Annotated in this window: 50 protein-coding genes, 1 tRNA gene and 2 pseudogenes (1 of these 53 running past the window's edge); 27 read left to right on the top strand and 26 right to left on the bottom strand. The window is 57.5% G+C overall.

Annotated elements, in window-relative coordinates:
• The 8 genes from BM174_RS17610 to BM174_RS17575 form a co-directional block, all read left to right on the top strand.
• On the top strand, window positions 1-423 hold the 3' portion of the coding sequence (locus BM174_RS17610; RefSeq protein WP_093925166.1) for a hypothetical protein. Its footprint begins 171 nt before the window's first position; 423 of the gene's 594 nt are visible here — the last part of the coding sequence; the start codon falls outside the window, past its left edge; its stop codon occupies window positions 421-423.
• A gap of 192 nt (window positions 424-615) precedes the next feature.
• Complete coding sequence (locus BM174_RS17605; RefSeq protein WP_093925165.1) at window positions 616-2379, top strand: site-specific integrase; 1764 nt, start codon at window positions 616-618, stop codon at window positions 2377-2379.
• Between the two features lie 32 nt (window positions 2380-2411).
• Window positions 2412-3770, top strand: coding sequence for a hypothetical protein (locus tag BM174_RS17600; RefSeq protein WP_143092483.1), 1359 nt, complete (start codon window positions 2412-2414; stop codon window positions 3768-3770).
• 36 nt (window positions 3771-3806) lie between these two features.
• Window positions 3807-4628 carry a hypothetical protein gene (locus BM174_RS17595; protein ID WP_093925163.1) on the top strand — a complete coding sequence of 274 codons (822 nt, stop codon included), beginning with the start codon at window positions 3807-3809 and terminating at the stop codon, window positions 4626-4628.
• 242 nt (window positions 4629-4870) lie between these two features.
• Entirely contained in the window at window positions 4871-5203 is a 333-nt protein-coding gene (locus BM174_RS20890) for a hypothetical protein (protein ID WP_143092482.1), read from the top strand.
• A 238-nt stretch (window positions 5204-5441) separates the two neighbouring features.
• Complete coding sequence (locus BM174_RS17585) at window positions 5442-5822, top strand: hypothetical protein (protein ID WP_093925161.1); 381 nt, start codon at window positions 5442-5444, stop codon at window positions 5820-5822.
• A complete protein-coding gene (locus BM174_RS17580; RefSeq protein WP_093925160.1) occupies window positions 5819-6241 on the top strand; it encodes a hypothetical protein in 423 nt (140 codons plus the stop codon). Before BM174_RS17585 ends, BM174_RS17580 begins: the two co-directional genes overlap by 4 nt.
• A gap of 288 nt (window positions 6242-6529) precedes the next feature.
• Entirely contained in the window at window positions 6530-8179 is a 1650-nt protein-coding gene (locus tag BM174_RS17575; RefSeq protein WP_177209516.1) for a DUF3987 domain-containing protein, read from the top strand.
• 828 nt (window positions 8180-9007) lie between these two features.
• Here BM174_RS17575 and BM174_RS21455 read toward each other — a convergent pair.
• A pseudogene (locus BM174_RS21455) lies at window positions 9008-9235 on the bottom strand (IS6 family transposase); the annotation flags it as partial.
• Window positions 9236-9487: 252 nt separating this feature from the next.
• On the opposite strand from BM174_RS21455, the gene BM174_RS17565 reads away from it, so the two are divergent.
• The 3 genes from BM174_RS17565 (at window position 9488) to BM174_RS17555 (ending at window position 12166) form a co-directional block, all read left to right on the top strand.
• Entirely contained in the window at window positions 9488-10306 is an 819-nt protein-coding gene (locus BM174_RS17565) for a cyclase family protein (protein WP_093925158.1), read from the top strand.
• A gap of 3 nt (window positions 10307-10309) precedes the next feature.
• Window positions 10310-10705 carry a carboxymuconolactone decarboxylase family protein gene (locus BM174_RS17560; RefSeq protein WP_093925157.1) on the top strand — a complete coding sequence of 132 codons (396 nt, stop codon included), beginning with the start codon at window positions 10310-10312 and terminating at the stop codon, window positions 10703-10705.
• A gap of 261 nt (window positions 10706-10966) precedes the next feature.
• Window positions 10967-12166, top strand: a complete 1200-nt coding sequence (locus BM174_RS17555) for an aminotransferase-like domain-containing protein (RefSeq protein WP_093925156.1) — start codon at window positions 10967-10969, stop codon at window positions 12164-12166.
• Between the two features lie 513 nt (window positions 12167-12679).
• Here BM174_RS17555 and BM174_RS17545 read toward each other — a convergent pair.
• Window positions 12680-13531 carry a DJ-1/PfpI family protein gene (locus tag BM174_RS17545; RefSeq protein WP_093925154.1) on the bottom strand — a complete coding sequence of 284 codons (852 nt, stop codon included), beginning with the start codon at window positions 13529-13531 and terminating at the stop codon, window positions 12680-12682.
• A gap of 1 nt (window position 13532) precedes the next feature.
• Window positions 13533-14174: an NAD(P)H-dependent oxidoreductase gene (locus BM174_RS17540; RefSeq protein ID WP_093925153.1), complete on the bottom strand. Its 642-nt coding sequence runs from the start codon at window positions 14172-14174 to the stop codon at window positions 13533-13535.
• Between the two features lie 125 nt (window positions 14175-14299).
• On the opposite strand from BM174_RS17540, the gene BM174_RS17535 reads away from it, so the two are divergent.
• On the top strand, window positions 14300-14665 hold the full coding sequence (locus BM174_RS17535; protein ID WP_093925152.1) for a winged helix-turn-helix transcriptional regulator: 366 nt from the start codon (window positions 14300-14302) through the stop codon (window positions 14663-14665).
• A gap of 555 nt (window positions 14666-15220) precedes the next feature.
• On the opposite strand, the gene BM174_RS17530 is transcribed toward BM174_RS17535, so the two are convergent.
• Both BM174_RS17530 and BM174_RS17525 read right to left on the bottom strand, forming a co-directional pair.
• Complete coding sequence (locus BM174_RS17530; protein ID WP_093925151.1) at window positions 15221-15562, bottom strand: hypothetical protein; 342 nt, start codon at window positions 15560-15562, stop codon at window positions 15221-15223.
• Window positions 15555-16529: an alpha/beta fold hydrolase gene (locus BM174_RS17525; protein ID WP_093925150.1), complete on the bottom strand. Its 975-nt coding sequence runs from the start codon at window positions 16527-16529 to the stop codon at window positions 15555-15557. The genes BM174_RS17530 and BM174_RS17525 overlap by 8 nt, the downstream gene beginning before the upstream one ends.
• A gap of 101 nt (window positions 16530-16630) precedes the next feature.
• Between BM174_RS17525 and BM174_RS17520 the strand changes: the two genes are divergently transcribed.
• Together BM174_RS17520 and BM174_RS17515 are read left to right on the top strand one after the other, a co-directional pair.
• Entirely contained in the window at window positions 16631-17230 is a 600-nt protein-coding gene (locus tag BM174_RS17520) for a TetR/AcrR family transcriptional regulator (protein WP_093925149.1), read from the top strand.
• Window positions 17231-17607: 377 nt separating this feature from the next.
• Window positions 17608-17925, top strand: coding sequence for an antibiotic biosynthesis monooxygenase family protein (locus BM174_RS17515; RefSeq protein ID WP_093925148.1), 318 nt, complete (start codon window positions 17608-17610; stop codon window positions 17923-17925).
• Window positions 17926-18118: 193 nt separating this feature from the next.
• Here BM174_RS17515 and BM174_RS17510 read toward each other — a convergent pair whose 3' ends face one another.
• Both BM174_RS17510 and BM174_RS17505 read right to left on the bottom strand, forming a co-directional pair.
• Complete coding sequence (locus BM174_RS17510) at window positions 18119-18580, bottom strand: thiol-disulfide oxidoreductase DCC family protein (RefSeq protein WP_093925147.1); 462 nt, start codon at window positions 18578-18580, stop codon at window positions 18119-18121.
• Between the two features lie 521 nt (window positions 18581-19101).
• Window positions 19102-19452, bottom strand: coding sequence for an H-NS histone family protein (locus tag BM174_RS17505; protein ID WP_093925146.1), 351 nt, complete (start codon window positions 19450-19452; stop codon window positions 19102-19104).
• 475 nt (window positions 19453-19927) lie between these two features.
• Here BM174_RS17505 and BM174_RS21620 point away from each other — a divergent pair, with 475 nt between their 5' ends.
• Together BM174_RS21620 and BM174_RS21615 are read left to right on the top strand one after the other, a co-directional pair.
• Complete coding sequence (locus BM174_RS21620; protein WP_342742076.1) at window positions 19928-20365, top strand: SOS response-associated peptidase family protein; 438 nt, start codon at window positions 19928-19930, stop codon at window positions 20363-20365.
• A gap of 28 nt (window positions 20366-20393) precedes the next feature.
• Entirely contained in the window at window positions 20394-20651 is a 258-nt protein-coding gene (locus BM174_RS21615) for an SOS response-associated peptidase family protein (protein ID WP_281244868.1), read from the top strand.
• Window positions 20652-21035: 384 nt separating this feature from the next.
• Here the strand turns inward: BM174_RS21615 and BM174_RS17495 are convergent, their stop codons facing one another.
• From BM174_RS17495 to BM174_RS17475, 5 genes are all read right to left on the bottom strand, one after another.
• Window positions 21036-23111, bottom strand: a complete 2076-nt coding sequence (locus BM174_RS17495; protein WP_245766430.1) for a site-specific integrase — start codon at window positions 23109-23111, stop codon at window positions 21036-21038.
• Window positions 23112-23272: 161 nt separating this feature from the next.
• Window positions 23273-23347: transfer RNA gene (locus BM174_RS17490), tRNA-Gln, on the bottom strand.
• A 60-nt stretch (window positions 23348-23407) separates the two neighbouring features.
• Complete coding sequence (locus BM174_RS17485; protein WP_093925144.1) at window positions 23408-24724, bottom strand: mechanosensitive ion channel family protein; 1317 nt, start codon at window positions 24722-24724, stop codon at window positions 23408-23410.
• A 103-nt stretch (window positions 24725-24827) separates the two neighbouring features.
• Complete coding sequence (locus BM174_RS17480; RefSeq protein ID WP_093925143.1) at window positions 24828-25820, bottom strand: NADPH:quinone reductase; 993 nt, start codon at window positions 25818-25820, stop codon at window positions 24828-24830.
• A 145-nt stretch (window positions 25821-25965) separates the two neighbouring features.
• Window positions 25966-26475, bottom strand: a complete 510-nt coding sequence (locus BM174_RS17475) for an SH3 domain-containing protein (protein WP_093925142.1) — start codon at window positions 26473-26475, stop codon at window positions 25966-25968.
• A 137-nt stretch (window positions 26476-26612) separates the two neighbouring features.
• On the opposite strand from BM174_RS17475, the gene BM174_RS17470 reads away from it, so the two are divergent.
• From BM174_RS17470 to BM174_RS17450, 5 genes are all read left to right on the top strand, one after another.
• Window positions 26613-27599: a 2-hydroxyacid dehydrogenase gene (locus BM174_RS17470; protein ID WP_093925141.1), complete on the top strand. Its 987-nt coding sequence runs from the start codon at window positions 26613-26615 to the stop codon at window positions 27597-27599.
• 98 nt (window positions 27600-27697) lie between these two features.
• A complete protein-coding gene (ggt, locus tag BM174_RS17465) occupies window positions 27698-29473 on the top strand; it encodes a gamma-glutamyltransferase (RefSeq protein WP_093925140.1) in 1776 nt (591 codons plus the stop codon).
• Window positions 29474-29476: 3 nt separating this feature from the next.
• The gene (locus BM174_RS17460; RefSeq protein ID WP_093925139.1) at window positions 29477-30883 is read left to right on the top strand and encodes an FAD-binding oxidoreductase; all 1407 of its coding nucleotides are present in this window, start codon (window positions 29477-29479) and stop codon (window positions 30881-30883) included.
• 121 nt (window positions 30884-31004) lie between these two features.
• The gene (locus tag BM174_RS17455) at window positions 31005-33506 is read left to right on the top strand and encodes a GcvT family protein (RefSeq protein WP_093925138.1); all 2502 of its coding nucleotides are present in this window, start codon (window positions 31005-31007) and stop codon (window positions 33504-33506) included.
• Window positions 33503-34252: a hypothetical protein gene (locus BM174_RS17450; RefSeq protein ID WP_143092481.1), complete on the top strand. Its 750-nt coding sequence runs from the start codon at window positions 33503-33505 to the stop codon at window positions 34250-34252. Before BM174_RS17455 ends, BM174_RS17450 begins: the two co-directional genes overlap by 4 nt.
• A 10-nt stretch (window positions 34253-34262) precedes the next feature.
• Here the strand turns inward: BM174_RS17450 and BM174_RS17445 are convergent, their stop codons facing one another.
• From BM174_RS17445 to BM174_RS17390, 12 genes are all read right to left on the bottom strand, one after another.
• Complete coding sequence (locus BM174_RS17445; protein ID WP_093925136.1) at window positions 34263-35060, bottom strand: glycoside hydrolase family 25 protein; 798 nt, start codon at window positions 35058-35060, stop codon at window positions 34263-34265.
• Window positions 35057-35719 (bottom strand): DUF938 domain-containing protein, encoded by a 663-nt coding sequence (locus BM174_RS17440; RefSeq protein ID WP_093925135.1) that lies wholly within the window; start codon window positions 35717-35719, stop codon window positions 35057-35059. Before BM174_RS17440 ends, BM174_RS17445 begins: the two co-directional genes overlap by 4 nt.
• Window positions 35716-36804, bottom strand: a complete 1089-nt coding sequence (locus BM174_RS17435) for an NAD(P)/FAD-dependent oxidoreductase (RefSeq protein ID WP_093925134.1) — start codon at window positions 36802-36804, stop codon at window positions 35716-35718. The genes BM174_RS17440 and BM174_RS17435 overlap by 4 nt, the downstream gene beginning before the upstream one ends.
• A gap of 82 nt (window positions 36805-36886) precedes the next feature.
• Window positions 36887-37513, bottom strand: a complete 627-nt coding sequence (locus tag BM174_RS17430) for a glutathione S-transferase family protein (RefSeq protein ID WP_093925133.1) — start codon at window positions 37511-37513, stop codon at window positions 36887-36889.
• 171 nt (window positions 37514-37684) lie between these two features.
• Complete coding sequence (locus BM174_RS17425) at window positions 37685-38764, bottom strand: BMP family ABC transporter substrate-binding protein (RefSeq protein WP_093925132.1); 1080 nt, start codon at window positions 38762-38764, stop codon at window positions 37685-37687.
• Window positions 38765-38812: 48 nt separating this feature from the next.
• Window positions 38813-39733 (bottom strand): ABC transporter permease, encoded by a 921-nt coding sequence (locus tag BM174_RS17420; protein WP_093925131.1) that lies wholly within the window; start codon window positions 39731-39733, stop codon window positions 38813-38815.
• 43 nt (window positions 39734-39776) lie between these two features.
• Entirely contained in the window at window positions 39777-40859 is a 1083-nt protein-coding gene (locus tag BM174_RS17415) for an ABC transporter permease (protein WP_093925130.1), read from the bottom strand.
• Between the two features lie 78 nt (window positions 40860-40937).
• Window positions 40938-42452: an ABC transporter ATP-binding protein gene (locus BM174_RS17410; RefSeq protein ID WP_093925129.1), complete on the bottom strand. Its 1515-nt coding sequence runs from the start codon at window positions 42450-42452 to the stop codon at window positions 40938-40940.
• Window positions 42449-43204: a xanthine dehydrogenase accessory protein XdhC gene (xdhC, locus tag BM174_RS17405; protein WP_093925128.1), complete on the bottom strand. Its 756-nt coding sequence runs from the start codon at window positions 43202-43204 to the stop codon at window positions 42449-42451. Before xdhC ends, BM174_RS17410 begins: the two co-directional genes overlap by 4 nt.
• Window positions 43201-45627, bottom strand: a complete 2427-nt coding sequence (gene xdhB / locus BM174_RS17400; RefSeq protein WP_093925127.1) for a xanthine dehydrogenase molybdopterin binding subunit — start codon at window positions 45625-45627, stop codon at window positions 43201-43203. The genes xdhC and xdhB overlap by 4 nt, the downstream gene beginning before the upstream one ends.
• Window positions 45624-47015: a xanthine dehydrogenase small subunit gene (gene xdhA / locus BM174_RS17395; protein WP_093925126.1), complete on the bottom strand. Its 1392-nt coding sequence runs from the start codon at window positions 47013-47015 to the stop codon at window positions 45624-45626. Before xdhA ends, xdhB begins: the two co-directional genes overlap by 4 nt.
• 184 nt (window positions 47016-47199) lie before the next feature.
• Window positions 47200-47508, bottom strand: coding sequence for an ArsR/SmtB family transcription factor (locus BM174_RS17390; protein ID WP_093925125.1), 309 nt, complete (start codon window positions 47506-47508; stop codon window positions 47200-47202).
• A gap of 123 nt (window positions 47509-47631) precedes the next feature.
• Between BM174_RS17390 and dnaE the strand changes: the two genes are divergently transcribed.
• Entirely contained in the window at window positions 47632-51132 is a 3501-nt protein-coding gene (gene dnaE, locus BM174_RS17385; RefSeq protein ID WP_093925124.1) for a DNA polymerase III subunit alpha, read from the top strand.
• Between the two features lie 13 nt (window positions 51133-51145).
• Here dnaE and BM174_RS17380 read toward each other — a convergent pair whose 3' ends face one another.
• On the bottom strand, window positions 51146-51340 hold the full coding sequence (locus BM174_RS17380; RefSeq protein WP_093925123.1) for a SlyX family protein: 195 nt from the start codon (window positions 51338-51340) through the stop codon (window positions 51146-51148).
• 207 nt (window positions 51341-51547) lie between these two features.
• Here BM174_RS17380 and BM174_RS17375 point away from each other — a divergent pair, with 207 nt between their 5' ends.
• Window positions 51548-52627, top strand: coding sequence for an ATP phosphoribosyltransferase regulatory subunit (locus BM174_RS17375; RefSeq protein ID WP_093925122.1), 1080 nt, complete (start codon window positions 51548-51550; stop codon window positions 52625-52627).
• A complete protein-coding gene (gene hisG, locus BM174_RS17370; RefSeq protein WP_093925121.1) occupies window positions 52624-53313 on the top strand; it encodes an ATP phosphoribosyltransferase in 690 nt (229 codons plus the stop codon). The genes BM174_RS17375 and hisG overlap by 4 nt, the downstream gene beginning before the upstream one ends.
• A 77-nt stretch (window positions 53314-53390) precedes the next feature.
• On the opposite strand, the gene BM174_RS17365 is transcribed toward hisG, so the two are convergent.
• On the bottom strand, window positions 53391-53822 hold the full coding sequence (locus BM174_RS17365; protein ID WP_093925175.1) for a DUF1489 family protein: 432 nt from the start codon (window positions 53820-53822) through the stop codon (window positions 53391-53393).
• A 118-nt stretch (window positions 53823-53940) separates the two neighbouring features.
• On the opposite strand from BM174_RS17365, the gene BM174_RS17360 reads away from it, so the two are divergent.
• The 3 genes and pseudogenes from BM174_RS17360 to BM174_RS17350 all read left to right on the top strand — a co-directional run.
• The gene (locus BM174_RS17360) at window positions 53941-56217 is read left to right on the top strand and encodes an adenosylcobalamin-dependent ribonucleoside-diphosphate reductase (protein ID WP_093925120.1); all 2277 of its coding nucleotides are present in this window, start codon (window positions 53941-53943) and stop codon (window positions 56215-56217) included.
• A 449-nt stretch (window positions 56218-56666) separates the two neighbouring features.
• Window positions 56667-57179 carry a 3'-5' exonuclease gene (locus tag BM174_RS17355; protein ID WP_093925119.1) on the top strand — a complete coding sequence of 171 codons (513 nt, stop codon included), beginning with the start codon at window positions 56667-56669 and terminating at the stop codon, window positions 57177-57179.
• A gap of 205 nt (window positions 57180-57384) precedes the next feature.
• Window positions 57385-57671: pseudogene (locus BM174_RS17350) on the top strand (transposase); the annotation flags it as partial.

Here is a 57671-nt window from a genome sequence, read left to right as displayed (position 1 = left end):
GAGGGTGTGTTCTTAAAAGAGCACCACGCCGCGTTAGCAGCGTGCGGCTCCCCCATTCTTGATGAAATCGAAAGTCTCGAAGAGAAGCTTAAAGAACCGCTTTGGAAATTTCCTCAAATGGCACGCGCGCTCGGGCATAAGCCCGACACATTTGCGAAGGCGCTCCGAGAAGGCCGCAAAACGCTCCCCATTACACAACTAAATTTCGGACCCCGGATGCGTTTTTACCGTCCGCTCGAAGTTTTGTTGTGGCGCGACGAAGGCATTCTTCTCGACCTTCCTGAGAGCGTGCAGTTCGTCGCCGCTGAAACCCAGACGGCGATCGATACAGGCACGGTATCCCGATCCGCGGCACCCCAAAACAATGCCGAAAAATCGCTTTTCGGGAGCTTCGCCTCTGAGAAAATGAGCTCTGCGGGATAAGCAGAAAAAAGCGAAACACCCACCTACTTTCGGCTCAGAAAAATCACTAAGTGTTTCGCTTTTTTAACAGCATAGACGGAAATATCCGGTTTTAGCCGATGCCGGATTTTGGATTTTACCCTTTAAGCCAATATGGATATCATGACACAAATATACCCACCCCACTCTGTTTCGACCCGCAAGATCAACACTATGAAGGACGTCCGTTCCTGGCTTGAAGCCAGCGGTCCTGAATACCTACTGGCCTCGCTCCGCAGACTCGAGACAAATACCGCAGGCACACCTTTCTGCGATATTCCAGCCTCTTTATCCTGGATTGACGCACATTTTCCAAAACCAAAGGGGGGCAAGCATCCCCGCCCCGAACTTTGTCAGGGGCTGACAGCCTACATGAAATGGCGCGCTGATCTGATCCGCGCAGTTGAAATTGTATCAGGTGCTGCGACAGCTAAGACAGCGCGCCGCGCTCAGGTCGATGGCTGGACCGAACTCATCGCGGCCGGCAAGCTCCATACAAAAAACCCGGGTCTCATCCACACCGCATCCCTCTCATCCCTGAGTATCCTCGCGGACACCGCCCGACGGGCCGACGTCGAGCCTTGGAACTTGGCGGAAGAGGGTGTTCTTGATCGGCTTGAAGATGCATTTATGAAACAAGATGACCGCGGGAAAGTGCGCAAGGCCCAGCGTCTGCTGAACGATTTCGCATTCATTCCCGAACTTGCATCACTCTTGCCAGAAGAGCCGGTCAGAGTGTTTCTGACGTCGCGCCAGTATGACGCGTTACCGCCCCATCTGGATGCGGTTCTCGTCAAAATGGCCAACGAAGCCGGTTCGGAGCGAGACCACGTAACCGGTAAAGATGGAGCGATCGTTAAAGATGCGACCATCCAACATTATCTGGCCGCACTGCGGCACCATATCCGAACGCTGACAAAATGTGCTGCTGATGCCGCTCTGGGCTATGATCAACCGATCAAAGATCTCACTTCCGTAGGTGACGTGCGGGATCTTTTAACGTCCGATCATTTGCAGGCAACAATTCGCCAAACTGAGGAAGAAGAGCATCTGCCTGGCACTCTCAGCCAATCCAGTGCCTATGGATACTACAATAGAATACTCATCGTGTTGTCGCGCAACGAAATCGACACCAGTAAGATCTATCGGTCGATCCAAACCAGTGTCTTTCTTAGACAGGGCAAAGAGCTTGCGAAAGGGATGAACCCGAACACGCAAGCGTGGTGCGAAGCATTGTTGAATGAGCCCAACCGTGAACGCATATTTTCGCGCATGCATTTAATTTTAATGGCAAAAGCCGATAAGATCCTCAGCGCAGCCGAAGCTGAAGGCCGCAGGCTGACGGACAAGGAAATCACAAAAGCCCGTCAGCTTGGAACATGCGCAGCGGCCTGCGCAATCGAGTTGGCAGGTCGGCCAATCCGGCTGTCCAATGTTACCGGATTGCGGATTTCCGGCTCGCGTCGCAACTTTTTTAGACCGTCGAAAGGTCGTCCGGACTATACTTTCCGTTTGTTCGCAGACGAAACAAAATCAGGGAATCCTGAGGAACCTGTTCCACTACGAAAAGAGCTTCATGGACCCCAGGTGTTAGATTGGTATTTGCTTAAAATCAGACCACTATTCGAGCATGCTAAAGAGAGCATTTATCTCTTTCCTGCAGTAGAAAAACCCAAAGCTAAGTTGGGAAAGGCCACTTTCGACAAGTGGTTCCAAAGTGCCGTAGCGGGCGCAAATCTCCCGATGACGTTCCACCTCTGGCGTCACGGCTATGCGACACTTTTGCTCGACACGAACTGGAGCAATTTGCGGCTTGCCGCTGATATGCTGGGAAACACGCCTGCGGTCTGTGCCAGAAGCTACGTCTGGTTGAACAAGCCCAAGATTTTTCGTGCGGGCCAGGACGAAACAATTAAACGCATGAGGGCGCATCAATGATACCTCGTGCAATTTTGTTACGCGCAGAGCATATGGCGCATCTCCTCGATCATCCTGCCTTGGATGAAATGGACGATGCCGAATTGCGGGCATTGGAACAGTTCATGCGCTTTTGCGCTGAGCAAGCATTGAATGCGCCAGATGCTGTAGACATCGAAGCCTTTACCGAGCTTACGGCTGCTTCTTCGGCTGAAGTCACGTTGCTTGCTAAGGCCCTCGCACGCTTCGGAGCAGGTCCCGCGCTGTTGGCGGCACTTCGTGAAACCGGATTAAAGGTTGAACATCGGACAAGCTTCAAGGGCGTAAACAAAGGTCCAAACAGTGAATACCGGCGCAGCGTATCGGTGCCTATCGAAGGTTTGCCTAATGCTTGGCAGTCAACGCTGCAGCGCCTTAAGGCCGAGCGAGCTTTTTCGGACAGTATCCTTAATAGAATGGAGCGAAGACTTGGGATGTTTGTTTGGTCATCTTGCCAAGACGGGCTTCCACCAGATTTGAGATCCTTAGCTGCACAGAGGGCGCTTTATCGCGATATGCGGGCCCGCTCAGCCGATAAAAACGAAGCGGTGCCCAGATGGTCCTATCTACGCTCAACTTGGGAGGAGCTTAGGCGTTTCGCCAGGGCCCACAACCTTCCGAACGACGCAATTGAGGAATTAAGCAACACATATCAAGTGCTTGTGCGTCTCGAAGCGAAACAGGAACCGCTAAAGTTCAGCAAAATTATGACGGCAGGCACTACGTCATCGCTGCTGGCAGAAGCTGAAGAATTTCTTGCGCATGCGGAGGCTGCAAAAACTCCTGATAAACGATGGGCGTTGCGCAACCGTGCGGCAGCAATCGCCATTGGATGTGCCATCCCGGCGCGTCCGGGCGATGTCAGCAAACATCACATCTTTGGCGCCGGTATTACTTATGATCCTGCCCGCAGCGTCTATCGCTTCTGCTATGTTCCAGGAAAGACAAGGTGCCTGAGACCTGATCTGCTCGACATCTCGCTCCAGCCTTACTGGAACAAGTTCATCGACGCGTTGATCCTGCAAGATCAGGATTCTCGATATCTCAATGCCCTGCGCGCTAAAGCTATCACCGACAAACGTCCTTTGTATGTGAATTACGATAGAACACCATGCGCGTCCCCTTGGTATAGCCGTGCTTGGGTAGCAGCTGCGGATACAGGCGGGCATATTGCGCGCACCCTGATCAACGATGAATTTAGCGACATGGGCGAGTTTGGCATTCAATATGCTGCTGCAGCAAACCACCATTTCTCAGAAAAAATAAAAGCCAAATATAGATCAGGCAACGCGGTCAGAAAGAGCTACGCCCGCGCCCACGATACTATGTCTGAGCGTTTCAAAATTGATGACGACATTAGCGACCTCATCTGAACTCAAACTGAACAATTTAAAATTAGGGTTACCATTATGCACTTCGCTGACATCGACAAGACAAACGCTCTCACCCCTCAAATGCGCGCCTGTATTCACCTTTTCGGACATGCCGCGAACGGGCTTGATATGATTCCTCTGGCATCCTTTGAAGGCATGTTCCCGGAAAGCTTCGCCGACGTGAAGTCTCCGCTTCAAAAGCGCATTCCAAACGCCCGCACCTACAAGCTCGCGCGTCGGGAAGTTTTGCAGATCCTTGTTCAAAATGGGTATCGTGAAGATCCTTGGGAGAAGTTACGTATTCTAATTCGAGCAGCCGGCCTGAAAGAAAAACTTGAGCACAACTGGAGCCGTCTCAAAAAACACGCAATAGCCGCAGGGCTTACTCCAGCTGATGTGACTGCGGAGTGGGTTTGGTCATTGGACGCTGAGTCTGCTGCCGGATCACACCGAGGCTTTCTTCGGTTAGGGGTTGTCGCGTTTGATGCACTTTTTGACATACCAGCGGTGGTCGATAGCGGGCTCTTGCCACCAAAACGGATAGGTTTCCCACCTGTTTATCTCTCATCTGGAGAATTAAAAGCGACGTTGCCGCCGCAGCTGGCTCAAATAACTAAAGATGCGACGACCAGCCACAGGTCGGCGCTGAATACCATCTGGCGAGCCATTATCGCATCCGATCTCCAATTTTCAGAAGATCCGTCGCCCGAAGAGTTACTCGCGGCTCAAGCTGAGATAGCTCAGCTTCCAAGAGAGTCCGTTAGCGTTAGCGAAACGTCCTGGATTATCTATCAGCGAAATTTTCGTGCGGCCTTGCGCAAAGCAGTGCGCCAATATGGAATGGAGAGTGTCGTTTAACGCCTCAAGCGTCACCCGCAGCCAGCACCTAACCAGATCATCCGCCTTTTATGATGACTGCCCGGTCTGCAAACTTCCTTGGGCGTTATAAGACGGCCAAACGGCCAGCTGAGACGCACTACAAAACGCCGTCAAACGCCGCGGTTGCGAAGCAGCAATACTGCATTGCAGACGTCCAGCTTGAATGTACCAAATGCGAACACGCAAAGCTTGGAGCACATGTTCAGCCTCGAAGCGCATCTATGGTCCGTATACAACCAGAGGATCGGGACTGCGCTTTTTGGCAATCCGGCTCAGGGCTGGAAGCCTTTCGGAAAAACTGGCTGTGGCACAATATGTCAGAGCGCTTACACCACGGGCCGCACATCGTGCGGACGCTGATCTATGACGCTGTCGCCGCGGATCCAAAGCTCGACGCGGTCGTGGCGCAAGTCCTGTGTGGCCATGGCAATCTTACGAGCCGAAAGTTCTACGAAGTGGAGTCGAACCGCTACAGGCGGATCGCCGGTATCAATTTGTTAGGCGCAATTGCGCGCGGGCTGGATCGAGAGATTGGAGCTGCCCAGCAAACTTAGTGGTGAAGACCGTAAAATAGTAGCAGGTTCGGAAGCGCGAGTTTGCAGTGCGGGTGGAAAAGAAGGGAAGGGTGGGCTGGTTTGGTTTCCGTTTCTCTTGCCGCCTCTTTGTGAGCAGCAAGAAAAACAACAACAAAGCCAGCTCAAAAACACACGAAACAACGCGTGGGTGAAAGGAGGAGCTCCAACCGCGTGCTTGGCCGTCAAACGGAGACGGTAATAAACAAAGGAATTTCCGATGATACGGAAACAATTTCTCGCGCAGGTTAAATCCTTTATCGCGCAACACGATCTGGACCTGCAGCATTCGGTACTTCTGCTCGGGGGCTCTCCAGCCCTCATGCGGCTGCAGCGGTTCCGGCAGTCACTCACAGGTGCTAATGGCAAAAGCCTGCGCCTCGCGCGTGAGCTGAACTGGCTTCATGATCTTCTGAGCCTCGAGCATGTCGCCGACATTGACCGTGAAGAGTCCGCCTATTTCGCAATGATCGACCTCGACGACCAGGCTGTCTGGGCAATCTGCACTCTTACAGAGGCCGTGAGTGCCCTGATAGACAGCCACCGCGCCTTTGAGGCCGCTGGCAATGGTTATAGCCAAAGTAGTGAGGTGGCGGCATGAGCTATACATACATTCGCCGTGAGGAGGATCTCGAGCACATGGCAGCAAGAGCCATCAGTTCGGGGGCCAACTTTGCCGATCTCTACGCGCGATTTGGCCCCGTGCTGAAGGGCTATCATCGACGGTCTCTGCCCCACACACTCAACCGTTTGGCCTGTGGTGAGGTCTTTGACGCGCAGGATGATGAATGCGTTTCGGCGATGGGGGAGGCGCTGGTAGCTGCGGCCAACGATATTCTTCCGGGATACGGAAATCGGATACTGCATGAATGTACGCATGGAGATCTCCTATCCAGCAAGATGCTCGAGGATTTCCGCGGGTTGATTTTGCGGTGGCAGAGCTTCGCCCTGGTTCGTGGACAGGTACGCGCCCGGATGGCAGCGCGCAGGGTGCTGGCCGAGATCGGGGTAGGCGGCTGAGAGCGGCAGACGCAAGGACCTTGGTGAACCTTTTCGCCTGACGTCGTTGGCAAAGAAGCCCCTGCGGACTTGGAATTTTTTTGAGGCCGCAGGGATTTTTAGTTTTAAGTGTCGGTCGCCTGTCGGTCGCCGATATTAAAGAAAAACAATAGTTAACAATAACTTATATAATTTGTCGGTTGTCGATCAGAGGCTGTATACTCTTGACCTACTTTGGGTCAAACCTGGCAGATCTAAATCTGCAATCGTCTCCATGTCCCGTGTGCATGAAAAAAAGGAATGCACAAAATGACAGTAAGCAACCGAACAAAGAAGCAAGCGAAAGAAGCACAGGACGTACTGTTCAGCGGCCTCAATGTCGTAGAGAATGGCAAACGACGCATGCTGACCGAGAACGAACGTGATGAATTGATAGCAGTTCTTGCTCTGCGGGAACGTCCAGAGGCTCTCTCAGTCGAAAGCCTCATACCCAAAGGCTCATTCTCCGAACGTCTTTGCAGTTTTTTTAAAGAAACTGATGCGAGCTACGCGCTGCCGCTGTTCCAGTTAATATCGATGGCTTCGTCTTTTCTAACACAGACTGGAGCAACCATACAAATTCCCGGCCTGAATCCCAAACGGCCAATTTTGTGGACCATTGTTTTGGCTTCCTCTGGAAGTTCAAAGACGCTTGCAACAGACAAAGTGGCAGAAATGCTTCAGCCACAAAACACGGAAAATCCTATACATATGTTTCCCACTGGAGCGACCGACGCGCAATGGATTATTGATCTGGCTGAAAACAACGGATCATACTGGTATCAGGATGAATTAGGTCAGGAGTTTAATAAAATTAATAAAAACCCAACCTATGCACGAACCAAACAATGGATACTGGATGCATACTCGAACAGACCAATCAGCAACCGAACCAAAGGCGACAAAGAAAAGCTTGTCATAACTGACCCACACTTTACCTTATTGGGGCTCAGTGTAAGGGAAACCTGGTGCGACTGCGTTGATGTGACCAGTATGCTCGACGGATTTTGCCAGCGGTTTAACTATGTGATCGCTGAACCACGTACCGATACAAACAGCTTTGATCATTTTCTCTATTTTGCCGGTGACAATATAGCAGAATGGCAGGATAAACTTTGCGAGATTTGGAATGCTCTTTGCGCGCAGGAAGGCGCGTCGACCCCTTACCAGTTAGATGGTGGGGTCCTGCCGTATTTAGAGAAATGGTGGCATGGGCTAAAAAATGACTGGGGCGACGGTGTTTTGCCGATCTCGTTCATCCGGCGCACAGGGTTTTCGATTCTGAGCTATCTTGTCGTATTGCAATTCTTGCTTGGCAAATCCAATCGCCCGATCGATTTGGAAACCGCTAAACTGGCAACTAAATACGCTGAGTACCATTTTGAAAGCACCATGATTATGATCCGTGAGTACGGCCTGACGGGAAGGGGCCACGTCGAGAAAGTTGTCAGTGTGCGTGACAGCCTACTTAGTAAAGGAGCAATGAACGTAACTGTGCGAGACATCCAGCGAAAGCTGAGCAAAAATCAGGGCAAAGAACTAACCAAAGACCGAATAGCCCAAATTCTCAAAGTGCTTGATCGGCTGAGCCGTGAACCAGATCTATTTGATAATTCTTTCTGGAATGAAGGGAGCGATGTGGAGGCCCGCCGTACGAAGCTTGAATTCCTGGAGAAACAATATGCTCCTCTTCATGAGCAGATCGAGAAGAGAGAGAAGTGGCGCAATGACAAACGCATTCAGGCATTGTTAAAATCATACCGGAAACGAAAAAATGTAATTGTTGCTGTCTCCGAAGGCATTAACTTACACGACAATGTCGTACGGCTTGTGAGTACTGACAAAGATCTTAAAGATCCTTGTGATTTGGTTACCTTAGACAATCCACAGTTAGGCGACCAAAGTCGAAGTCTGCGCTAATCCTTAAGCTGTCGAGTGAAGACGATAGGTTCGTCGGAAAATTTGGCAACTATCTCCTGTAGTATCCCAATGCTTCGTTGAGGGATTGGATACTACTCGTGGACAACTCGTGTCTGGCTGCGCCGCCGACATAGGAGCAGAATAATTGTTTGATCTATGAGCGGTCCAGGAACGGCTCAGGTTCGACACAAACGGCGGAATACGGACTTTCGCTGCGACCGCAAAGCGGCAGGACAGCTTAAGCGAGAGCGGACATTCATATAGTATTGAAACAGGGAAATGTCCCGCACCTCTGCAAGGCAACTATATAGCCCAAAGCGAAGGATGCTAACCGTATCAACGTCGTATTATTGAGGGAGCAGGCCATAATCTGCCACAGGAAGCGCCCAAAGCCTTCACGGAAGCGATTATGGAGTTAGCTGACAGAGCTACGGCAACGGCGCGGTCCGAAAAATGTGAACTGGTCTCAGTTCTCCAGTAAACACAATCTGTTAGGCTGCGCAGAGGTCGCGCCACTCCGCCAGGGCAGAATGGTTTTTTTGAGTCATCGTCTCAGAGCATGAAACTGCCTGCCCCGCTCAGGTGAGTTTTGTATGACATGACCCCGCGACGCCAATTACTCGCCCTGATGGAGCCGGTTGGGATCACGCGGCTTTCCAAAGTATCGAAAGCTGGACAAAGGCCAACCTACTGGTGCGGCACGCGTGGCGCTGGCGCGAGAGTTCGGCGGTTCTGAAGAAGATTGGCACAGTGCGACCGACGGTGATCTCTTTCGGGCGTGGGTTCTACTCAGGGTCGCACGTGGATCACAATTGAACGTTTCGATCAATATGCGCGCATCTGGCTGACCCCTTTCTTGCGAATTTCAGCGGCAAAGATTGGGCCAAATCTGTTCCACCAAAATCGAACTGTTTCGTGGCTGATATCGATGCCGCGTTCATTCAGCAGATCCTCTATCTTCTGAAGCGAAAGTGGAAACCGAATATACATCATAACGGCCAACCGGATGATCTCTGGGCTCGTCTTAAAATATCGGAAGGGGCTGTGTTTTGTTATCCTGCGGCGCTAAGTGTTCGCACTGCCCGCCTCAACAAGTTTTCTTCTGACAATTCCCAACAAACACACATAAGGGCGGACATTTGAACAACTGCGTGCCCATGATGCTTGATCGGTGTTCAGGTTTGCATCAAAATAAGAGTTACGGCGTTCTACTGGGGAATGTCGCTTGATTAGGCGGAAGAAACTGATGATCTTGCTGTCAAACAGGAGGTCACTTAGGGCATGCCGGCGTATCGGAGGATTAGAACAATGTGCGATATCTGTGTGATGAACAGCGTAAAGGAAAAGATGCTTTCACGCCGAAACTTCTTCAAGGGCACAGCGGCGGCCGCGGTGGGCGCAGCCGCTGCCGGCAGCTTTGTAGCCAAGCCGGCGCTGGCGGCTGGTCATGGCGGTGTGGTCGACATGACCCACACGTTGTCGGGAACGTTTCCGACGTATTTCGGCGAGCCGGGATTTTCCACAGAGCAGGTATTCAACTTCGCCGACAGCGGGTTCAACCTTTATAACTTGAGCATCAATGAACATACCGGCACCCATATCGACGCGCCGTTGCATTTCAGCGCTGACGGCACTTCTGTCGACGAGATCCCGATCAGTGACCTGGTGGCGCCGCTCTGTGTCGTCGACATCGCAACGCGCGCAGCGGAAGATGCCGACGCACAGGTCACGCCGGACGATCTGAGCGCATGGATCGCGGCCAATGGTGATATCCCTGATGGAGCCTGCGTGGCGATGCATTCCGGTTGGGCCAGCAAGGTTGGCGGCGACGAGTTCCGCAATTTCGACGGGACGGCACAACATTATCCAGGCTTTCACGTCGAAGCGGTGGAGATGCTGATGGAGCAGACCGGAGCGCGGTCAATTGCTGTGGATACCTTGTCACTGGATCACGGCATGTCCGCAGATTTTGCGGCTCATTACGCTTGGCTGCCGTCAGGCCGGTTCGGGATCGAGTGCCTGGCAGGCCTCGATGCGGTTCCGGCGGCCGGGGCAACATTGATCATCGGGGCACCGAAACACGCTGGCGGCTCAGGCGGTCCAGCGCGCATCTTTGCAATGGTCTAACGCGTGGGCACCGTTCCGCTTTTGTCGGATGAGGAGGTCAGCGCGTCGGCGCTGGCCGTCTTCGACGATATTCGTGCCACACGCGGCAATGACTACATCAACAATTTCTGGCGCGCGCTGGCCCATGACCCGATCACGTTGCGTGCTACCTGGGACCGGCTCAAAGACGTTATGGCGCCTGGTGCTCTGGACCCGCTGGTGAAGGAATTGCTCTATATCGCAGTGTCCACGGCGAACGGGTGCAGCTATTGCATTCATTCTCATTCGGTGGCGGCCAAAGCCAAGGGTATGACGCCCGAGATGCAAACCGAGTTGCTGTCTGTAATTGGCATGGCTATGCAGACCAACGGGCTGGTTACAGGACTTCAGGTTGAGGTGGATGACGTATTCAAGGCGTGATTGAGCGCGAGCAAAAAGCGCCGAGCAATATGGAATGTGGTCGACCTGGTCCGATCAATAGGCTGCGGGGAGATCTTGGAAACCAACAATTCCCACAGATTGACAGCCAGAGATTGAACCGAGACAATTTACAGTGGTTGGTAATGGTCTAAAGATCTCATCTCTTATGTCACTCCGCACCTCTCGAGACGACGACCCGCCGCCTGAATCACAGCATCGCAGTTGACGGTGTCGACGTTTACCTGATCGGAGGATACATCCATGAAGCGCCCCGCGTTTGCCAACTGGCTGTCAGACACAAATGACATAACGCAGACCTTCCTTTCGGCGGGTCAGATATCCGGTCTGATCAACATGGCGGGCGGGTTGCCCGACCCGTCGACTTGGCCTGTCTCGGACCTGTCGGATCTCGCGGCTGCAGCTGTCGCTCAACATCCTCACGAGGCGCTGGCCTACGCCCCGATCGAGGGTCTTCCCGTCCTTCGTGACCTGATCGCGCAACGCTTCTCTGTACACGGTATGAGGCTGACCCGTGAAAACGTCCTGATTACGACTGGCGGAATGCAGGCGCTGGATTTGATCGGAAAGGTTCTGCTGGAACCGGGCAGCCTGATCGCAGCGCAGAGTCCCGCATATCTTGGCGCACTGGACGCCTGGCGCCCACGCCAGCCAATTTATCGACCGATGCGGCTGGAAGCGAATGACTTCGATCCTGTCACGGCGCTTACTGGCGTACAATTCGCCTACACAGTCCCAAATTTTTCGAACCCCTCGGGTCGATTGGTCAGTCTGGCGGAGCGGCAGGCGCTGGTGGAGGCGGCTCACGTCACGGGAACATGGCTGGTCGAGGACGACCCCTATGGCACGCTTTATTATGACAGTGCTCCGCTGCCGCGGATGTTGACACTTTCAGCACAGAGAGACGAAGGCCTCTATGACGGGCCGGTGATCTACATGGGCACGCTGTCGAAGGAACTCGCACCTGGCCTCCGCATCGGCTGGGTAGTCGCCGCACCAAATATGATAACAACGCTGGTCACGGCGAAGCAGGGGTCTGATATGTCAACTTCGGGCCTTTCCCAGCGGATTGCGCACGACAGCTTCGCCAGCGGTCTGACTGACCATGTTTTACCTAATATCTTGTCGCTTTATCGCGCACGGCGCGATGCGCTCTGTGCGGCTATGAAAGCGCATCTGGACGACCTGTTCGACTGGCAGGTTCCCTCCGGCGGCATGTTCGTCTGGGCGACAGCGCGGGATGCCAGTATGAACACCGACCATCTCCTGCGTGAAGCCTTGTTCCAGGGTGTTTGCATTACCCCGAGCAGCGTCTTCGACCCCGAGGGCCAAAACCGCCGTTCGATCCGCATTAATTTCACGCTGAACGACCCGGACAAACTGGCTGAAGGCATTCGTCGTCTTACGGTAGCGGCAAGAGCCACCATCGCCAAGCCCCAATGACGTCGTAACGGTATATGAGAATCGAAACGCAATAGGCGGTCACAAAGGTGGTGCGTTCCAATCTGCACGACATGCGCGCCGGTGTAGTGCCTGACGCCGTAAAGACGGCAGACCGCGAGGCCCACAAGCGCATGATGGATGCCCAAACGCTTGGTCTGATGACCTTAAGCGCGGCTGCTTCAGGTGTAACGCCGAAGATATCGAAGAGTACTTTCGGAGCTATTGCAGAACGCTGAACGAAAAATTGCGCGAACATCCGATCCCCATTCAACAGCGCCTTGAAAAGGCTAAGGCGCGGACCCGGTTTCGGTGAGGTGAATTTGGGCGGGAAGAAGTCATTCGCTGCAGTTGCGAGCCAGGATTGCCCCTCGGGCGAGAGCTGACATTCAGACAAACGGATAAACGGGGTTTCTTTCTGCACCGCGGAAGGCAGCACCGAGACCAATTCGACCGATGCTGCAAGGCGCACAAATGTCTGCAATGCGCCTTGCTACCAGATTCGAGCTCACGCACTTATTTCAGCAAAGTTTCCGCTGCCAATCGGCCAAAAGCATTCGCGGCCTTGGGGCTCGCACCCGTAATCAGACGCCGATCGATATGACATGATGCATCCGCTTTCGTATTGCTGATCTGTGCGCCCAGTGCAGTCAATTTCTCACAAACCCACCACGGCATAGGGCCCGGCAAGTAGCCTATCATCGGGGTTTGTTTATCAACTGAATCTGGAAACACGGTCATTTGGTACCCGTCATACAAGAACCCTTTTTCGGTCTTGGCGGCCAGCAGTGCGGCGGGACCGTGACAAAGAGCTAACGTAAATAAACCTTCTTCATGGGCCCAATGCAGCACTTTTCCGACGTCGGCATTGTCGGGCAAACCGAGCATCGCACCGTGGCCACCGGGGATGTAAACCGCCGCATAAGGCGCTGCATCATCCATCTTTCTTGCCACGAACTCTGCAAGGCTGCCGGGGTTTGCAAAAGCATCTGCATAGTCGCGGAAAAGCCTTTTGACGTCCGCATCTTCAGTGGGCATCGCCCACGCCTCAATTGCGACAGGCCTGCCGGTGGGTGTCACAATATCAATTTCAAAGCCTGCATTCATCAGATGAAGCATTGGCAAACCCATCTCGACGGGATGGTTGCCCGTAGAGAATTTTTTCCCGTTGGCCATCGTCATATTGCGTTCTTCGGTGCAGATCATCAGCAGGCGGTTTTTGCGGCCCACGTAAGGTTTGGCATAAGCCCCGCCATCGTAATCCGTGGTGGACGACGTTCCCAATTTAATCGCCAAAGGTGAAGGGCTGAATGCACCGTCGATAGTGGGTGTCGGCGTCGCGCGGAAAAGCTTGCGAAGAAAGCTCATATCAGTTGACCTCCGTGACGATTGTGTCACGTGATTTGCGGACTTTACCCATAGGAAGCAACCAATCGCCGCTCTCGTCGCGATACCCAAGAGGCAGCAACACAACTGACCGTAAGCCGCGCTCTTTAAGGCCAAGGATCGCGTCCACGGCATCGGGATCGAACCCTTCCATTGGCGTGCTGTCGACCTCTTGCTCGGCGGCGGCGATCAGCGCGACACCCAACGCGATGTAGGCTTGGCGCGCGGCATGTGCGTAATTTTCCTCTGCTTCGCGCGGCAGGTAGTTGGCCTTGAGATTGTCATAGTAGGCGCGAAGCATCGGTAGGTCTCCGCGTGCCGCGACATTCAGATCAACGACGTTATCAATGCGCTCGGCTGTGTAGTTATCCCAAGCCGCAAAAACCAACAGATGGGAGCCATCAGTGATCTGCGCTTGTCCACCGGCTGCCTCGGCGATCTTGCTTCGGATGTCAGGATTGGTCACCACAAGCAGCTCAAAGGGTTGCGTGCCACTGGATGTCGGCGACATGCGGATCGCTTCAATAATCGCATCAACCTTGTCCTGTGAAACAGCTTTGGAAGGGTTCATTTTCTTGGTGGCGTAGCGCCATTTCAGAAGATCATTTAGTGGCTTTGCAGTCATGTGTTTCATCCTATTGTCAGCGCCTTCAATCGGCGGTATATATTTGTAACCGACTACCTATGAGGTACTTTCATGCGCCGCAAGAAGGCACATTTTTGAACCTCGGTTACACGAAGGGAACCGCCATGCTGGACAACGATCAATGCCCCGACTGCAAACGCATCAATGAGGTGCTGTCGCGTGTTGGTGACCGCTGGAGCGTGCTTGTCGTGATCTCTTTGGCCCAATACGGGACGCTGCGGTTCAATGAACTCAAGCGCAACCTTGGCATCTCGCAACGGATGCTCAGCCTGACTCTGAAAGAGTTGGAGCGCGACGGTCTCGTGAACCGAACCTATCACCCAACAATCCCACCAAAAGTCGAATACAATCTCACCGAAATGGGTCAGTCATTCCGAGAACCTGTCAGTGCTTTGGGTTATTGGGCACTGGAAAATCTCACCACGATCGATGCTGCGCGGGAAGCATATGACCAAAGCGCTGAGCCGTAGTCTTGGACCCCTCCTAAAATAACAGGGATCGAAGTAGAAATTTAGCTCGTGTTTTCCGACAGGAGTTCCAACAAAGCTTCCGGGTGCTGGTTGAAATGCTGGTAACCATCAAAGCTGCTGTCAGTCCGGAAAAGCGTCGCCTGATCAGGACCGACCCAATTGCCCCGGCCTGATGCGCGAGCTCGGGGACTGTTCTGTCAATCTTGCCGACATCTCAGCGGGCCAGTGTTGGCATAAGGCGAAACGTCGACGTCAGAAATGGAAAAGGTCAGGTTGCACAGTGGGGCCTCGCGCAACTGGTGACGCCTGAATGGTTCAAGAAGGAAAACATGACGAACCTGCTTATCCTTGATATTCTTTCGACAAGTGGACACGAGAGCGTACACTAAGTTCGCAATGTCGGATGACGGTTAAGTCCGCAGCAGTCCGTGGCTGAGATGGCGGCGAATAGCTCCTTCGTGCCCAATGTGACCGATGCTGCGTAGTAAACCAAGGTCAGCATTGCTCTTCACGCATCATCTTCTTGAGCGCTGAGACGTTTGGAGGGGCAGGTCATCAGACCTGCCGACCTTTGTCGAGCCAGAGGGCATGGGCTGTTGGCCATGCGGGAACCTTTGCCGTTTCAAAGCCATACACTTTACCCGTTGCAAACGATTTGAACGCCTTCATCGCCTTAAGATGCGCACCCGTCGAAAGGTAGGCCAGCATAGCTTTGCGAGAAGTCCAAACAGTTAAAGTGTGATGAACGCCGTCGATTGTGCGTGCATCTGCCGAGAGGCATCCATCCGCTGACTTTGCTTGCGACATTGATGCGGCTGCATGAAGCCAGAACCTCGGCGCATGCCATACTCTTTTCAGCTGCAATCCAGTGATCGAGACGTAAAAGAAGTCAGCCATATGTGGTCCCCAAGTGATACCCACCCGTGATCCAGTTTCGGACCAGATAGGTAAACTCCTGACCCTTGTCCTGATAACAGAAATGGCCGCAATTTTCAAAAATTGTCAAAGCACTCTTGGGAAGGCGCTTGTGCAATCGTTCTGCATTATCGGTTGTCAGGAAAGCGTCTTGATCAGCCCAAAAAACATGAACCGGGACTTCGAGCGTATCCAGATGGGGATCAATGGCTTTGGAGCCTTCTGGGTAATGCTTGAACCATCGAGAAACCTGACTAATCCGCCCTTTGTATGAGGCAACATAGTCCGCGACCTCTTCTGCTGATGGGCTGTAGTGCAAGTACCCAAGCTGGATGGCACCTGCAATAAACGCGCGCGGGCCGGTCATATTCACCATCGATCGCCAGAACCCGGAATGAATAATCTTGGTGACAAGGCTGCCGTTGTCCGAAGGCAGAATGCCCGGTCCATCCCCGACTAAAATGCTTGCTGCCTTGTGATTGCGGTGAATGACATAGTGCAGCGCTACCGGCATCGCGATATCAGGCGCGACAATATGAATGTCCGTCAGACTCATTTTGGAGACAAATTTTTCCAGGAAGGCACTTTGCGCCTCGAATGTCATAAAGCTCATGTCACCTGCGCTGCGGCCAAAGCCCGGCAGATCGAGGGCGACCAAATTAGCGTCATTTGCAAGAGCGTCCCAAACCTTATCATAGCATAGGATGCTTTGCGGTAGTGGGCTCAGAAAAAGCACGGTTGGACCGTTCGGATTGCCGGCCCTCGCAAAGCGGATATCCACACCGTCCAAGGTCATGCGTTCCGGTTTCATTGCGAAACGTGCTGGGGTTTCGCTTATTTTTGCGGCCCCTTTGGCACGCAGACGCCGCACTTTGAAGAACTCAGGCGTAATCATCATCAAGCTTGCCGCGTTCATGCGGCCCAGCATTCCAATTGGGTCTTTTGGCATCTTACTTGGGCTCCTGTAGGGCGTCTGGCGCTTTCTCTATTTATTTCGTAACTATGGGTACGGTACGTGCCTGTCAATTATAAAATACCCAGAGGTCCGAAATGGAAAAGACTGAAAAACGAGGTCGACCAAAAACTCTGGGCCGAGAACGCGTTCTACAGACCGCGCTGATGCAATATTGGGATGTCAGCCCGACCGATGTCTCCATCGGCGAGATCTGCAAGCTGACAGGTGCTTCAAAACCCGGGATCTACCGCGAATTCGGGAGCGATGACGGTTTGAAACGTGCAGCACTCGAGAGCTATCGCAGCTTGGCTCTATTGCCGTTGTTCGACATTCTGAAACAAGATCAGAGCTTTGCCGCTGCAAAGGCCGCTTTGGTCTCGTTCGCAACGCAAGACCGCGAGGCAGTTGGGTTGCCCTTGGGATGCCTGTTCGTCGCCATGCGTGCGCAGCGCGATAGCCTTGGGTCAGCCACAGGTGAATACGTTGATCAGCTTCGCCAAGAGGTGTTGGACGCCTACATGGGCTGGATAGAGACCGCTAAATCAAAAGGGGAGTGCGGTTTGAAAATACCAACCGATGCTGCGGCGCTTTACTTCGACGCTCAAAACGGTGGAGCGATGCGGATGCAAAAAGAAGGCGTTGATAACGCCACCATCGCGACCGTTCTTCAACATGCATTCGAGATAATCGAGTAGAGCGGCAAGACAGGTCGACCAAAGCATGCCGCCTCGAAGTGAATAAAGCGGTCATTGGCGAACGCGCAACGAAAGCACACGTTGTCCGCAGACCGACGTTTAAGCGGTGAGTATGCTGCGCGATGCACGAATGGCCGGTTCGACAGGCCGCAGCGCAGCATGTCTACCAAAGGGTGAAAGGCGGCAATGGGCCGCGATTGCCTTTGACACCCTGAACCCGTTATCAAGACGCGTTGCTGCCTCCGAGGTCCGAAAGCAACCAAATATACCCAGACTTCGTGCCATTCATTGTCTTAAAACCGCTGGTCGACGCCGAGCAATCATGCACCCGCGCAAGACGGTGCGATAACTGCTATAATGCAATGGAGGAGGACTCGATGCTCAAGATTGATACAACCGCCGCATGCCAGACCGTCATCACCACGTTCGAATGCTCCCCAGGCACCTGCGCTGATCTAATGGACAAGTTGCAGGGAGCCTATCGCGATTTCATCTCTCAACAGCCCGGCTTCATCGCCGCGGGTTTGCACGTTAACGACGCGCAGACGCGGATAGCAAACTATTCGCAATGGGCGAATCGTGAGGACTTTCAGGCGATGCTACGTAGTGAAGAAATGCGAGCACGGAACCGCGAGATTGCAGGGCTTGCCACACGCTTCGAGCCGGTAATGTATGAGGTGGCGGGGGTTTTCTGAGAGCCGTCCGGTGCTCGAACAACGAAAGACCGCTTCGCATTTAGGCTACGAGTTCGACCTTTCCAGTTTTTCGCGCCTGTAGCGAATGTCGGCAATGCGGGCTGCAGACGCAGCATCCCAAGCCCATGCTGGATGGCCGTTAGGGCCGAGATTGCTCCCTTGAATGTACACATGCGTAAATATCGCGGAATGCTCAGGTCATCAGTCTTCGGCGCAGCTTATCGTCGGGCGTAGCGCACATGTCGGACTTGCCGAAACGATACCGATTGTGCGCTATACGGCGATATATCCATTCGCGGAGCCCTCGCGGGAGAACGCGTAACAGGCTGGCGAGCCTTGCTGCACTGCCCAAGCGCTCGCCAATCCGGATGATCGCTTCCATACCGGACCATGCTTGCCCGTCTTCGATAAAGAGCCAAGTCTCAGGGTCAACCGGGTCCAGTCCGTAATGACGTACGAGAGCATCGCCGGTTTTCGACTGGGCGGGGCAAAGGCGGAACGTCCCAGCTTTATCCAGTTTCGCGATTGTGCGCGCACCCCAGGAGCAAAGTGCGCAGTCGCCGTCCATCACCGCTATTTGACCACTGTCGTCGAAGGCAGGAACGGCTGGATCCTCTCGATACGAATAGGCTGTTCTCTCTGCAAGTGCTGCCATTCTACTCTCCACAGTTCTTTGGACCCAGCATGCGTCGTTTCATAAGAAACGACAACATTGGGTCATTCCAGGCCCTCCTGCGATCAGGTTGCCGGATGCCACTGGTCGCTGCAAGATGAGGAAAAGCCGATGAAGACGTACGATCAAAACAACGCCCAACCGGACACATTGGTCAGCCTTTATAGTGACATTTGGCTGGTGCCCCGAGAGATATCGCGTGAAAGGTATCAGGCTTGAAATATACAGAGTCCGTCCAAAAGCGGCGTGGTCTTAGTTCTCACAGGCTGAGGTCGCAGTCTTTGATTACATCAACAGCTTTTATGGTTAGTGATGCCGAACCTCAGCACTGGGATGGAAAACCCCAGTCGCTTTTAAACGTAAGGTGGCTAAACGAGTGCTGGGGGCGGCCCGAATACGCAACAGGCCCAGTCTGAGCGATTAGCAGGCTGTAAACTAATATTCACTTTCGTTCTCAGAGAGAGAGTTTGCCAAGATCAAACATCCCCCTGAGCAATTCCAAGTTAGATTAACATGTCGTCAGGGTTTGTGCCTGTTTCAATTTCAGTTCGATACCATTCTGGCTGGCGGCCTTTGCCCGTCCAAGTCTGAGTTTTGTCAGATGGATTTGCGAACTTAGGCTTTGATGGGCTCTTAGCTTTTTTGGCCTTTGCCTTCACCTTGGTATTCTTGGCCGTTGGCTTCTCATCATCTGAAATATCATTGAGCGAAAACCCGAATTCCGCAGCCGCTTTTTGTGCAGCTTTACGAGCATCTCGTTGGTCACGAGCCCGTGAGGTCTCAAGTGCTTTTTCAACTTTTGCGAGTAGCTTCTCAAGCTCTTTGCGAGACATTCCTCTGAGATCGTCGTTCATTTTAGTTACTCCAACTAAGGTTACGCATTAAGGTTGCGCTCTTAGCGCAGACTTTAAAGCGGTGCACTAACTTTTTTGGGAATTCTTTAGGCAGTAGCTTATCTCAATCATTCTCTGGCTTTATGAAATTTGCGCCCGACATTGCAATCTGAAAGAATATTCAGAGCAGAATATGAAAAAAGAACTAAACTCTATGGAAAAATCTACGCTCATTTTCGACCTACAATCGCATAAAATGCCGGCGATTTATAAGCATGTGGGTTTTGAGAATTTAGTATAGGCCAATCCACTTACTACAATCTGGCTGTGACAAGGTCGCCTGCCTCAATGTGACTAAGAGGTAGAAAGCGGACTGTGCCGAGAAAAATTACCCCGGACGTGTTTTTGGAGCGCGGTAAAACGGCGCAAGGCGATCATAGGGCAATAAAACACACGGGAAGGCTGCCAAGTAGCCCTATCCGACTGCTCGCTGAGAATGGCAGGCAGGCTTCGAAGCAATTGCCGAACCCTGCTGGTCGACGTAGTCTTTCGTATGTGCAACCTTTATGCCAATACCTCCACTCAGGAGCTCATGCGCCGCTTGTTCGACGTTCCTGCGGCTAACGATCTGCTTGGGAATGCTGAGCCCCTCCGTGCAATCTATCCAAAGAATGATGGACCCGTGGTCAGGGTAATTTTAGAGGGATCTCGTGACCTAAAAGCGATGCACTGGGGGTTTGTGATGCCTCAGAAATCCAAGAAAACTGGAGATCCGATCCAGCCGAAGGCCATTAACAATGCGCGCGACGACAAAATCCGCATCTCCAGGTTTTGGAAGGCAAGCTTCGAAAGCCGGCGTTGTCTGGTACCCGCCACATCCTTCGGTGAAGCACAAAGGTCGAGCCCCAGGGACATAAAATTGGTTTGCGGTTGATGACCGTTCTCTCTTCGCGTTTGCCGGAATTTGGAACCATTACCGCGGATCATACGGCAAGAAACTGACGGAGATCGATACCTACTCGATGGTCACGACCACCCCAAATGAGACCGTGAAACCAATTCACCCTGACCGCATGCCAGTCATTGTGGACCAGTCGGATTGGGAGGCATGGCTGATGGGCTCGCCTGATGATGCGGCCAAGCTTCTGCGCCCGTTTCCGGCAAACCGGATGATGATTATCGATTCAGGTGAGGATATGAAGTCGGAGCCCGCATCTTGACTGCAGGTGGCAACAGCATTTTGCTCTGAGAGCCGCAATGTCGTCATCATCTGTAGTGGTCCTGCTTTTAAGGAAGGCTTCGCGGTTATGTTAATATGCAAGCTTGAAGACCTCCGCTCGTTAATCTGCCGGCGGCAGAGCTTCGTCTTGGCTCGCGGGTAGGCAGGCGCACGGATGCCAGCCCAGCGGGTGCTTTCAGAGGTTAGCCTGAGTTGCTGACCATCATAGTCAGTCGCAGTTGTGCAGCTTACCTAACCCCGCCGGCTGGCTTTCTACGGCTCCGCCTCAACGAGTAAGACTTATTCATAGATCACGGGCAACAAGCTTCTTACAGGGGCGCCGGGCGTTGACGCTTCAGTCGACTTTAGAGCGATAGGGGCTGCTCTACGCATATGCCATGAGGTGCTCAATCGCCTTGCGCCTGTCGGAATTGCGCGGCATTCGCAAAGAATATTGCTTTGCGATAGCAGCCATCGACTGAGCTGCTTTGCAGCGTTCTTGGCGCGTATTATCGGCGCTCGAAGCGTACTCGAACACCGGTTCAGCTTTGCCGGGGTCTCGAACCAAAAGTGTTGCGACTTGATGATTAGCTTTCAGTGTCACATCGACGTCCAATACGATCTTGCCTCCCAAATTGCATTTGCGGATGACCGGAAATCCCAGTTTCGGGTCGAAGCTAATCTCGAGTTGAAAATCCGCGACATCGAGTGCGGATTTCAATTGCTCCACTTCGTGGGCGGTATAGTGACAGTTCAGCACAGTACCATGCCGATGCCCAGCAATAGCCTGGCGCCGGTTTTCTTGGACCCCCGCATGATCCAGCATGCTCGAAAGAGTCTTACGTGACGCGTAGAAATCCTGATCAAAATCAGCCAGTTTAAGGCGTTCGAGAATGTGGTGCAGGTGTTTGCCAAATGCACTTGTTACGTCGCCTTTCTGGCTGCGGGCCAGAGCGTCCGGGAACAGCATGAACTGCGCTTCTGGCAGATGTTGAAACCATTCAGCGAACCCGAGTTGCAGTAGGAGCTCCGGCACTGGCAGGATACGCCGCGCGCTTTCAGACTTTCCGCTGTGTTCAGGCCCCCAGTTCAATGTCAGGCAAAGCTGCCCATCCCGATGCACCACATCTGACTTCTTGAGATGTAGGATTTCAGCTATTCGAGATCCAAGTGTGAGCACCATGAGAGGAACCCAATAGGTCGCGTCACGTACGACAATCCGCCCTCTCCTTGAACGATGGAGTTTGGTATGGCATCCGGTATAAATCGGGCAGGATAGAAATGAGGCGATCCGATCTTTGGTCCAAGGCATCCGCGTCTTGGGTTTGGTGACACGGACATAGAGTTCGTCGTCGGGAGCTCCTCTTTTCACAATCTCGTCGAGGTCTTTATAACTCACCACTTTTGGGACTTCGCCACCAAGCTTCTCTGCGGCTTTGAAAAGACGGCTCAAGCTATCGCGGTTCTTTTTCAAAGTGGACATCGTGAGGCGAGGCACTAATCGTTCTGCCAATTGTGCTCTTTTCTCGACCAGCGAGATGCCATTGATCGCGCGGATCTCCTCCATGACAGTGTAGTCCATGGCATCCGCCTCTGAAATTTCTTGGTTTTTGGAAACTATTTTCCCTTGTGGCCCTTTCCCCTTTTCTTCTTTTGCGTTGGTTGCGCGATTGCGGCCATGCGACTTACCGTGCGTTTTGGGTAGTCGAGACAGCCAGGCAAAGAACTCTTCTTGTCGAGCCCGGTGAACGGCCGTTGGAGGCGTATTCCCAAAATGCTCGGTGTAAATTTTCTCAAAGCTATCGATTATGGTCCGCATTGCTTGAGACGGGTATAGTTTTCGGACCATTTCAAAGGCCGCACCCGCAGTGACCGGTGCTGTGATAAACTTTTCGAAGTTTTCCGCCCCGCACTCGACGAGGATCGGCTTTGCACATTGGCGCACATCGTCCCCCTCGAGAACTTCGACTTCCACATCATTGAGGCGCCTTTTAACGGAGATGGCTTGTCGCCCGAGATCATCGCCGATGTTATCGGGGATGTTCAAACCGACCGACTGCGCGGCAGCTTTCAGGAGATCGCGCACACTGTCCCAATTTGCGTCGCGTGCAGCCCGCCGAAGTGTTTTGTTTTCAGCTTCCAGGGCTGCAATGCGGACGTCGAAGTCTTTTTCGTCCCAATCCTTCATGCCCGGCTGCATGGCCAGAATTTTGGCCAATGCCGTGCGCATTTGCGCGGTCAGAATGGTTTTGATGTCTTCTGCACACAAGGTGCCGGTCTCCAGGGCGTCCACGATCTTGTTTTCCTCTCGCTCGTAGACCGTGAGCAGCGCGGCTGCGCGCTTCACGGCGTCGAAGGGGAGGTCGGTCTGCAAAGAGAGACACAGAAACAGGTTTGATTGCTGGTTTGATCCGACAAGAGGCAATCGCTTGCGAAAGTAGAAGATTCGCCCCCGACGCATCAGATAGGGGCCTGCCGAATGAGGGTGTTTGCGGGCGGGCGCATATCGGGTCCGACGGGGACCATGTGTCACACTGCGTGTTACAGTTTTCTCGGACTGTGACACTTTCCGTGCGGAATCAGGCCGGTTAGGCCTGTTTTTATGGTTTTTTCTGGATTTTGTGGCTGGGATGGTAGGATTCGAACCTACGGTACACTGTACCAAAAACAGTTGCCTTACCACTTGGCTACATCCCAACGTGAGGCGTAATTAGAGTTGTCCGGCGCGGGACGCAAGACCCGTTTTGGCAAAAAATTCTATTCCTCGCTGCCATCGGCCCGCAAGAGATCGCCTTGAGGCAAATCTGCGCGCTCTTGGGCGACGATTCTCTCCAGTTCTTTGTCAGCAGTGGCGGTCACCGGCTGGACCGGCGCTGGCGCCTGTGGGGCCGCAGACATATCCGCAATCGGATCCACAGGCTTAGCTGCGCGTGGGACCTGGTCGATTCGATAGGTTGGCACGGCAGGCTGGAAGCCGGCGGCGTCAAAGGCGGCCTGTGTCAGGCGGATCGCCTCGCTGCGGGCCAGTACGATGTCGGTGTCGGTCTGGTTGATCCACGCGGCCATCTGAAGGGTAAAGCCAAAGTCGTCGACCGATTCTATCCATGCGGAAGCTTCGGGGGCTTCCAGCACGAAGGGCAGGGCGGCTACCGTCGCCTCGCCAAGACGGCGTGCCTTGTCCAGATCGGTGTCGGGGCCGACCGAGAGGGCAAAGCTGAAGCGGCGTTCGGCATTGCGGGAAAAGTTGATGATCCGGCTTTTGAAAACGGTCGCATTGGGGATGCGGATATGATTGCCGTCAAAGCTAAGCAAGATGGTGGCGCGGCTGGTCAGGCGGATCACCTTGCCTTGGTCGCCGTCAATCTCGACCGTGTCATGGGGGCGGAACGGTTGGCGGACCGACAGCATGATAGAGGCGATAAAATTCTCCACAGTGTCGCGGACCGCGAAACCGATCGCCAGCCCGACAATTCCCGCCGCACCGAGGATACCGGACAGCAGCGCTGTGGCGCCGATGATATCCAGTGCCACCACCAGCCCGCCGATGACAAAGACCAGCCGCAGAATCTGCCGGTAGATATCGGCGATGAAAGCGTTGGGTGACAGCCGCTCCCAAGGTTGGCGCAGGCGGGCAAGAAAGAAGCCGAGCAATACGATCAGCACAAAGACAGTAAGGCCAATAGCGGCGAGTGGCAGAAAAGCGATGAGTTGGGTGCCTCGGGCTTTGAACCGCGCCAGCGCAGGGTTGAGACGTTCGACAACATCGGTGGTCTCTAGCACCTCATTTTCGATGGCGATTACGCCTTCGACCCGGTTGACCAGATCGGTGAGGCGCGCGGCTGTGGGCGTGTCGAGCGTGGTGCCTTGCAAGGTAACGATGCCGGATGAGACCGACACGCTGACATCCCCGTAGCCGGCGAGTTCGCGCAAGATATCGCGGATGCGGTTGGCAATGGCGGCGTCAGTTGTGGTGCTGTCATCAATGCCAATGGTACCTGTCGGCTGGGTGGCAGTGGTCTGCGCCAAGCTGGGTAGCGCAAAGAACAGGCACATAAGGACGACGGCAAAACGCATGGTTCTTATCCAAATCTTTGGGAAGTGGTGCCACATTTGGGCATCACTTCAATATCATAGGGTCGCACGCCCTCAGCCCTTAACGAGGGCGTTGACCCGATAACTAGCCTGCGCAGCTCACAAGAACAGCGCCAAAACGCCCGCCCGCTTCGACCGCCTCATGCGCGGCGGCGGTTTCGGCAAGGGCAAAAGTATGCTCGATAGGGCAGGTCAACGCCCCGTCCGCCAGTGCGTCGTGCAGACGGTGGATGGCGTTATCACGGGCACCTGATTGCAGCAGGTAAATCAGGATGATGTCGATGGTGGCCGCTTTGAACAGCAATGGTCCGAACTCAAGCTCGGCAGACATCTTTTTGGCAGAGCCATAGGCGGCGATACGGCCATTCGGGGCGATCACGGCACTATCGACCGCGATGTTGCAGCCGAATTCGACCTCGACCACCGTTTCAACAGGTTTGCCACCGTTGGCTTCCAGCACTTGAGCGGCAAGGTCGGGGGCGTCATAGGCCAGCACCGTATCGGCTCCGGCGTCACTAACGCGCTCGCGGTCACGGGTGCTACAGGTCGAGATAACTTTTGCGCCGCCCCATTTGGCCAATTGCACAGCGAGCAGGCCCACGGTGCCCGCACCGCCCTGCACAAACACAGTTTCTCCGGCGACGCCGCCGCCACCGAAAACCGCGTGGCAGGCGGTTAGCCCCGGAATGCCGAGGCAGGCACCGGTGTCAAAGCCGACCGAGGCCGGCAAAGGGACTGCCTGATACGCGGGCAGGGTAATGTGGGTGGCGGCAGTGCCAAAAGCGCGCTGCCACTGACCATTCCAGACCCAGACCCGCTGGCCGACGCGCGACGGGTCAACACCCGCGCCCACGGCTTCAATCTCGCCCGCGCCGTCGCTGTGTGGCACGATGACAGGGAAGGGCGGCGTGGTGATGCCGGGCCGGGAGCCCGAGCGGGCTTTGACATCGGAAGGGTTCACGCCCGAATAGACCAAGCGGACGCGCACTTCGCCCGCCTTGAGCGCGGATTGTTCGATGTCCTTAAGGGAAAGGACAGCCCGCGCGGGGCCGAAAGTATCATAGGTTATGGCTTGCATCGCAGTGTCCTTGGCAAAACGGGAATAATCTCCAGTCTGCGGGAAAGACGGCGGGCATGCAATCGCAGGCCTATACGGTGAAATGCCAAAGCACGGTGCGTTGAGGGACAGATCGCCAGCGTCGTGTTGCGGCGAACCTCAAAAGTCAGTCGCGGATTTCATCCGGCGCGACACCCCAGATGCGGGATTTCGGCGCCCAACCTTTAAACCCGCCCGAGCGCAATTCGCACCATTCCAGATCACATTCACCCAGACGCGCGACCACGCCGATTTCCAGCGCGGCGGCAATTGGCGCTTTGGGATCAGGGCGGACGTGTAACTGCATCATATCTTGCTCTACGAGCACAGTGCGGGTGCCGGACAGAAGCGAATAATGCACCCAGCCCCCCATGCCGTCGCGGTCTTCTACACGGCGCCAATGACCGTGTTCTGCAGTGATCCGCAGCGGCATGTCACGGCGTTTAAAGACCCAGTCGATCCGATGTGTCAGCGATGGGCCACGGCGCACGTTACCCTCGTTGGCTTTCATCGAGACGAATCGTGGCACCGGAAGGTTGGTGACGGCACCAACCTCTTGGGCCGCGACCGACGGGGCCACGGTTTGCAACGCAAGTACGAGCGCCACAAGGGCGCGGAGGAGTTTCGGGTGATTCATTAGCGCTGCCTGCACAGTCGTTTTTAGTGGTGTCGTTTGGTGTTTTGCTCATTTTGCCGCGCGGGTTCTTGTGCCTCGTCGCTGCTTGGGACACCATGGCCTTCAATGAGACGCGCGCCAAGCGCTGAGGAGGGCTGATGTCAAAGAAACGGCTGAGTGTTGTAGTCACGCGACGGTTGCCTGATGTGGTCGAAACGCGGCTGTCGGAACTGTTCAATGTCACGTTGCGCGAGGGCGATGCGCCGATGACGCGCGCCGAGTTGGGCGAGGCAATGAAGAACGCCGATGTTCTGGTGCCGACGGTTACCGACGAGATTGATGCGGCCCTGATCGGGCAGGCGGGTGAGCGGTTGAAGCTGATCGCCAACTATGGCGCGGGGGTCGATCACATCGACGTGGCCACCGCAAGGCAACGCGGCATTCTGGTGTCCAACACGCCGGGTGTGCTGACCGACGATACGGCTGATATGACCATGGCATTGATCCTTGCAGTGACTCGGCGGATGCCCGAGGGCATGGCAGTGATGCAGGCAGGTAACTGGGCCGGTTGGGCGCCGACGGCCTTGCTGGGCGGGCGCGTCAGCGGGCGGCGTTTGGGTATTTTGGGCATGGGCCGGATCGGTCAGGCGGTGGCGCGGCGCGCACAGGCCTTTGGCATGCAGGTGCATTATCACAACCGCAAGCGGGTCCATGCCGAGACCGAGCAGAAGCTGGAGGCGACCTATTGGGAAAGCCTCGACCAGATGGTGGCGCGGATGGATGTGATCAGCATCAATTGCCCGCATACGCCCTCGACCTTCCATTTGATGAATGCCCGACGGTTGAAGTTGATGAAGCCTGATGCGGTGATCGTGAATACCTCGCGTGGTGAGGTAATTGACGAGAATGCGTTGACCCGGATGTTGCGCGCCGGAGAGATCAAGGGCGCGGGGCTTGATGTCTATGAGCATGGCACCGAGATCAACCCGAGGCTGCGGACGTTGGATAACGTGGTGTTGCTGCCGCATATGGGGTCGGCAACCTTGGAGGGGCGGATCGAGATGGGCGAGAAGGTGATCATCAACATCAAGACTTTTGATGATGGACACCGACCTCCAGATCAGGTCGTGCCATCAATGTTGTAAGTCTGCCGGGATTTGCCCGGAAGAGGTTCTGAGGGAATGTGGGCGCTTTGGTCCCTCGCACTCCCCCAAGATGTTTTCGGCCAAAAGGAGGGGATAGCATGTTTCGTCTTTTAGTTTCAGGTTTGTTGCTGGCGGCTGGCACTGCGGGTTTCGCGCAGCAGGCGGCAGACGGAGTCGCACCCGAAGGGGCGGCTGTCGGCGCGGTTGAGGCCGTCTCGTCACAGGTGCAGCTTGCGATGCAGGCAAAGGCGGATGGCAAACCGGTGACCGCACAAGACTGGATGGTTGCGGCGGCGCATCCTTTGGCCGTGCAGGCTGGCGCGGAGGTATTGCGTGCTGGCGGGACTGCTGCGGACGCTTTGGTGGCGGTTCAGGCGGTGTTGGGTCTGGTCGAGCCGCAATCTTCGGGCTTGGGCGGCGGTGCGTTTCTTGTTTGGTATGATGCAGCATCGAAAGCGTTGACGACCTTGGACGGGCGCGAGACCGCGCCTCTGGCTGTGACCCCGCGGCTATTTCAGGACGAAGCTGGCGCGCCGCTGAAGTTTTTCGATGCGGTGGTGGGTGGATTATCGGTCGGGACGCCGGGGACGCCGGCTCTGATGGGGGAGGTTCATGCCCGATGGGGCACGGCGGATTGGGCGGGGCTGTTGCAGCCTGCGATTTATCTGGCCGAGGGCGGATTTGTTGTATCACCGCGATTGGCGGCATTGGTCGCCGAGGATGCCGAGCGGTTGGCCCGCTCAGACGCGACTGCCGCTTATTTCCTGCCAGGCGGTGCGGCGCTAGAGGCCGGAGAGGAGCTGAAAAATCCGGCCTATGCGCAGACTTTGCGGGTGGTGGCCAAAGAAGGCGCCGAGGCATTTTATCGTGGCGAAATGGCGCGCATGATTGCGGCGGCGGTGCAGGGGGCGGACAATCCCGGCGTGTTGTCGGAACTCGATTTGTCGATCTACCGCGTTAAAGAACGCGCGCCGGTTTGCAGTGCGTATCGCGGTCATGACATTTGCGGGATGGGGCCGCCTTCGTCGGGGGCCGTGGCCGTGGGGCAGATATTGGGCTTGCTTGAAGGTTATGATTTGCACGCGGGGCCGGAAGATCTGCAGGTCCGACGTTTGATCGGCGATGCGTCGCGGTTGGCCTTTGCAGATCGCGGGCGCTATCTGGCAGACAGCGATTACGTGCCGGTGCCAGTGAACGGCTTGTTGGACCCTGCCTATCTGGAAGAGCGGGCCAAATTGCTGGGCGCCGAACGGTTGCCGGAGGTCTCGGCGGGGACTCCCGAGTTTGATCACGCCCTGCTTTGGGCCGATGATACTTCGATTGAGCTGCCTTCGACCTCGCACATCTCGATCGTCGACAGTTTTGGCAACGTCGCCAGCATGACCACCACCATTGAAAATGGATTTGGCAGTCGTCTGATGGTCGGGGGTTTTTTACTCAACAACGAGTTGACCGACTTCTCCTTTGCCAGCCATGCGGACGGGGTACCAATTGCCAACCGTGTGGAGCCGGGCAAACGGCCCAGATCTTCGATGGCGCCGACCATTTTGATGAAGGATGGCAGGCCGGTTCTGGCTGTCGGCTCACCCGGAGGCAGCCGGATTATCGGCTATGTCGCCGAGGCGATAATCGCGCATCTTGATTGGGGCATGAATGTGCAACAGGCGGTGAGCGTGCCGCATGCGGTTAACCGTTTTGGTGCCTATGATCTGGAGCAGGGCACTGCCGCTGCCGATATGGCCGAAGGGCTGGAGGCGATGGGATATGAGGTGGGCGTGCGCGACCTGACTTCGGGGCTTCACATGATTTCAATAGATAACGGATTGCACGGCGGGGCCGACCCGCGCCGCGAAGGCATCGCATTAGGAGAGTAAAGCATGGTTCAGGTCGCAGATCTGCCACGGAACGACACAGGCATCGCCACGGTTCTGGGTGTTTTAAAACAGCAATTTGGCGACCGCTGTCAGACCGGTACGTCGATCCGCGAGCAGCACGGCCATACCACCACTTGGATCCGCAATCAGGCGCCTGATGCGGTGATTTTCGCAGGCTCCACGCAAGAAGTTTCGGACATTGTGACCGCCTGCGCTGCACATAAGGTGCCGATCATTGCCTATGGTACCGGCACCTCGCTGGAGGGCAATGTGAACGCGCCTGCGGGCGGCATTTGCATCGACATGACCCAGATGGACATGGTGTTGGAGGTGAATGCAGGCGATCTGGATTGCCGCGTCCAACCCGGCGTGACGCGCGAGGCGCTCAATACCCATCTGCGCGATCAGGGGCTATTTTTTCCGATTGATCCCGGTGCCAATGCGTCCTTGGGCGGGATGGCGGCAACGCGGGCCTCTGGCACCAATGCGGTGCGCTACGGCACCATGAAGGACAATGTGCTGAGCCTTGAGGTGGTGCTGGCCGACGGCTCAATCATCCGCACGGCGTCGCGGGCGCGCAAATCTTCGGCGGGCTATGACCTCACGCGGTTGATGGTTGGCTCGGAAGGGACGCTCGGGATCATCACCGAGATTACCCTGCGTTTGCAGGGCATCCCCGAGGCAATCTCGGCAGCGTCTTGTTCATTTCCCAGCGTGTCGGCTGCCAGCCAGACGGTGATGGCGGTGATCCAGTACGGTCTACCTGTAGCGCGGATCGAATTGCTGGACGCGACGGTGGTCAAGGCGCTCAATGCGTATTCAAAGCTGAGCCTGCCCGAAACGCCGTTGCTGCTGCTGGAATTCCACGGCTCTGAAGCCAGTGTCGTTGAACAGTCGGAGACCTTTGGCATGCTCGCGGATGAGCATGGCGGCAGCGGCTATCACGCGACGAGCACCACCGAAGAGCGCAACAAGCTCTGGCAGGCGCGGCACGATGCCTATTGGGCAATGCTCGCCTATCGCCCCGGTGCCAAGGGTGTCGCGACAGATGTCTGCGTGCCGATCTCGCGGCTTGCCGATGCGGTTGGTGCGGCAGAGATCAAGGCGCAGGAATTGCGGCTGATCGCCCCCGTGGTTGGCCATGCCGGCGACGGTAATTTCCATGCCTCCTTGCTGTTGGATATGGATGACGCCGACGAGGTCGCACGCGGACAGCAATTTGTATCATGGCTCAACGATCTGGCGATCTCCATGGGCGGCACCTGCACCGGAGAGCATGGCATCGGGCAGGGCAAACGCGCCTATCTGGTCAAGGAGTTGGGCGCAGGCACCGTGGGGGTGATGGCCGCGATCAAACACGCGTTGGACCCCGACAACATCCTGAACCCGGGCAAAATCCTGCCAAACTAGGGGCTGGTGCGCCAGCCGCTGCAATTGGTCGGTTTTTTGCCATGTTGGGTCGGCTGCCGCGCGCGCCTTTTGTGCCGGATGACTAAAACGGGACCAAATCAGGTCCAAGGGGAATCGGCTCATGAAAACGCAAGTCAAAGCATTGGTCGTCGGTGGCGGGGCCGTGGGCACCTCAATTGCCTATCATCTCGCGAAAGCCGGCTGGGAAGACGTAATGTTGCTGGAGCGCGACGAGTTGACCTCGGGCTCTACGTGGCACGCGGCGGGTCTGTTGCCGCTGTTCAACATGTCTTTCGCGACCACCCATATACATCAATATTCGGTCGAGTTCTACAAGCAGCTTGAGGCCGAAACCGGCCTGAACGCGGGCTTTGCCGTGGTGGGCAACCTGCGCATGGCGCAGACCGATGAGCGTATGGACGAATATATGCTCTATGCCTCCACCGCCGAGACTTGCGGCGTGCCGTATCAGTGGCTCACTCCCGACGAGATCAAGGCGAAATGGCCGTTGATCCGCACCGAAGACCTCAAAGGCGCAATTTACCACCAGACGGACGGCTATATTAACCCTGCCGATGTCACCATGGCGATGGCTAAGGGCGCGCGCCAGCGTGGCGTGATGATCGAGCGGAAATGGCAGGCGGATGCCTTTCATTGGAACGGCACCCATTGGGAAGTCACCGCAACCAAGATGATCGAAAAGGGCGGCAACCTTGTGCCCTCGGACGAACAGATCGTGATCACAGCCGAACATGTCGTCACCGCCAGCGGCAACCACGCGCAGCGCACCGCCAAGATGCTCGGCATCAAGATGCCCGCAATTCCGGTAGAGCATCAGTTCATCGTGATGGATCAGGACCCCGAGCTGGTGAAGTTCCGCAAGGATGCGGGCAATGTCGAACACCCGGTAATCCGCGATGCCGATGCGCAAAGCTATGTCCGCGAAGAGCGCGGCGGCTGGATCTTGGGCGTCTATGAGCGCGACGCGCCTGCACGGTTTGAATACGGCGTGCCCGACAGCTTCCGTGCTGACCTGTTCCAGCTTGATCTGGAGCGGATCGAAGACCAGTACATGGCAATGAACCACCGCATTCCGTCGGCTGAGAATTGCGGCTTGAAGGACGATTTCAACGGCCCGATCTGCTACACACCCGATGGCAATCCGCTGGTTGGCCCGGCACCCGGTCTGCGTAACATGTGGCTGGCCGAGGGCTTTTCCTTTGGGATCACCGCGGCTGGCGGCACCGGCCATTATCTTGCGCAGTTGATGGTAGAGGGCGAGGCCGAGATCGACATGGCGAGCCTTGATCCCAAGCGCTACGGCGACTGGATGACCACGGAATACGCCGCGCGCAAGAACGAGGAAGCCTACGAGCACGTCTATATCTTGCATCACCCCGATGAAGAGCGCCCGGCCTGTCGCCCGCTGCGCACCTCGCCCGCCTATGACCGCCAAGCCGCACGCGGTGCGCAATTTGGTCAGGTCAACGGCTGGGAACGCCCGAATTATTTTGCGCCCGCAGGGTTCGACGATCACGGTGCGCGGTCCTTCCGCCGTGGCGGCTGGTGGCCGCATGTGGTCGAGGAGGCCAAAGCGATCCGCGAAGGCGTCGGGCTGATCGACGCGACCGCCTTTACCAAACATGTCGTCAAAGGCCCAGGTGCGACCGCGTTTCTGAACTGGTTCACGTGTAACAAGCTGCCCTCGGTCGGGCGGATCAATCTGACCTATGCGCTGACCGGTGCGGGCACCACACGCACTGAATATACCATCGTGCGGCTGGCCGAAGACTCATATTACCTCGTCTCCGCAGGCGCATGGACCGCCTATGACAGTGACTATCTGCGCAAGGCCATCGAAGACAAAGCGCCTGAATTTGGCTATATCGAGTGCCATGACGTGACCACCCAATGGGGCGTTTTCGCCATCGCGGGACCAAAGTCGCGCGATGTGCTACGGGAGGTCGTCAAGGATGCCGACCCTGACACGGTGCTCTCCAACAAGCGTTTCCCTTGGCTGACCATGCGCAATATCGAGCTTGGCATGGTGCCGGTCCGCGCGATCCGCGTGGCCTATACCGGCGAACTGGGTTGGGAATTGCACCACCCGATCGAGATGCAAAACCACCTCTTTGATATGCTCGTGAAGGCTGGCGAGAAACATGGCATGAAGCTGGTCGGCGCACGGGCGCAAAACTGGCTGCGGCAAGAGAAGAGCTACCGCGCCTTCGGCACCGAGCTTGGCCGTGACGCGACCCCGCTTGAGGCTGATCTGCCACGCTTTGTCGATCTGTCCAAAGACTTCCACGGCAAGGCAGAGATGGAAGCGCACGGCATCCGCGCTAAATGCGTGACCGTGCTGATCGACGGCCCCGATGACGCCGACCCATGGGGCCGCGAGGTGCTTTATGCCGATGGCGGAGATACGCGCACCGGGCGTCTGACCTCGGGCGGATACTCCGTGGCCTTTGGCAAATCCATCGGCATGGGGTATGTGAAACCCGAACATGCGGTTGTGGGGCAGAAACTCAAAGTGAAGATGTTTGACCAGCTTTGGGATGCAGAGGTTGTCGAGGACAGCCCCTATGATCCGAAGAACGCCACCATTCGGGTCGATGGATGATCATGCGCCGCGCGGCACTGGCACTGCTTTGCGTGCTGGCGCTGACGGGGGTATTCCTGCGGGATAACCCGCTGGTCAACCGCGCACAGGACTATGCCCATAGCGTCGCGGTGGCCTCAGCCGCGACCTATGTGACCCTGCGTACGTTGAATGCGTTCTTGTCCACGGCGCAGGAGCTGGAGGTCGGAGTCTCCTTCATCGCCTCCGGGACGGCGCGCCCCCTCAAAGTGCTGGAACCGATTGACGATACTGTCGAGCGGGTGGCAGCAATGGTTTTTGGCGTGATGGTTGCGACAGGGGTCTTGGCCGTGGCGTTGGGCCCGATGAGCGCGATTGGCCTCTCCTTGCTGGCTGCTGCTTTGGCGATTTGGACGCTCAGCAGCAAGGGCCACGCAGGGTTGCCACGGCGCTTGGCTTGGTATGGCGGGTTTCTCGGGCTTGCACTGCCCATAGCGTTGATCTTGTCGCAACCCTTGGCCGAGCGGCTGACTGAAGGTGTTTACCAGCTAAACGTGGCGATGATCGAAGATATCACCGCCAATGTCGGCGGTAGCGCTGCGCTGGGCGAAGACGAACCTGGACTGACCGAGTACCGCCAACTTGCCAGAAACCTGTGGAGCCGTGCCGATGAGCTAATCAGCGCACTCCTCGCCGTTTTAGGCGTTCAAATATTCCGCATTTTCATTCTCCCGCTGATTTTGATCGGCGGGCTTTTCGTCGTCGCGCGCCATTACGCGCGCGACTGACGGCTCAACTTTATCTGACCGCTCTGCGGGCGAGCCAAGCTTTCCACTGGGCACCCGTGCCGGAATACGCGTTCAAATCCACATCGCCACGGATACCCGCAACGCCGCCTGTGGCGGTGTACTGCCAGAACGCCCAATTTGCACCGGGATAAACTTCTGCTGGGGTCTTTGCTGTAGCGCGGAGCCACATGTCATAGCCTTTGAACTGGTCCAAGCCGTTTTGGCGGTAAAAATCGGGCGCTGTGTAAATGATCGGGCGCTGGCCGTAATGTTTTTCAATAATGGCAATCCAGCGTCGCATCTGGTCGCGCACTTCATGGGCGGGCGGGCGCACGGTGGCGCAGGTTGGCGAGAACGGGTTCCACTCCATGTCCAGCACCGGTGGCAACATTCCAGCGGTGCGCGGCACGTTGCGAATGAACCAGCGCGCCTGATCTTCGGGCGAGGTGCAGAAATAATAGAAGTGATAGGCCCCGCGCGTCACCCCTGCCTGACCGGCTCCGCGCCAATGATTGTCGAATTCCTTGTCGAGCAGATCGCCGCCTTCCGTGGCCTTGATAAAGGCAAAATTGACACCGCTGCGCTGCGCTACGTTCCAGTCAATGCCGGATTGAAACCTTGCCACGTCGATCCCGTGCACGGCAAACCGTGCGGGCGTCGGGGCGGCGAAATCGGCCGGACGGCTGTCGCTAAACTGTGGTGCAAACAATGCGCCGTCGGGCGCGGCGGGGATGGAGCTGACACTGCGGTCACCACAGGCGGCCAGCAGGGCAAGAGCAACAAAAGCAGACAGTCGGGAAATTCTCATGACGGGGGTTTTCCCGCGATAAAGGCGAGGTTATTGGCGGGCATTTCCACCGTGTCGATCGGGCTGAGCGCTACATCGCTAAGCCACCGCGCGATGTCGAGATCATCTTTATAGCCGATCGCCGGATCGGCGGTGCGCAGCTCAGCGTCGAATTTGGCGTCGCCCGCGCTGGTCAAAACACCGCAGCGTTTAAACGGTCCGTAAAGGATTAATGTGCCGCCTTGGGCCAGGGCAGCAGCGGCTTGTTCGATGAGGGTACGGGCGTCATTGCTCGGGATCAGGTGTAGCAGGTTGACGAGCACGATCAGGTCTTTTGGGAAATGGGCCGCACCCCAGTTCGGGTCTGTGGCGTCCAGCATGGCGGCCGGGGCCACGTTCTTCAGTCCGGCTTCGGCGACATGGGCATCAATGCTGGCGCGGCGGGCGGTGTCGGGCTCCGACGGGGTCCAGTGCAGCGCGGGCAGGGCAGCAGCGAAGGCGCAGATATGTTGGCCAGTGCCGCTGGCCAGCTCCAACGCAGTGCCAATACGCGGCGCGTGATCCAGCAGGAGGCGGGTGAGGGCGTCAGAGTTGCGGGCAGCGGCTGGGGCGTGCAGCTTGGCCCCGCCATTGTCATGGGCGACTGACGCACTTGGTGGCAACTGGGGCGGGCGGGTCATCGGCGCAACCTGTCGGGCGTGAGTGCTGCCACCACTTCGGCGGGCAGGGCGGGGCTGCGCCCCATTGCCAGATCGGCCACCAGTTGTGAGGCGGCGGGGGCGGTCTGGAACCCATATCCGCCTTGTGCGGCGCACCAGATAAACTCGGGCGTTTGCGGGTCGGGCCCGAGTACCAGCGCCCGATCCGGAGAGAAGCTGCGCAATCCGGCCCATGAGGTGATCAGCCGTGCCACAGGGGCCGTCACCATCGCTTCATAGCGGGCCAACCCTTCGGCCAATACCATGTCATCGGCCCAAGCGTCATGCGGCTCCACCGGCTCTTCCTCAGCGGGCGAAACAAGCAAAGCGCCGGCGTCCGGTTTGGCATACCACGTCTCGCCAACGCCAAAGAACATAGGCCATCGGCTAACATCATGCCCGTCAGGCGCAGGCAGCCGCGCCATTGATCGGCGGTGCGGCACGATGCCCAAAGGCGTCACGCCTGCCATCGTGGCAATGCCATCAGCCCAAGCGCCCGCAGCGTTCACAATCCGCGCACATGCATGATCGCCGCTCGCGGTAGAAACTGTCCAGCCGCTCCCGGCGCGGGTGATTGCGGTCACTGCTGATTTCACCAAAACCTGCCCACCCTTCGCGGTGATCTGGCGGCGAAAATCCTGCATCATCCGGTCGGTGTCGATATCATAGGCTGCTTCGTGATAGCCCGCGAAGCTGACCTGCGCCCGATCAAGGATCGGCACCATCGAAAGCGCCTCGGACACGGTCACCGGATCAACGCCCATAGTATTAACATCGGCGTCAAAGCTGTCTTGCTCCTCCGCCCGCGCCACAATTAGCAAGCCGCGCGGGCTGAGGTATCCGCCATTGGCCTCGCGGTGATAGGCGGCACTGGCCTTATTCAGGGCGATGGTGCTTGGCAGCCCGTAATTTTCCTCGAACAATGCCGCCGAACGACCCGATGCATGATAGCCAACCGCATCTTCCACCTCTAACACGGTCACGCGCGCGTCTTCGCTGAGCCTTGCGCCCGCCGACAGACCCGCAATGCCCGCGCCGATGACAACGATGTCGGAGGTCTGTGTCATGGCGCGGAGTTCCAGTTCTAAAAGAGGTGCATTGAAGGCGCATTTGAAGCCCAGTTCGCGGCGAATGCCAAGCCCGCTGAAGCTATTCTGATTTCTCCGCCTCCGGCGCGCCGCGTTCGGTCGCGCGTTGGTATGCAGGGCGGTTCTGGATCATCTCGACAAAACCCGACAGTGCCGGAAAATCGCTGCCGCGGCCTTGGCGAATTGCAATTTCAGCAGGGAAGCTGAGCATGATATCCGCCGCCGAAAGCTGGTCCTGAACGAAATGCCCCGAAGGCCGCACCACGGAATTCATATAGCGATAGTGGTTGTCCAGCTCCGAGGTAATGCGCGGATGCAGCGGCTTGCCCGCGTCGCCCAAGCGGCTGACGTAGAGGTTCAGCAAGATCGGCGTCATCGCAGATCCTTCGGCAAAATGCATCAGCTCAAGATGGCGCAAATAGGCGGGTGTGTCGCGCTCGGGGATCATTTCAGGCGCAAAGCGGGCGCAGAGAGTTTCGACGATCGCGGCACTTTCCACCACCAGCGTGCCGTCGATCTCGATCATAGGCGATTTGCCCAAAGGGTGCACCAAGGCCAGTTCAGGCGGCGCCAGATTGGTTTCGGCATCGCGGATGTAATGATGAATGCTATAGGGCTGCTCTAGCTCTTCGAGTAGCCACAGAATGCGATGCGAACGCGAGCGGTTAAGGTGGTGGACAGTGATCATCGGCGGCCCCTTTCAAGGGTGATTTGCCACCAGTGTAAGGCTTGTCAGCGGAATGAAAAGCCGTGTGAGACACCGCCGCGATAACATTTATGAAGGCACGCGGTGCCGCGCCCTTAAACGCAAATGGCGCACCCGAAGGCGCGCCATCCTGTCTGTCAGTCTCCTGCCAGCTTATTGGGGGATCGTGCCTTCGATGCCTTCGACATAGAAGTTCATGCCCGCCAGCGTGCCGTCATCAGCGACCTCACCGTCAGCCAGCCAGTCAGAGCCGTCTTGCTTCTTCACCGGACCGGTGAAGGGGTGGTATTCGCCGCTGGCGATTTTGTCTTTCATCGCGAGCGCCTCTTCCTTCACGTTCGCGGGCACGGCGTCGGAGATTTCGCCGATTCCAACCATGCCTGGTCCGATGCCATCCCATGTGTCGGTCGACGTCCATGTGCCGTCCATGACCGCTTTGGTACGCGCAATGTAGTAGGGCGCCCAGTTGTCGATGATTGAGGAAACGCGCGGCTTGGGCGCATATTGCGCCATGTCCGAGGCCTGACCGAAGGTGATCACATTGCCCGCTTCTTGGGCGGCGGCCTGCGGCGCGGTGGAATCGGTGTGCTGCAGGATCACGTCAGCGCCTTGTTCGATCAGCACCTTGGCGGCGTCGGCCTCTTTGGCAGGATCAAACCATGTATAGGCCCAGACGATCTTGAACTGGACATCGGGGTTAACCTTTTTGGCGTGGATATAGGCCGAGTTGATGCCGCGGATCACTTCGGGGATCGGGTAGGAGCCGATGTAGCCGATGATGTTGCTCTCGGTCATGTTGCCCGCGATATGGCCCTGAATGGCGCGACCTTCGTAGAAACGCGCCGAATAGGTAGAGACGTTGTCAGCGCGCTTATAGCCTGTTGCGTGCTCGAACTTTACGTCCGGGAATTTTTTCGCGACGTTGATGGTTGGGTCCATATAGCCGAACGAGGTGGTGAAGATCAGCTTGGCACCATCTAATGCCATCTGGGTCATCACCCGCTCGGAGTCGGGGCCTTCGGCAACGTTTTCAACGTAAACGGTTTCAACCGCGTCGCCGAATTCTTTCTCGACCGCCAAACGGCCCTGATCGTGTTCATAGGTCCAGCCGCCGTCGCCGACGGGGCCGACAAAGACAAAGCCGACCTTGGTTTTGCTATGGGCGTCGGCCGAGGCCGTGGTTGCCAGACCCAGCGCCAGCGCGGCACCCGTCAGTAGTGCAGATAGTTTCATGAGTTTCCCCTGTTGAACGCCACTCGGAATGGTGGCCTGAAAATGCCCCTAGGAGGAGGCGTGGAAAATCCGGCCAAGCGAGGCCGGTGCAGCGCTTTTATCCCGCGATAGGATCACCAGCACAAGGATTGTGATGAGGTAGGGCGACATTGCCAGATACTCGACCGGAATGGCAACGCCCGCACCCTGAAGATTAAGCTGCAACTGGGTGATGCCGCCAAAAAGATAGGCACCCAACAATAGTCGCCATGGCTTCCACGAGGCAAAAACCACCAGCGCCAAGGCGATCCAGCCAACACCCGCTGTCATGCCTTCGGTCCACTGCGGCACGCGGATCAGGCTGATATAAGCCCCCCCGACGCCTGCACAGGCACCGCCAAACATGATCGCCAGCGTGCGGATGCGCTTGACCTTGAACCCCAAGGCATGGGCTGCATCATGGCTTTCGCCGACGGCTCGCAACACCAACCCCGCGCGGGTGAATTTCAGCACCGCCCAAGTGGCCGCCACCAACGCAATGCCAAGATACAAGATGATGTCATGGGTAAACAGGACTGGCCCCAGTACCGGAATATCAGCGAGGGGGCCGAAATCGATATCGCCAAGCCGTGGCGGTTTGATCCCGACATAGTTTTGCCCGAGCAGCGCCGAAAGCCCCAGACCAAACAAGGTCAGCGCCAGCCCCGAAGCCACCTGATTGGCCAGCGTCACCTGCGTGAGAAAGGCAAAGAGCAGGCTAAGCGCCGCACCGCCCCCCGCCGCAGCAGCAAACCCGATCAACGGCGAACCGGTCTCAACCGCGACGGCAAAACCGCAGATCGCGCCGGTGATCATCATGCCTTCAACACCAAGGTTCAGCACCCCCGATTTCTCTGCAATCAGTTCGCCAATTGCGGCAAAAATCAACGGCGTAGCGGCCACCAGAAACCCTGCCACAAACAGCACCGGATTGATCACGGACAGATCCATCAGAAGGTCACCTCTCGGGCGTTAAAAACGGGAGTAGCACCCATTACACCACCTCCGCTGTGCCAAAGCGCAGCCGGTAATGGGTCAGCATATCAAGCGCCAAAAGGAAAAATAGCAGCATGCCCTGAAACACCTGTATCGCTGCGGCAGGCAAGCCAAGCTGGCTTTGTGCGATATCGCCGCCGATATAGGTCAGCGCCATCAGCCCGCCTGCCAGCAAAATTCCGACCGGATGCAACCGGCCCAGAAAGGCCACGATAATCGCAGTAAAGCCATAGCCGACGTTAAAATCGATGGTCACCTGTCCGGCAGGCCCCGATACCTCGAACATTCCCGCCAGTCCCGCCAACAGCCCCGACATCCCCATGCAAAATAACACCAGCCGCACAGGGTTCACGCCGGAGAAACGCGCCGCTCTGGGTGCCTCGCCCGTCACGCGGATGGCAAATCCCAACCGGTGCTTGCTCAGCAAAACATAGGCAAAGATCACCGCAATCAGCGCGGCGACCACGCCCCAATGCATCCCCGATCCTTCGATCAAATCCGCGTTAAATGCGCTCTCGTACTGCTGCAAATTCCGGCTGCCCGGAAAGCCGAAGCCTTCGGGGTTTTTCATCAATCCCAAGGACATCGAGGCGAGAAATTGCTCGGCCACATAGACCAGCATCAAGGATACCAAAATCTCGTTGGTGCCAAACCGCACCTTCAAGAACGCCGGTATCATCGCCCAAATCCAGCCGCCAAACGCGCCCGCCGCCACCATCAGCGGAAAGACAAACCAAGCCTCATAAGGGTAAAAGGCCAGCCCCACGCCCGCGCCAAACAGCGCGCCCATGATATACTGACCCTCGGCCCCGATGTTCCAGATGCCGGCCTTGAACCCAAGGCTCAGCCCGATGGCGATCAGCACCAATGGCGCGCCTTTCACCAACAACTGCGGCCGGTAATAGAACGCATATTGCCCAAACAGCGGCTCATAGAAAATCGTCCGGATCGCTGCCACGGGGTCTTTGCCCAAGGCCACAAACAACAGCCCGCCAAAAAACATCGTCGCCAACACCGCCAAGACCGGCGTCGCCAGTGAAATCGCCCGACTAGGCTGTGGTCGCTTCTCAACCCTGATCACGCGATGGACCCCAATTCTCTTTTTGGCCGGCAATATCTCAGGGGGCTTCGGGGGTGTGAAGCCCCTGTGCGCAAGACCTTAAACATGGGCTACCTCCATACCATGAGCGCCACCCATCATCAGCCCGATCTCGTCTACCGTCAGCCCCTGCGCAGGACTCGGCTCTGAAAGCCTGCCCTCGTTCAAAGCCGCGAACCGGTCGGAGATTTCCATCAACTCGTCGAGATCCTGACTGATCACCACCACAGCCGTGCCATTCTCGGCCAGATCCAGCAAAGCCTGCCGGATCGCTGCTGCCGCCGAGGCGTCGACACCCCATGTCGGCTGGTTCACCACCAAAAGCTCGGGCCGTTGCAAAACCTCGCGCCCGATCACAAACTTCTGCAGGTTGCCGCCCGAGAGCGACCGCGCCGCGTTGGCTGGGCCAGGCGTGCGTACGTCGAATGTCTTGATGATCGTTTCGGCAAAACGACGTGCACCTGCCCAATCGAGAATACCGCCGCGATCCAGCCCCTCGCGGGCCGCGCCGGTCAGCATTGCGTTCTCGGTCAGGGACATATCCGGCACCGCTGCATGGCCCAGCCGCTCTTCCGGCGCACTCAGAATGCCCAGAGCCCGCCGCGCCGTTGGCCCCAGCAGGCCTACGTCGTTGCCCTTGAAGCCAACCATGCCGCGCTTGCTGAGCGTTTCACCCGAAAGCGCTGCCAGCAGTTCGTCCTGACCATTGCCCGCAACGCCACCAATACCCAAAACCTCGCCGCGCCTGACCTGCACCGAAATCTCGCGCAGCGGCATGCCAAAGGCGCTCGGCGATTTCGCCGAAAGCTCCGTTAGTTCCAGAACGACATCGCCCGGTGTTTTGCCTGCACGCATCGGAGTTTTAAGCGTCGTCCCCACCATCATTTCGGCCATATCACGCGCCGAAGTCTCGGAAGGTGTGCAATGCCCGACAACCCGCCCGAGCCGCAGGATGGTTGCGGAATCACACAGGCTGCGAATTTCCTCCAGCTTATGCGAAATATAAAGGATTGCGGTGCCCTCGGCGCTGAGCTTGCGTAGGGTCTTGAACAGGATTTCGACCTCTTGCGGCGTCAGCACCGATGTCGGCTCGTCCATGATCAACAGTTTTGGCTCTTGCAGCAAACACCGGATAATCTCGACCCGTTGCCGTTCGCCGGCCGAGAGATCACCGACAGTGCGGTCGGGGGACAGCGGCAGGCCGTAGGTGTCCGAGACATCGCGGATCTGCTGGCTCAGCGTGCGCATCGCTGGCGGGTGTTCCATGCCAAGCGCGATGTTTTCTGCCACGCTCAAAGCATCGAAAAGCGAGAAATGCTGGAACACCATGCCAACGCCCGCAGCCCGTGCGGCGCGCGGCTCGGCGGGGGCGAAGGCGGTGCCGTTCATCTGCATATGGCCCGCGTCCGGCTTGACCAGCCCGTAGATCATTTTGACCAGTGTCGATTTTCCCGCACCATTCTCGCCCAGCAGCGCATGCACTTCGCCGGGGGCAATGGACAGCGACACATCGTCGTTGGCAACGACACCGGGATAGGCTTTGGTCAGCCCTTCAAGGGCGATCAGCGCGGTCATGCGAGTGTCCTTTCGCGCAGCAGCGCCGTGAGGGTGCCTTTTGCAATAGCATCGGGGTGTTTGCCAAGGCTCTTGTCACCAATGGGGCAGGTGATGCGCGCGGGGTCAAGTCCTGCCTGCGCAAGGCGTTTGGAAAAGCGCGCGTATTTCGTCTCCGACCCGATAAGCCCGCAAGACGCAAACCCGCGCTTCAACAGGGCTGCACAAAGGGCGAGGTCGATATCATGCGCATAGGTGAAAATCAGGTGATGCGCGTCCATCGGTGCGCGGGCGGCAAGACGCGGCATGTCGGCAGCGGGCACGTCGGTAACAAAGCCGGGAATGGCTTGCGGAAACCGCTCGGGCGCGGTGTCAATCCAAGTGATTGCAAACAAGTCAGGCGACGCGGCGCGTACAACTGCCTGCCCGACATGCCCCGCACCCCAAAGCCAGAGCGGCAGCGGGCTTTCGGGCCGGACAAATTCAGCGCCCGTTCGGGCTTTGAAAGTGTCGGTTGTGCAGGGGGCGTGGGTATAGCGCAGGGTCACGGAGCCGCCGCAGCACTGCCCAAGGTTCGGGCCAAGCGGATAGGTTCGGGTCTCTTCGTTGCCGCCGCCGGCAAGGATCGCGCGGGCATGGGCAATGGCTTCGAACTCCAATGCGCCGCCGCCGATCGTACCTGCGGTGTCATGGGCCGTGACCATCATCGCCGTGCCTGCGTCGCGCGGCGCGGAGCCTTTGGTGGCGGTGATCTCGACCCAAAGCGCGGTCATCCGCGCGCCCTGACAACAGCGGCGAGCACCTGTTCGGCAGTGGCGGGCGTTTGCAGGTCGCCGTATGTGGTGCCACAGGCATTCACTGCATCTGACAGGGCCATAAACGCCGAAATGCCCAGCATCAGCGGCGGCTCACCCACAGCTTTGGAGCGGTAGATGGTTTGCGCGGGATTGGGTTGGTCCCAGAGCGCCACATTGAAAATGTCAGGGCGGTCAGAGCAGCCAGGAATTTTGTAGGTTGAGGGCGCGTGGGTCTTAAGCGCACCTTTGTCGTCCCACACCAGTTCTTCGGTGGTCAGCCAGCCCGCGCCCTGCACATAGCCGCCCTCGATCTGGCCGATGTCGATCGCAGGGTTCAGCGAGCTGCCCGCGTCATGCAGGATATCAGTGCGCAAAATGCGGTTTTCGCCGGTCAGCGTGTCGATCACCACTTCGGTCACCGCAGCGCCATAGGCGAAGTAAAAGAACGGGCGGCCTTTGCCTTTGATGCGGTCCCATTCAATATCCGGCGTTTTGTAAAAGCCGTTGGCCGACAGGCTGACACGGTTTTCGTAGGCCGAGGCGACTGCCTTGGCAAAGCTCATGGTTTCGCCTGCGACGGTGACTGTGCCATCGCGGAATGCGACCTCCGCCGGTTTGGCCTGATGCCGTTCAGCTAGGTGGGCAGCAATACGGTCGCGTATGGTGTCGCAAGCGACCAGTGTCGCCATGCCGTTCAGATCGGTCCCCGAGGAGGCCGCAGTGGCAGAAGTGTTGGGCACTTTTGCGGTGTCGGTAGCGGTGATCTTGATTACCTCCATCGGCACACCGAAGCGGTCGGCGGCGATTTGGGCGATCTTCTGGTTCAGTCCCTGGCCCATTTCGGTGCCGCCGTGGTTCAGGTGGATCGAGCCGTCTTGATAGACATGCACCAAAGCCCCTGCCTGATTGAGGTGGGTGAGCGTGAAGGAGATGCCAAACTTGACTGGCGTCAGCGCGATGCCGCGTTTCAGGATGGGCTGTTTTGCGTTCCAGTCCGCAATCGCGGCGCGGCGGGCAGTGTAGTCGGAGGTCTCAACCAGACGCTCGGTGAGTGCGCCGATGATGCAGTCGGTGACGGGCTGGTGATACGGTGTGGTTTGCACGCCCTTGGCAGGGAGCGGCACGGATTGCGCCGCTGCACCTTCCGACGGGGCGGGCGGTGCGCCGCGCGAGCTAAGATCGGTTTGGGTGTCGGGGGTGGTGCGATGATCAATCGCCGTGCCTGTGCCGGTCATCACAGACATGCCTCCGGTATCGCAGTCGCTATAATAATTGGCGCGGCGAATGCTCAGCGGATCGGCCCCCAGATGATGGGCGATATGGTCCATTACCTTTTCAATGCCGACCACCCCTTGTGGGCCGCCAAAGCCACGAAAGGCGGTGGCGGATTGGGTGTTGGTCCGCAGCCGGTGCGATGTGATGCGAATGTCATTCAGGTGGTAAGCGTTGTCCGAATGCAGCATCGCGCGGTCGGCCACAGGCAGTGACAGATCCATCGACCAACCGCAGCGGACATAGTGGGTGAAATCCAGCGCTGTGATGCGGCCGTCGGCGTCAAATCCGGCGGTATAGTCGATGCGGAAATCATGGCGTTTGCCCGTGATGATCATATCGTCATCGCGGTCATAGCGCATTTTACAAGGCTTGCCGCTGCGCTGGGCCGCGACGGCACAGGCCACGGCGAGCGCATTGCCCTGACTTTCCTTGCCCCCAAATCCGCCGCCCATCCGCCGTGTCTCAACCCGCACAGCATGCATCGGCTTCCCGATGGCGTGGGCGACCTTGTGCTGGATTTCGGTGGGGTGCTGGGTCGAGGAATGGATCGCCATATCGCCATTGTCTTGTGGCAGGGCGAGGGCGGCCTGACCTTCGAGATAGAAATGCTCCTGCCCGCCGATCTCGATCGAGCCGTCAAGTGTGTGGGTCGCAGTGGCCAGCGCGGCGGTGGCATCGCCTTTTTCATAGATGCGCGGGCCGTCTTCAAAACGGGTATCGGCGGCGAGGGCATCTTGGATGCTCAGGATCGCTTTGGTCGGGGTGATCTCGATCTTGGCCAGCGTTGCTGCGGCGCGGGCGGCACGGTGCGAAGTGGCGATTACCAGAAACAGCGGCTGCCCGATGTAGTGGACCGTATCCACCGCCAATAAAGGTTCGTCGTGGTTGGAGGGCGAGACATCGCAGTCATGGATCAGGTCTTGGGCTGTCAGCACGTCCGTAACGCCAGAGGCGGTGCGCACGGGGGCAAGGTCCAGCGTGGTGATCCGGCCCGCGGCCGCAGGGCTGAGCCCGAAGGCGAGGTGCAACGTGCCGCGCGGGGTAGGTAGGTCATCGACATAGCGGGCAGCGCCGGTGACATGCAGGGCGGCAGCATCGTGTGGCAGGGGTTTGGAAACGCTCATGCGCGGACCCCCTGCACGTCGGTCTCGATACCGTTAGCGGCATGGAAATATCGCAGGAGCATGTTCTGCGCGGTTTGCAGACGGTATTGCGCCGAGGCACGCATATCAGACAGCGGCTGGAAATCATCGGCCATGGCGCGCATGGCGCCCTGCATTGTCGCCTCCGACCACGGTTGGCCGATCAGAGCCGCTTCGGCACGGGCGGCGCGTTTTGGAATACCGGCCATGCCACCATAGGCGAGGCGGGCGGTCTGGATTGTTTGGCCATCGCCGGTAATCGAGATGCAGCCGCATACGGCGGAGATATCTTGATCAAAGCGTTTCGACAGCTTGTAGCAGCGCAGGGTGTCGCGCTGACGTGGGATGGTGATGGCCTCAACGAACTCGCCGGGTGCGCGGTCGTGTTTGCCATAGTCGATGAAAAAGTCTTCGAGTGGTATCTCGCGGCGGCTGTCGCCGTGGCGCAGGTGCAGGGTTGCGCCAAGGGCGATGAGCGCGGGCGGGCCGTCCCCGATGGGGGAGCCATTGGCGATATTCCCGCCGATAGTGGCAGCGTTGCGCACCTGCACCGCGCCGTAACGGCGGATCATGCGGGCAAAATCGGGGTGGTGTTCCTGCATCACGGGCTCAAGTTCTGAGAGCGTGGTCGCGGCTCCGACGCGGATGCTGTCTTCGGTCATAGTGATGCCGTGCAGGTCGGCGCAGTTGTTCAGGAAGGCAATGGGGCCGAGAGTGCGGAACTGTTTGGTCACCCAGAGGCCGACATCGGTGGCACCGGCGACGAGTGTGGCGTCGGGGTGGGCGGCGTACCATTCGGCCAACTCGTCCGTAGTGCTTGGTTGGATGTGGGTTGGGGGCTCTGCCCTCGCCGCCTGCGGCTTTGTCCGCGGGATATTGTTTGCCAAAAAGCGCAGGTGATCGGGGACCGGTTGGTCGTTGCAGGATTCGGCGGCGCGGATAATCGGCGCGTAGCCGGTGCAGCGACAAAGGTTGCCAGCGAGTTGGGTGTCGTAATCAGTGGCACCGTTGAGGTGGGCAGTGGCCATGGAGACGACGAAGCCGGGTGTGCAAAAGCCGCATTGGCTGCCGTGCAGGTCAATCATCGATTGTTGTGCGGGATGCAGGGCGCCATCGGGGGCGGCGAGGCCCTCGACCGTAGTGACGTGCTTGCCATTAATCTGCGGCATAAACAGGATGCAGCCGTTCAGCGCGCGTGATCCGGCGGCATCGGTAATCATCACCGTGCAGGCCCCGCAGTCGCCTTCGTTGCAGCCTTCCTTAGTGCCGGTGAGGCCGCGCTCTTCGCGCAGCCAATCAAGCAGGGTCGTCGTCGGGGGGATGTCGTGCAGCGACACACTCTCTCCGTTGAGAAGAAACGTGATGTCCATCTGGTCAACCAGCCGCGGTACCTTGGGACCCGTAAGCGGCGCTCGATGCGGCGTAGAGCGGCGCGGGTTTGATATCGGTTGAGGCTATGCGGGGCGAGCGGGCTTTGGCAAGAGCCAATGACGATTTTCGCGGCAGGGGCGCGGTAACAGGACAGTAACAGGGGCGCGGCCTGTTGCTATCCCACTAGGGCTTAGAAGCGGGTGGTTTATCCAGATGGCCTTCCAGAAGGCGGCGCTGCCATTCAAGCCAGCCTTGCACCGCAAGCAGAGGCGCAGGTTCGATGTGGCAGGTGCGCACGCGGCCCTTTTTGACCGAGCGGACGAGGCCGCAGGTCTCAAGCACCCGCAAATGGCGCAGGAAGGTCGGCAGCGCTATGTCATGCGGAGCGGCCAGCGTACTGACGGTGGCGGGGCCAGCCATCAATGTCTCGACCACGGCACGGCGCGTCGGATCTGAAAGGGCGGAAAAGCTGGCATCAAGCTGAAAGGTCATGGCGGTGGGTAGCCTGACAAATCGGCGGGCGTCAATATGGTTAGCGTGTGGGCTAGGTATTTATCGGGCGGGAGGTTCGATCTGGCTCTTTCGCCGCGCGGGGGCGGGGGATAGGATGGCAGAATGACCACATCCCCCCGATTCATACACCTGCGCACCCATTCCGAATATTCGTTGCTGGAAGGGGCGTTACGGCTGAAAAAGCTGCCCGATATGTGTCGCAAGGCCGAAATGCCCGCGTTGGCGCTTACCGATAAGAACAATATGTTCGCGGCGCTGGAATTCTCTGTCGCGATGGCGGGGGCGGGGTTGCAGCCGATCATCGGCTGTCAGGTTGATGTCGCTTACGTCGAATTGCTGCCCGGCGAGCGGGAGCGCGATCCGGCCCCGGTGGTTTTGCTGGCGCAGAGCGAGACCGGCTATGAAAACCTGATGAAGCTCAACTCCTGCCTCTATCTGGATAAGGGCGGCGCGGTGCCTGCGGTGACGCTGGCGGAGTTGGCGCAGTATAGCAGCGATGTGATTTGTCTGACTGGTGGGCCGGACGGACCCGTGGGGCAGCATTTGCAGGCGGGGCAGCGGCCTGCGGCGCAGGCGCTGATGACGCAACTGGCGGCGACCTTCAAGGACCGGCTTTATGTCGAGATCCAGCGCCATCCGGGCGAGAACGGTCCGCTGGAAAAGGAAGGCCTGACAGAGCGCGGCTTTGTCGAGATGGCCTATGAGATGAACCTGCCCTTGGTGGCGACCAATGATGTCTATTTTCCCGATGCCAAGATGTACGAGGCCCATGATGCGCTGATCTGCATCGCGGAAGGTGCCTATGTCGATCAACAACAACCGCGCAGACGGCTGACGTCGCAGCATTATTTCAAGTCGCAGGCCGAGATGGTGACGCTGTTCGCTGATCTGCCCGAGGCGGTGGCCAATACCGTCGAGATCGCCAAGCGCTGCGCTTTTATGGCGTATCGGCGCGATCCGATCCTGCCAAAGTTTGCTGACGACGAGATTGAAGAGCTGAAAAGGCAGGCTCACGAGGGGCTGAAAGGCCGTTTGGCCGTGATTCCCCATGCGGTCAGTGTGGAAGGCTATGAAAAGCGGCTCGATTTCGAGCTTGGTATCATCGAGGGCATGGGCTTTCCGGGCTATTTCCTGATCGTTGCGGACTTCATCAAATGGGCCAAGGATCACGATATTCCGGTCGGGCCAGGGCGGGGGTCGGGTGCGGGGTCGCTGGTGGCCTATGCGCTGACCATCACCGACCTTGATCCGCTGCGCTATAACCTGCTGTTCGAGCGATTTTTGAACCCTGAACGGGTTTCGATGCCTGACTTTGACATCGACTTTTGCATGGACCGCCGTGAAGAGGTGATCCGCTATGTGCAGGAGAAATACGGGCGCGATAAGGTGGGGCAGATCATTACCTTCGGTGCACTGCTGTCCAAAGCGGCGGTGCGCGATATCGGGCGGGTCTTGCAGATGCCTTACGGGCAGGTGGACCGCCTGTCCAAGATGATCCCTGTTGAGGGGGTCAAACCTGTTTCCATCGAAAAGGCGCTGGCGGATGAGCCGCGCTTGCGTGAAGAAGCCCGAAACGAAGAGGTCGTTGCGCGGCTGTTGGATTATGGCCAACAGGTCGAGGGGCTGCTGCGCAATGCCTCGACCCACGCGGCGGGGGTGGTGATTGGCGACAGGCCGCTCGACCAGCTTGTGCCACTTTATCAAGATCCACGTTCGGACATGCCGGCGACCCAGTTCAATATGAAATGGGTGGAACAGGCCGGATTGGTTAAGTTCGACTTTTTGGGCCTGAAAACGCTGACGGTGATCCAGAACGCGGTCGATCAGATCAAGGCGTCGGGGCGGCATCTGCATATCGCGGCGGGTGGCGATGAGCTGTTCAGCCCGCCAGAGGGGCTGATCGACGATATCAGCACCATTCCACTGGATGATGCGGCGTCTTACCGGCTTTATGCCAGCGCCAAGACCGTTGCGGTGTTTCAGGTGGAAAGCTCGGGCATGATGGATGCCCTGAAGCGTATGAAACCGACCTGTATCGAGGACATCGTGGCGCTGGTGGCGCTGTATCGCCCTGGCCCGATGGAAAACATTCCGGTCTATTGCGAGGTCAAGAACGGCAAGCGCGAGCGCGAGTCGGTGCACCCCTCGATTGACCATATCCTTGAAGAGACCCAAGGCATCATCGTCTATCAGGAACAGGTGATGCAGATCGCGCAGGTCATGGCGGGATATAGCCTTGGCGGCGCGGACCTTTTGCGCCGTGCGATGGGCAAAAAGATCGCCGAGGAGATGGCAAAGGAGCGTCCCAAGTTCGAAAAGGGCGCGATGGAAAACGGGGTCGACAAAAAGAAAGCCACCGAGGTTTTCGACCTTTTGGAGAAATTCGCCAACTACGGCTTCAACAAGTCCCACGCCGCCGCCTATGCCGTGGTCAGCTATCAAACCGCTTGGCTGAAAGCGAACCATCCGGTCGAGTTCATGGCTGGTGTGATGAACTGCGATATCCATCTCACCGACAAGCTGTCGATCTATTTCGAAGAGGTGCGCAAGCGGCTTGAACTGCCGTGGGTGCCGCCCTGTGTGAACCGCTCGAATGCCACATTTAAGGTCGTGGATGGCGCGCTGGTCTATGCGCTGGGCGCATTGAAGAACGTTGGCGTCGAGGCGATGAAGCTGATCACCGAAGGCCGCGCTGACAAGCCCTTTGCCACACTTTATGATCTGGCGCGGCGGGTTGATTTAAAACGCGTGGGTAAGCGCCCGCTGGAGATGTTGGCGCGCTCGGGCGGCTTTGACCAGCTTGATAGCAACCGCCGCCGCGTGTTCCAGAGCCTCGATGCGCTGGTGGCATATTCCGCGGCGATCCATGAGCAGAAGGCCAGCAATCAGGTGTCGCTGTTTGGCGAAGCGGGTGATGACCTGCCTGAGCCACGGATGATGCCTTGCGATGACTGGCAATCGGCGGAACGGCTAACCGAAGAGTTCAAGGCCGTCGGCTTTTACCTCTCCGGCCATCCGCTGGATGACTACATGGGGCCCCTGAAACGCAAAGGCGTGCTGACGCTGGACGAGCTGACCGCCAAGGCCGAGAACGGCCCGCTGGTAGCCAAGCTGGCGGGGGTTGTTGCGGGCAGGCAGGAGCGTAAATCGGCGCGCGGCAACCGCTTTGCCTTTGCCCAGATGTCGGACACGACGGGCGGCTACGAGGTCACGTTGTTTTCGGACACGTTGGAGAAATGTCGTGATTATCTAGAGGTCGGCGCCAAGGTTGTCGTCACGGTCGAGGCGACGATGGAATCAGACCAGCTGAAGCTCTTGGGCCGTGGAGTGGTGCCAATTGATACTGCCGTTGAGGGCGCGGGAAGCATGGGCTTGCGGGTGTTCATTGACGAGGTCGGCGCGATTGCAGCGGTGGCTGATGTGCTGGAAGGCGCGCGTAAAGCGGCCCGAAATGCAGGGCTCGGTCCGGTGCAGTTGTGCCTGATGGATCCGGCGCTGCCGGGTGAGGTCGAGGTCGATCTGGGCCGGGAATATCCGGTGACGCCGCAGATTAAGGGCGCAATCCGGTCGCTCGGCGGGGTGATGGAGGTGGAGGAGCTCTAGCGCCTATGCCGCATTAATAATGCGGCGGGCGCTCGTCTCCCATCACCACCGTGCCACCACCCGATGCGTCGCGTTCGCCTTCGCGCTGCATCAGCATATGGACCCTGCGATTGAGGGTCACAATCTCGTCGGCCTGTTTGGCAACGATCTCTGACAGGTCGTCAACGACGCGGGTCAGATGGGCGATTTGTTCTTCGAGGTGTTCCATGGCGGGCGCTTTAGCATGCTCTGGCTGGCTGGGATAGAGAAACCCGCAGATGCAGGGCGTGTAGGTAAATGGGCCGCGCCTTGCCCTTGGTCATCTGCTCGGCTAGACGCGGGGCCGAACGCAGCCGACAGGATTCCGCGCTATGGCTCTCTTTGTGAAAATGCTCGCGAAACGGCAGCGCCGCCCGATGACAAGGGAGGCGTGCTGATGCCGACGCGGTCTGAAACTCTCGCGAGAGCCGCCGCCCTGCGTGCCCTGTTTGAGGCGCAAGGTGCTGTGCTGGTCGAGCCACCAATCCTGCAATCCGCAGAAACGCTGCTGGACCTCTACGGCGAGGACATCCGCGCGCGCGCCTATGTGACCTCGGACGCGCTGCGCGGCGAGCAGATGCTGCGGCCTGATTTTACCGTGCCCGTGGTCCAGATGCACATGCTGCACGGGGCCGAACCGGCACGTTATACCTATTCCGGCGAGGTGTTCCGGCGCCAAGAACTCGATCCGGGCCGCGCGAATGAGTACATTCAGGTCGGCTATGAGGTTTTTGACCGTGAGGACCCGGCGGCGGCAGATGCCGAAGTTTTCGCACTGATTGCCGACGCCCTGAAAGGCCTGCCGCTGCGGGCGATTACCGGTGATATTGGCGTGCTGATGGCTGCCGTTGAGGGCTTGCAAACGACCGCACGGCGCAAGCAGGCGCTGATGCGGCATATCTGGCGACCGCGGCGGTTTCGCGCACTGTTGGAGCGGTTTGCCGGTCGTGCGCCCTTGCCGCCCAGCCGCGTTGCGCTGTTGGCGGGCGAGGTCACCTGTTCGGCGCCGCTAATCGGTGTGCGGTCGGGTGCCGAGGTTGAAGCGCGGGTCACCGCTTTGAAGGACGACGCAGCGGCCCCCGCGATTCCCGCAATGCAAGTTGATTTGATCCAAGCCTTGCTCGACGTGCGCGAAACCATGCCTCATGCGCTGAGCCGCCTGCGCGATCTCGCGGTCGATATGCCAGCTATCGCGGGTGCAGTGAACCGCGTGGCAGCGCGGGAGATCGCGCTCAAGGCGCGCGGCGTCGACACCGCAAACCTGCTTTTCGAGGCAAGTTATGGCCGCACTACGATGGAGTACTATGACGGCTTCGTCTTTGGCTTCCGCTCGGAAACCCGCGCGGGTCTGCCGACCATTGCCAGCGGCGGGCGTTATGACGCGTTGACGCGGCGGTTGGGGCAGGGGCGCGAAATTCCTGCCGTGGGCGGCGTGATGCGCCCCGGTTTGATGCTGGAACTGGAAGGTGCGCAATGACGATCAAGCTGGGTGTGCCGTCCAAGGGGCGGCTGATGGAAAAGACGTTTCAGTGGTTTGGCGCGCGTGGCATCACCTTGCAGCGCACCGGATCTGACCGAGAATATGCTGGCGCGGTTGAAGGCATTGACGATGTGACGCTAATGCTGCTTTCCGCCGGAGAGATCCCTCGCGAACTGGCAGCGGGGCGTATCCATCTGGGGGTGACCGGCACTGATCTGGTGCAGGAAAAGCTCGCGCTGTGGGAGCAGCTTGTGCAGCCTGTCGAGGAATTACAGTTCGGCCATGCCGATCTGATTATTGCTGTGCCGCAGGCGTGGATCGACGTGGATACGCTAGACGATCTTGACGCTGCGGCGGCCGCGTTTAGGGCGCATCACGGGTTCCGGCTGCGCATTGCGACCAAGTACCACCGTTTGGTGCGTAACTTTTTGCGCGCCGCAGGGGTCGCGGATTACGCGCTGGTCGACAGCCAGGGTGCTACCGAAGGCACCGTCAAGAACGAGACCGCCGAGGCCATCGCTGATATCACTTCCAGCGGTGAAACCTTGCGCGCAAATCACCTCAAGATTCTCAGCGACGGGATGATTTTGCAGTCGCAGGCCACGCTTTGGCGTAGCCGCACCGCGCCGATGGAAGACGCGGATCGCGTCACTATGGCGAAGCTGACTGAACTGCTGGCTTAACGCAGCGATAATCCTCACGCGAAGGTCTATGAGATTGCGCCGTCGAGATCGAGGCGCTGTATCTGGACTGAAGTTGCCTAGAGAATGCCGATTTCGGCGAGTGCACGGCTGAGGTCAACGGGCAGGGGCTCTTCGTCCTCGCGGCCTATCGGCAGATCAGGCGGCGCATCTGCGGGGTTGAGGTAGCGCCAGCCTTGGAACGGGCGGCGCAGGCTGGATTGGGTGCGGATCAGATCAGGATCAAGCACGATGGCGCAACGGCGGATACCGTCCGCGCCGGTTTGCTCGTCCAACCGCAGCACACGCTGGCGGCACTGGATTAGACCCTTCACGACCCAATATATTGATCCGCCGTTGAGAATTTCAGGCTCGCGCTTGGGCCACATACGGGTGACATGGCGCGGTAGACCGTCTTTGGTCTGTGCGCGGGGCGTAGCCTGCCACGCCAGCAGGTCGTCGACCCCCTCGGTCCCGACAGAGAGTTTTATCAGATTGACGTGTTTTTCCACCGTGGCCACCTAGTCCTGAGCTACGACATGATGTAGTGCATTGGTCTCTAAATTCAAAGTGTGGTAGTTTTCAATCTCCAATCCCTTGAGAAGCCGCCTGTAACCGCAAGGAATCATGATGTCTCGTTTTGCCGCCCCCATCGCCGAACAAATCTGGGATATGAAGTACCGCTTCAAAGCTGCCGACGGTACGCCCAAAGATGTGACCGTCGAGGACACTTGGCGGCGAATCGCCCGTGATCTGGCGCAGATCGAAGACGACAAATCGGGCTGGGAAGACAAGTTCTACGCTGCTTTGAAAGATTTCAAATATCTGCCTGCAGGCCGGATTACGGCCGGGGCCGGCACCGCGCGCCGCGTGACGCTGTTCAATTGCTTTGTCATGGGCACGGTCCCCGACAGCATGGGTGGCATTTTCGACATGCTCAAGGAAGCCGCGCTGACCATGCAGCAGGGCGGTGGCATCGGCTATGATTTCTCGACCATCCGGCCACGGGGCGCGGACGTGATGGGCGTATCGGCGGATGCATCCGGACCGTTGAGCTTTATGGACGTCTGGGATGCGATGTGCCGCACGATCATGTCGGCAGGCAGCCGCCGCGGCGCGATGATGGCAACGATGCGCTGTGACCATCCCGACGTAGAAGATTTCATCGCGGCAAAATCCGATTCCGCACGGTTGCGGATGTTTAATATGTCGGTGTTGATCACCGATGATTTCATGGATGCGGTCAAGGCTGACGGCGCTTGGGATCTGGTATTTGGCGGCAAGGTTTACCGCACGGTTCAGGCGCGCGATCTGTGGAACCGCATCATGCGTGCGACCTATGATTTCGCAGAACCCGGTGTGATTTTCATCGACCGGATCAATAAGGCCAACAACCTGAGCTATTGCGAGACGATCGCGGCAACCAACCCTTGCGGCGAGCAGCCTTTGCCGCCCTATGGCGCCTGTCTGCTCGGATCGATCAACCTCGCCCGTCTGGTCAGTGATCCGTTTGAGGACGCAGCGGCGTTAAACGTTGAGGCATTGAACGAGCTGGTCGCGACCTCGGTGCGGATGATGGATAACGTCGTTGACGTGTCGAAATTCCCCCTGCCGGAGCAGGAGCGCGAGGCCAAAGCCAAGCGCCGCATCGGGCTGGGCGTCACCGGCCTTGCTGACGCGCTTTTGATGCTCGGTTTGCGCTATGGCAGCGACGCGGCAGCGGCACAGACCGAAAGCTGGCTTAAGGCAATCGCGCGCAGCGCCTATCTGGCCTCGGTCGAACTGGCCAAGGAAAAGGGCGCCTTCCCGCTGTTTGATGCCGAGGCCTATCTCGCTTCCGGCACCATGCAGCAAATGGATGACGACGTGCGCGACGCCATTCGCGAGCATGGCATTCGCAACGCACTGCTGACTTCCATCGCGCCGACCGGCACGATCAGCCTCTATGCAGGCAACGTAAGCTCGGGGATTGAGCCAGTGTTCGCCTATGCCTATACCCGCAAGGTTTTGCAAAAAGACGGCAGCCGCACCGAAGAAGAAGTCATCGACTACGCCGTTCAGATGTGGCGGGACTTAAAAGGTGACGCCGCGCTGCCCGACTACTTCGTCAACGCCCAGACACTTGCGCCACTGGAGCACGTTAAAATGCAGGCGGCAGCCCAGAAATGGGTCGATTCCAGTATCTCCAAGACCATTAACTGCCCGGAGGACATCAGCTTTGATGCCTTCAAGGACGTTTATATGGCGGCATGGGATCAGGGCTGCAAAGGCTGCACAACCTACCGCCCCAACGATGTGACCGGCAGTGTGCTGAGCGTGACCGAGACCACAGAATCCGCTCCCGGCGAGAGCCCCGACCAGATCGGCGACAGCGGCGAGGTTGTCTATATGGCCGAACCGCTCGACCGCCCGAACGAGCTGGAAGGCTCGACCTACAAAATCCGCTGGCCCGATTCCGAGCACGCGCTCTATATCACTATCAACGATGTGGTGATCAGCGGCCACCGGCGGCCTTTCGAAGTCTTCATCAACTCCAAAAACATGGAGCATTTCGCGTGGACGGTTGCATTGACGCGGATGATCTCGGCAGTGTTCCGGCGCGGCGGCGATGTGTCGTTTGTGGTTGAAGAGCTTAAAGCTGTGTTTGATCCGCGTGGCGGGGCATGGATGAAAGGCAAATACGTGCCCTCCATCCTCGCGGCCATCGGCGGTGTGATCGAACAGCACATGATCGCCACGGGGTTCATCGCGGGCGAGGGCATGGGCTTAAAGGCTGACCCGCAGTCCAAAGTCATTGGTTTTGAAGCGCCGCGTGGGAAGTCCTGCCCGAGTTGCGGCCAGTTTGACCTGCGGATGGTCGAGGGATGTATGACCTGTGCGTCTTGTGGGCATTCCAAGTGCGGGTAGTGTCATAGAATGACAAGATGTCGTGACGGGCATAGTTATGCCAAAATCCCTGTTTTGGTTTGCCATGAGGCGGGGTAAGTTTTGCCAATGGGTAGCAACGCACTGAATTAAAACGATTTTGGCCGGATGAAATATTTCGGCCTAAATCGACGAAATGACCACTCTTGGCGGCTTTAATTTATGATCTGCTAACTTCTTGGCAGTGTCTACCGATCCAAATTGGCGATGAGCCGGATGTTAGGTAGCCGATTTTCGATGCCGCTGCATCGAAGTCAGCCAAATTGCCATCTCCTAACTCACAGTGTTTTCAGTTCGTGCGCGGTCCTCTTAGTGAGACCGCGCCGACCCAAAAACATGTGCAATGTAAGCCACCGATTACGTGAATTGCATCGAAGCTAAACGGAAGCTTGACGCGGACATGATGACATTTTTGAAAGGTAGATCGCGCTATGAAGATAAAACCTGACATTGAGAACCTCGCTACGCTGGACTTTGAAGCGTCCAGCTTGTCCGAGGAAAGCTGGCCGATTGAAGTTGGACTTTCGTGGCTGAAAGACGGCGAAGTGAAGACTTGGAGCACGCTGATCCGGCCGGCACGTGACTGGGATCTTTCCGACTGGGCTCCTCAGAGTGCGGCGGTCCATGGCATCGCGATTGAGGAGCTTAAAAACGCACCGACTGCCGACAATGTTGTTGGTGATCTACTTCAGAACTTGGGAGACAGAGTTCTGGTGTCTGATGCTCCGGAATTTGAAACACGCTGGCTGTCCCGATTGATGAAAGCAGGTTCGCAGGCCGCGATACCCACTATCGAGGATTGTCACCGAGTGTCCTTTGCCAGCTTTTCGGGCTTTGCGCTCGACATGCTGTATGAGGCACTTGAGCGGAGTTCGGCACCACATCGGGCGGGGCCGGACAGTGCACGGCTCGCTCAAGCATGGCGCAAAGCAATGCAGTATTAGGGGCGCCCAACAATTGTTGGGAGTGACCACCAACTGTGCGACTTAAGGTAAGACCCAGCGCCACCTGATTTCCAGATCTTGCACGTGCCTTTCTTTGAGGCCGCGCAGATCCGAAAACTCCGTTGAGGCCGGAAGGTAATCCCCCCTAAAATTAGTGGTGTTCAAAAGTAGAATTTTCTCGGCAAGATATCTGAGGAGATTTACGATGAAGAACGGACGATTTAGCGATGCGCAGATCATGGCTGTGTTGAAGCAGGCGGAGGGCGGTGTGCCGGTCTCTGAGCTTTGCCGGGAGCATGGGATGAGCAGTGCCAGCTTTTACAAATGGCGGGCCAAATTTGGCGGTATGGACGCGTCGCTCATCGTAGAGATGAAGGACATGGCCGAGCAGAACCGCCGCCTCAAGAAGATGTATGCGGAGATGAGCATGCAGAATGAGTTGCTCAAGGAAGCCCTCGGAAAAAAGTCTTGAGGCCGTCTCATCGACGAGAG

Origin of the sequence: Sulfitobacter brevis (assembly GCF_900112755.1) — a bacterium.
Classification (GTDB): domain Bacteria; phylum Pseudomonadota; class Alphaproteobacteria; order Rhodobacterales; family Rhodobacteraceae; genus Sulfitobacter; species Sulfitobacter brevis.
This window is presented reverse-complemented; position numbering and strand designations above follow the sequence as displayed.

Bases quoted from the DNA above. Each gene is read 5' to 3' on its own strand.
- BM174_RS17605 (WP_093925165.1), top strand. From the start codon at position 616: ATGAAGGACGTCCGTTCCTGGCTTGAAGCCAGCGGTCCTGAATACCTA.
- BM174_RS17600 (WP_143092483.1), top strand. From the start codon at position 2,412: ATGGCGCATCTCCTCGATCATCCTGCCTTGGATGAAATGGACGATGCC.
- BM174_RS17595 (WP_093925163.1), top strand. From the start codon at position 3,807: ATGCACTTCGCTGACATCGACAAGACAAACGCTCTCACCCCTCAAATG.
- BM174_RS20890 (WP_143092482.1), top strand. From the start codon at position 4,871: ATGGTCCGTATACAACCAGAGGATCGGGACTGCGCTTTTTGGCAATCC.
- BM174_RS17585 (WP_093925161.1), top strand. From the start codon at position 5,442: ATGATACGGAAACAATTTCTCGCGCAGGTTAAATCCTTTATCGCGCAA.
- BM174_RS17580 (WP_093925160.1), top strand. From the start codon at position 5,819: ATGAGCTATACATACATTCGCCGTGAGGAGGATCTCGAGCACATGGCA.
- BM174_RS17575 (WP_177209516.1), top strand. From the start codon at position 6,530: ATGACAGTAAGCAACCGAACAAAGAAGCAAGCGAAAGAAGCACAGGAC.
- BM174_RS17565 (WP_093925158.1), top strand. From the start codon at position 9,488: ATGTGCGATATCTGTGTGATGAACAGCGTAAAGGAAAAGATGCTTTCA.
- BM174_RS17555 (WP_093925156.1), top strand. From the start codon at position 10,967: ATGAAGCGCCCCGCGTTTGCCAACTGGCTGTCAGACACAAATGACATA.
- BM174_RS17545 (WP_093925154.1), bottom strand. From the start codon at position 13,531: ATGAGCTTTCTTCGCAAGCTTTTCCGCGCGACGCCGACACCCACTATC.
- BM174_RS17540 (WP_093925153.1), bottom strand. From the start codon at position 14,174: ATGACTGCAAAGCCACTAAATGATCTTCTGAAATGGCGCTACGCCACC.
- BM174_RS17535 (WP_093925152.1), top strand. From the start codon at position 14,300: ATGCTGGACAACGATCAATGCCCCGACTGCAAACGCATCAATGAGGTG.
- BM174_RS17530 (WP_093925151.1), bottom strand. From the start codon at position 15,562: ATGGCTGACTTCTTTTACGTCTCGATCACTGGATTGCAGCTGAAAAGA.
- BM174_RS17525 (WP_093925150.1), bottom strand. From the start codon at position 16,529: ATGCCAAAAGACCCAATTGGAATGCTGGGCCGCATGAACGCGGCAAGC.
- BM174_RS17520 (WP_093925149.1), top strand. From the start codon at position 16,631: ATGGAAAAGACTGAAAAACGAGGTCGACCAAAAACTCTGGGCCGAGAA.
- BM174_RS17515 (WP_093925148.1), top strand. From the start codon at position 17,608: ATGCTCAAGATTGATACAACCGCCGCATGCCAGACCGTCATCACCACG.
- BM174_RS17510 (WP_093925147.1), bottom strand. From the start codon at position 18,580: ATGGCAGCACTTGCAGAGAGAACAGCCTATTCGTATCGAGAGGATCCA.
- BM174_RS17505 (WP_093925146.1), bottom strand. From the start codon at position 19,452: ATGAACGACGATCTCAGAGGAATGTCTCGCAAAGAGCTTGAGAAGCTA.
- BM174_RS21620 (WP_342742076.1), top strand. From the start codon at position 19,928: ATGGCAGGCAGGCTTCGAAGCAATTGCCGAACCCTGCTGGTCGACGTA.
- BM174_RS17495 (WP_245766430.1), bottom strand. From the start codon at position 23,111: ATGCGTCGGGGGCGAATCTTCTACTTTCGCAAGCGATTGCCTCTTGTC.
- BM174_RS17485 (WP_093925144.1), bottom strand. From the start codon at position 24,724: ATGCGTTTTGCCGTCGTCCTTATGTGCCTGTTCTTTGCGCTACCCAGC.
- BM174_RS17480 (WP_093925143.1), bottom strand. From the start codon at position 25,820: ATGCAAGCCATAACCTATGATACTTTCGGCCCCGCGCGGGCTGTCCTT.
- BM174_RS17475 (WP_093925142.1), bottom strand. From the start codon at position 26,475: ATGAATCACCCGAAACTCCTCCGCGCCCTTGTGGCGCTCGTACTTGCG.
- BM174_RS17470 (WP_093925141.1), top strand. From the start codon at position 26,613: ATGTCAAAGAAACGGCTGAGTGTTGTAGTCACGCGACGGTTGCCTGAT.
- ggt (WP_093925140.1), top strand. From the start codon at position 27,698: ATGTTTCGTCTTTTAGTTTCAGGTTTGTTGCTGGCGGCTGGCACTGCG.
- BM174_RS17460 (WP_093925139.1), top strand. From the start codon at position 29,477: ATGGTTCAGGTCGCAGATCTGCCACGGAACGACACAGGCATCGCCACG.
- BM174_RS17455 (WP_093925138.1), top strand. From the start codon at position 31,005: ATGAAAACGCAAGTCAAAGCATTGGTCGTCGGTGGCGGGGCCGTGGGC.
- BM174_RS17450 (WP_143092481.1), top strand. From the start codon at position 33,503: ATGATCATGCGCCGCGCGGCACTGGCACTGCTTTGCGTGCTGGCGCTG.
- BM174_RS17445 (WP_093925136.1), bottom strand. From the start codon at position 35,060: ATGAGAATTTCCCGACTGTCTGCTTTTGTTGCTCTTGCCCTGCTGGCC.
- BM174_RS17440 (WP_093925135.1), bottom strand. From the start codon at position 35,719: ATGACCCGCCCGCCCCAGTTGCCACCAAGTGCGTCAGTCGCCCATGAC.
- BM174_RS17435 (WP_093925134.1), bottom strand. From the start codon at position 36,804: ATGACACAGACCTCCGACATCGTTGTCATCGGCGCGGGCATTGCGGGT.
- BM174_RS17430 (WP_093925133.1), bottom strand. From the start codon at position 37,513: ATGATCACTGTCCACCACCTTAACCGCTCGCGTTCGCATCGCATTCTG.
- BM174_RS17425 (WP_093925132.1), bottom strand. From the start codon at position 38,764: ATGAAACTATCTGCACTACTGACGGGTGCCGCGCTGGCGCTGGGTCTG.
- BM174_RS17420 (WP_093925131.1), bottom strand. From the start codon at position 39,733: ATGGATCTGTCCGTGATCAATCCGGTGCTGTTTGTGGCAGGGTTTCTG.
- BM174_RS17410 (WP_093925129.1), bottom strand. From the start codon at position 42,452: ATGACCGCGCTGATCGCCCTTGAAGGGCTGACCAAAGCCTATCCCGGT.
- xdhC (WP_093925128.1), bottom strand. From the start codon at position 43,204: ATGACCGCGCTTTGGGTCGAGATCACCGCCACCAAAGGCTCCGCGCCG.
- xdhB (WP_093925127.1), bottom strand. From the start codon at position 45,627: ATGAGCGTTTCCAAACCCCTGCCACACGATGCTGCCGCCCTGCATGTC.
- xdhA (WP_093925126.1), bottom strand. From the start codon at position 47,015: ATGGACATCACGTTTCTTCTCAACGGAGAGAGTGTGTCGCTGCACGAC.
- BM174_RS17390 (WP_093925125.1), bottom strand. From the start codon at position 47,508: ATGACCTTTCAGCTTGATGCCAGCTTTTCCGCCCTTTCAGATCCGACG.
- dnaE (WP_093925124.1), top strand. From the start codon at position 47,632: ATGACCACATCCCCCCGATTCATACACCTGCGCACCCATTCCGAATAT.
- BM174_RS17380 (WP_093925123.1), bottom strand. From the start codon at position 51,340: ATGGAACACCTCGAAGAACAAATCGCCCATCTGACCCGCGTCGTTGAC.
- BM174_RS17375 (WP_093925122.1), top strand. From the start codon at position 51,548: ATGCCGACGCGGTCTGAAACTCTCGCGAGAGCCGCCGCCCTGCGTGCC.
- hisG (WP_093925121.1), top strand. From the start codon at position 52,624: ATGACGATCAAGCTGGGTGTGCCGTCCAAGGGGCGGCTGATGGAAAAG.
- BM174_RS17360 (WP_093925120.1), top strand. From the start codon at position 53,941: ATGTCTCGTTTTGCCGCCCCCATCGCCGAACAAATCTGGGATATGAAG.
- BM174_RS17355 (WP_093925119.1), top strand. From the start codon at position 56,667: ATGAAGATAAAACCTGACATTGAGAACCTCGCTACGCTGGACTTTGAA.